Source organism: Mycobacterium persicum (assembly GCF_002086675.1).
Lineage (GTDB): Bacteria > Actinomycetota > Actinomycetes > Mycobacteriales > Mycobacteriaceae > Mycobacterium > Mycobacterium persicum.
In genome coordinates, this window is the sequence record NZ_MVIF01000024.1 from 1 (window position 1) to 57,671 (window position 57,671).

Annotated in this window: 53 protein-coding genes, 1 other RNA gene and 2 pseudogenes (1 of these 56 running past the window's edge); 31 read left to right on the plus strand and 25 right to left on the minus strand. The window is 68.1% G+C overall.

The genetic code is table 11. From position 1 onward, the window contains the following. Window positions 1-68: 68 nt before the first annotated feature. From BST40_RS10380 to BST40_RS10390, 3 genes are read left to right on the plus strand one after another with little or no spacing between them, the layout of a single operon-like run. Window positions 69-656: a M50 family metallopeptidase gene (locus BST40_RS10380; protein ID WP_083154184.1), complete on the plus strand. Its 588-nt coding sequence runs from the start codon at window positions 69-71 to the stop codon at window positions 654-656. 57 nt (window positions 657-713) lie between these two features. Further along, the gene (locus BST40_RS10385; RefSeq protein ID WP_083154186.1) at window positions 714-971 is read left to right on the plus strand and encodes a hypothetical protein; all 258 of its coding nucleotides are present in this window, start codon (window positions 714-716) and stop codon (window positions 969-971) included. Window positions 972-976: 5 nt separating this feature from the next. Beyond that, window positions 977-2,470 carry a terminase large subunit domain-containing protein gene (locus BST40_RS10390; protein ID WP_083154215.1) on the plus strand — a complete coding sequence of 498 codons (1,494 nt, stop codon included), beginning with the start codon at window positions 977-979 and terminating at the stop codon, window positions 2,468-2,470. A gap of 376 nt (window positions 2,471-2,846) precedes the next feature. On the opposite strand, the gene BST40_RS10400 is transcribed toward BST40_RS10390, so the two are convergent. Beyond that, on the minus strand, window positions 2,847-3,035 hold the full coding sequence (locus BST40_RS10400) for a hypothetical protein (protein ID WP_075545272.1): 189 nt from the start codon (window positions 3,033-3,035) through the stop codon (window positions 2,847-2,849). A gap of 99 nt (window positions 3,036-3,134) precedes the next feature. Between BST40_RS10400 and BST40_RS10405 the strand changes: the two genes are divergently transcribed. The 7 genes from BST40_RS10405 (at window position 3,135) to BST40_RS10425 (ending at window position 9,791) form a co-directional block, all read left to right on the plus strand. Then, window positions 3,135-4,826 (plus strand): HsdM family class I SAM-dependent methyltransferase, encoded by a 1,692-nt coding sequence (locus tag BST40_RS10405; RefSeq protein WP_255245913.1) that lies wholly within the window; start codon window positions 3,135-3,137, stop codon window positions 4,824-4,826. Continuing rightward, window positions 4,813-5,556 carry a hypothetical protein gene (locus BST40_RS10410; RefSeq protein ID WP_198929503.1) on the plus strand — a complete coding sequence of 248 codons (744 nt, stop codon included), beginning with the start codon at window positions 4,813-4,815 and terminating at the stop codon, window positions 5,554-5,556. Before BST40_RS10405 ends, BST40_RS10410 begins: the two co-directional genes overlap by 14 nt. Window positions 5,557-5,990: 434 nt before the next feature. After that, on the plus strand, window positions 5,991-6,191 hold the full coding sequence (locus BST40_RS28940) for a hypothetical protein (RefSeq protein WP_023365061.1): 201 nt from the start codon (window positions 5,991-5,993) through the stop codon (window positions 6,189-6,191). Window positions 6,192-6,200: 9 nt separating this feature from the next. Next, window positions 6,201-7,328: an epoxide hydrolase family protein gene (locus BST40_RS10415; protein ID WP_083154189.1), complete on the plus strand. Its 1,128-nt coding sequence runs from the start codon at window positions 6,201-6,203 to the stop codon at window positions 7,326-7,328. A 51-nt stretch (window positions 7,329-7,379) separates the two neighbouring features. Beyond that, on the plus strand, window positions 7,380-8,309 hold the full coding sequence (locus BST40_RS10420) for a cation diffusion facilitator family transporter (protein ID WP_075545270.1): 930 nt from the start codon (window positions 7,380-7,382) through the stop codon (window positions 8,307-8,309). Between the two features lie 70 nt (window positions 8,310-8,379). After that, on the plus strand, window positions 8,380-8,541 hold the full coding sequence (locus BST40_RS30060) for a hypothetical protein (protein ID WP_158006290.1): 162 nt from the start codon (window positions 8,380-8,382) through the stop codon (window positions 8,539-8,541). 308 nt (window positions 8,542-8,849) lie between these two features. Beyond that, window positions 8,850-9,791, plus strand: a complete 942-nt coding sequence (locus tag BST40_RS10425; protein ID WP_083154191.1) for a cobalamin biosynthesis protein — start codon at window positions 8,850-8,852, stop codon at window positions 9,789-9,791. On the opposite strand, the gene BST40_RS10430 is transcribed toward BST40_RS10425, so the two are convergent. From BST40_RS10430 to BST40_RS10440, 3 genes are read right to left on the minus strand one after another with little or no spacing between them, the layout of a single operon-like run. After that, window positions 9,773-10,588, minus strand: coding sequence for an SURF1 family cytochrome oxidase biogenesis protein (locus tag BST40_RS10430; protein WP_089025089.1), 816 nt, complete (start codon window positions 10,586-10,588; stop codon window positions 9,773-9,775). The two genes, BST40_RS10425 and BST40_RS10430, sit on opposite strands and share 19 nt — an antisense overlap. 11 nt (window positions 10,589-10,599) lie before the next feature. After that, a complete protein-coding gene (locus BST40_RS10435; protein ID WP_075545268.1) occupies window positions 10,600-11,097 on the minus strand; it encodes a low molecular weight protein-tyrosine-phosphatase in 498 nt (165 codons plus the stop codon). Further along, complete coding sequence (locus tag BST40_RS10440) at window positions 11,090-11,734, minus strand: HAD hydrolase-like protein (protein WP_075545303.1); 645 nt, start codon at window positions 11,732-11,734, stop codon at window positions 11,090-11,092. The genes BST40_RS10435 and BST40_RS10440 overlap by 8 nt, the downstream gene beginning before the upstream one ends. 216 nt (window positions 11,735-11,950) lie before the next feature. Between BST40_RS10440 and cobC the strand changes: the two genes are divergently transcribed. The 4 genes from cobC to BST40_RS10460 are packed head-to-tail and all read left to right on the plus strand — an operon-like array spanning window position 11,951 to window position 15,991. After that, on the plus strand, window positions 11,951-13,003 hold the full coding sequence (gene cobC / locus BST40_RS10445; protein WP_083154193.1) for an Rv2231c family histidinol phosphate aminotransferase CobC: 1,053 nt from the start codon (window positions 11,951-11,953) through the stop codon (window positions 13,001-13,003). Next, window positions 13,000-14,136, plus strand: coding sequence for a Nif3-like dinuclear metal center hexameric protein (locus BST40_RS10450; protein WP_083154195.1), 1,137 nt, complete (start codon window positions 13,000-13,002; stop codon window positions 14,134-14,136). The genes cobC and BST40_RS10450 overlap by 4 nt, the downstream gene beginning before the upstream one ends. Further along, window positions 14,133-14,870 carry a zinc ribbon domain-containing protein gene (locus BST40_RS10455; RefSeq protein WP_075545266.1) on the plus strand — a complete coding sequence of 246 codons (738 nt, stop codon included), beginning with the start codon at window positions 14,133-14,135 and terminating at the stop codon, window positions 14,868-14,870. Before BST40_RS10450 ends, BST40_RS10455 begins: the two co-directional genes overlap by 4 nt. Further along, entirely contained in the window at window positions 14,867-15,991 is a 1,125-nt protein-coding gene (locus BST40_RS10460) for a bifunctional RNase H/acid phosphatase (protein ID WP_075545265.1), read from the plus strand. Before BST40_RS10455 ends, BST40_RS10460 begins: the two co-directional genes overlap by 4 nt. Window positions 15,992-16,128: 137 nt before the next feature. Here BST40_RS10460 and BST40_RS10465 read toward each other — a convergent pair whose 3' ends face one another. The 5 genes from BST40_RS10465 to BST40_RS10485 form a co-directional block, all read right to left on the minus strand. Next, entirely contained in the window at window positions 16,129-17,352 is a 1,224-nt protein-coding gene (locus BST40_RS10465) for a cytochrome P450 (protein WP_075545264.1), read from the minus strand. Continuing rightward, window positions 17,345-19,069, minus strand: a complete 1,725-nt coding sequence (locus BST40_RS10470) for an N-acyl-D-amino-acid deacylase family protein (protein ID WP_075545263.1) — start codon at window positions 19,067-19,069, stop codon at window positions 17,345-17,347. The genes BST40_RS10465 and BST40_RS10470 overlap by 8 nt, the downstream gene beginning before the upstream one ends. Before the next feature lie 9 nt (window positions 19,070-19,078). Continuing rightward, entirely contained in the window at window positions 19,079-20,272 is a 1,194-nt protein-coding gene (locus tag BST40_RS10475; protein WP_075545262.1) for an amidohydrolase family protein, read from the minus strand. 79 nt (window positions 20,273-20,351) lie between these two features. After that, on the minus strand, window positions 20,352-20,747 hold the full coding sequence (locus BST40_RS10480) for a type II toxin-antitoxin system VapC family toxin (protein ID WP_075545261.1): 396 nt from the start codon (window positions 20,745-20,747) through the stop codon (window positions 20,352-20,354). After that, entirely contained in the window at window positions 20,744-21,007 is a 264-nt protein-coding gene (locus BST40_RS10485; RefSeq protein WP_075545260.1) for an antitoxin, read from the minus strand. Before BST40_RS10485 ends, BST40_RS10480 begins: the two co-directional genes overlap by 4 nt. A 348-nt stretch (window positions 21,008-21,355) precedes the next feature. On the opposite strand from BST40_RS10485, the gene BST40_RS10490 reads away from it, so the two are divergent. The 4 genes from BST40_RS10490 (at window position 21,356) to BST40_RS10500 (ending at window position 24,640) form a co-directional block, all read left to right on the plus strand. After that, window positions 21,356-22,792: an FAD-dependent oxidoreductase gene (locus tag BST40_RS10490; protein ID WP_083154197.1), complete on the plus strand. Its 1,437-nt coding sequence runs from the start codon at window positions 21,356-21,358 to the stop codon at window positions 22,790-22,792. A gap of 198 nt (window positions 22,793-22,990) precedes the next feature. Next, on the plus strand, window positions 22,991-24,148 hold the full coding sequence (locus BST40_RS10495) for an HNH endonuclease signature motif containing protein (RefSeq protein ID WP_142276721.1): 1,158 nt from the start codon (window positions 22,991-22,993) through the stop codon (window positions 24,146-24,148). Further along, window positions 24,145-24,360: a hypothetical protein gene (locus BST40_RS30065; RefSeq protein WP_158084004.1), complete on the plus strand. Its 216-nt coding sequence runs from the start codon at window positions 24,145-24,147 to the stop codon at window positions 24,358-24,360. The genes BST40_RS10495 and BST40_RS30065 overlap by 4 nt, the downstream gene beginning before the upstream one ends. 73 nt (window positions 24,361-24,433) lie before the next feature. After that, on the plus strand, window positions 24,434-24,640 hold the full coding sequence (locus tag BST40_RS10500) for a hypothetical protein (RefSeq protein WP_075545257.1): 207 nt from the start codon (window positions 24,434-24,436) through the stop codon (window positions 24,638-24,640). On the opposite strand, the gene BST40_RS10505 is transcribed toward BST40_RS10500, so the two are convergent. From BST40_RS10505 to BST40_RS10520, 4 genes are all read right to left on the minus strand, one after another. Beyond that, on the minus strand, window positions 24,627-26,150 hold the full coding sequence (locus BST40_RS10505; protein WP_083154198.1) for a molybdopterin-dependent oxidoreductase: 1,524 nt from the start codon (window positions 26,148-26,150) through the stop codon (window positions 24,627-24,629). The two genes, BST40_RS10500 and BST40_RS10505, sit on opposite strands and share 14 nt — an antisense overlap. A gap of 145 nt (window positions 26,151-26,295) precedes the next feature. After that, window positions 26,296-26,709 (minus strand): type II toxin-antitoxin system VapC family toxin, encoded by a 414-nt coding sequence (locus tag BST40_RS10510; RefSeq protein ID WP_075545256.1) that lies wholly within the window; start codon window positions 26,707-26,709, stop codon window positions 26,296-26,298. Beyond that, complete coding sequence (locus BST40_RS10515) at window positions 26,702-26,956, minus strand: type II toxin-antitoxin system Phd/YefM family antitoxin (protein ID WP_240316438.1); 255 nt, start codon at window positions 26,954-26,956, stop codon at window positions 26,702-26,704. Before BST40_RS10515 ends, BST40_RS10510 begins: the two co-directional genes overlap by 8 nt. A gap of 98 nt (window positions 26,957-27,054) precedes the next feature. Continuing rightward, window positions 27,055-28,560 carry an aldehyde dehydrogenase family protein gene (locus tag BST40_RS10520; protein ID WP_083154200.1) on the minus strand — a complete coding sequence of 502 codons (1,506 nt, stop codon included), beginning with the start codon at window positions 28,558-28,560 and terminating at the stop codon, window positions 27,055-27,057. A gap of 101 nt (window positions 28,561-28,661) precedes the next feature. Between BST40_RS10520 and BST40_RS10525 the strand changes: the two genes are divergently transcribed. Beyond that, window positions 28,662-29,753, plus strand: coding sequence for a Zn-dependent alcohol dehydrogenase (locus BST40_RS10525; protein WP_083154201.1), 1,092 nt, complete (start codon window positions 28,662-28,664; stop codon window positions 29,751-29,753). Window positions 29,754-29,893: 140 nt separating this feature from the next. Continuing rightward, window positions 29,894-30,547, plus strand: coding sequence for a TetR/AcrR family transcriptional regulator (locus BST40_RS10530; protein ID WP_075545254.1), 654 nt, complete (start codon window positions 29,894-29,896; stop codon window positions 30,545-30,547). A gap of 34 nt (window positions 30,548-30,581) precedes the next feature. Here BST40_RS10530 and BST40_RS31595 read toward each other — a convergent pair whose 3' ends face one another. From BST40_RS31595 to BST40_RS10565, 8 genes and pseudogenes are all read right to left on the minus strand, one after another. Further along, window positions 30,582-31,631: an alpha/beta fold hydrolase gene (locus BST40_RS31595; protein ID WP_158084005.1), complete on the minus strand. Its 1,050-nt coding sequence runs from the start codon at window positions 31,629-31,631 to the stop codon at window positions 30,582-30,584. Between the two features lie 91 nt (window positions 31,632-31,722). After that, window positions 31,723-31,803, minus strand: a pseudogene (locus BST40_RS33200) (PGRS repeat-containing protein); the annotation flags it as partial. A 42-nt stretch (window positions 31,804-31,845) separates the two neighbouring features. After that, window positions 31,846-32,112: pseudogene (locus BST40_RS31600) on the minus strand (PE family protein); the annotation flags it as partial. Window positions 32,113-32,135: 23 nt separating this feature from the next. After that, entirely contained in the window at window positions 32,136-33,752 is a 1,617-nt protein-coding gene (locus BST40_RS10545; RefSeq protein WP_158084006.1) for an MFS transporter, read from the minus strand. 2 nt (window positions 33,753-33,754) lie between these two features. Next, entirely contained in the window at window positions 33,755-35,308 is a 1,554-nt protein-coding gene (gene mhpA / locus BST40_RS10550; protein ID WP_241780129.1) for a bifunctional 3-(3-hydroxy-phenyl)propionate/3-hydroxycinnamic acid hydroxylase MhpA, read from the minus strand. Further along, window positions 35,308-36,246, minus strand: coding sequence for a fumarylacetoacetate hydrolase family protein (locus BST40_RS10555; RefSeq protein WP_075545251.1), 939 nt, complete (start codon window positions 36,244-36,246; stop codon window positions 35,308-35,310). The genes mhpA and BST40_RS10555 overlap by 1 nt, the downstream gene beginning before the upstream one ends. Further along, window positions 36,243-37,373 carry a VOC family protein gene (locus BST40_RS10560; RefSeq protein ID WP_075545250.1) on the minus strand — a complete coding sequence of 377 codons (1,131 nt, stop codon included), beginning with the start codon at window positions 37,371-37,373 and terminating at the stop codon, window positions 36,243-36,245. The genes BST40_RS10555 and BST40_RS10560 overlap by 4 nt, the downstream gene beginning before the upstream one ends. 142 nt (window positions 37,374-37,515) lie before the next feature. After that, complete coding sequence (locus BST40_RS10565) at window positions 37,516-38,232, minus strand: 2OG-Fe(II) oxygenase (protein WP_083154209.1); 717 nt, start codon at window positions 38,230-38,232, stop codon at window positions 37,516-37,518. Window positions 38,233-38,354: 122 nt separating this feature from the next. On the opposite strand from BST40_RS10565, the gene rnpB reads away from it, so the two are divergent. Then, an RNA gene (gene rnpB / locus BST40_RS10570) (RNase P RNA component class A) lies at window positions 38,355-38,771 on the plus strand. 34 nt (window positions 38,772-38,805) lie between these two features. Here rnpB and BST40_RS10575 read toward each other — a convergent pair. After that, window positions 38,806-40,395, minus strand: a complete 1,590-nt coding sequence (locus BST40_RS10575; RefSeq protein WP_083154211.1) for a CYTH and CHAD domain-containing protein — start codon at window positions 40,393-40,395, stop codon at window positions 38,806-38,808. Window positions 40,396-40,625: 230 nt separating this feature from the next. On the opposite strand from BST40_RS10575, the gene BST40_RS10580 reads away from it, so the two are divergent. Beyond that, a complete protein-coding gene (locus BST40_RS10580; RefSeq protein ID WP_075545299.1) occupies window positions 40,626-40,991 on the plus strand; it encodes a heme-binding protein in 366 nt (121 codons plus the stop codon). Between the two features lie 22 nt (window positions 40,992-41,013). Here BST40_RS10580 and panB read toward each other — a convergent pair whose 3' ends face one another. Beyond that, entirely contained in the window at window positions 41,014-41,868 is an 855-nt protein-coding gene (panB, locus tag BST40_RS10585) for a 3-methyl-2-oxobutanoate hydroxymethyltransferase (RefSeq protein WP_075545298.1), read from the minus strand. Between the two features lie 136 nt (window positions 41,869-42,004). Here panB and BST40_RS10590 point away from each other — a divergent pair, with 136 nt between their 5' ends. The 8 genes from BST40_RS10590 to BST40_RS10625 all read left to right on the plus strand — a co-directional run bounded on the left by BST40_RS10590 (window position 42,005) and on the right by BST40_RS10625 (window position 54,654). After that, window positions 42,005-43,396, plus strand: a complete 1,392-nt coding sequence (locus tag BST40_RS10590; protein ID WP_075545247.1) for a WS/DGAT/MGAT family O-acyltransferase — start codon at window positions 42,005-42,007, stop codon at window positions 43,394-43,396. Between the two features lie 59 nt (window positions 43,397-43,455). Beyond that, window positions 43,456-45,012, plus strand: a complete 1,557-nt coding sequence (locus BST40_RS10595; RefSeq protein WP_075545246.1) for an alpha/beta hydrolase — start codon at window positions 43,456-43,458, stop codon at window positions 45,010-45,012. Window positions 45,013-45,329: 317 nt separating this feature from the next. After that, on the plus strand, window positions 45,330-47,057 hold the full coding sequence (ctaD, locus tag BST40_RS10600; RefSeq protein WP_075545245.1) for an aa3-type cytochrome oxidase subunit I: 1,728 nt from the start codon (window positions 45,330-45,332) through the stop codon (window positions 47,055-47,057). Between the two features lie 88 nt (window positions 47,058-47,145). Continuing rightward, entirely contained in the window at window positions 47,146-48,705 is a 1,560-nt protein-coding gene (locus BST40_RS10605; protein WP_089025090.1) for an alpha/beta hydrolase, read from the plus strand. Between the two features lie 71 nt (window positions 48,706-48,776). Further along, window positions 48,777-50,117: a glutamine synthetase family protein gene (locus tag BST40_RS10610; protein ID WP_063470228.1), complete on the plus strand. Its 1,341-nt coding sequence runs from the start codon at window positions 48,777-48,779 to the stop codon at window positions 50,115-50,117. A gap of 54 nt (window positions 50,118-50,171) precedes the next feature. Then, complete coding sequence (locus BST40_RS10615) at window positions 50,172-53,153, plus strand: bifunctional [glutamine synthetase] adenylyltransferase/[glutamine synthetase]-adenylyl-L-tyrosine phosphorylase (protein WP_075545244.1); 2,982 nt, start codon at window positions 50,172-50,174, stop codon at window positions 53,151-53,153. A 17-nt stretch (window positions 53,154-53,170) separates the two neighbouring features. Further along, a complete protein-coding gene (locus BST40_RS10620) occupies window positions 53,171-53,797 on the plus strand; it encodes a PaaI family thioesterase (RefSeq protein WP_075545296.1) in 627 nt (208 codons plus the stop codon). Continuing rightward, window positions 53,794-54,654: a TIGR03619 family F420-dependent LLM class oxidoreductase gene (locus tag BST40_RS10625; RefSeq protein WP_075545243.1), complete on the plus strand. Its 861-nt coding sequence runs from the start codon at window positions 53,794-53,796 to the stop codon at window positions 54,652-54,654. Before BST40_RS10620 ends, BST40_RS10625 begins: the two co-directional genes overlap by 4 nt. Before the next feature lie 163 nt (window positions 54,655-54,817). On the opposite strand, the gene glnA is transcribed toward BST40_RS10625, so the two are convergent. Beyond that, window positions 54,818-56,254 (minus strand): type I glutamate--ammonia ligase, encoded by a 1,437-nt coding sequence (gene glnA, locus BST40_RS10630; protein WP_023364968.1) that lies wholly within the window; start codon window positions 56,252-56,254, stop codon window positions 54,818-54,820. A gap of 240 nt (window positions 56,255-56,494) precedes the next feature. Here glnA and BST40_RS10635 point away from each other — a divergent pair, with 240 nt between their 5' ends. Further along, entirely contained in the window at window positions 56,495-56,914 is a 420-nt protein-coding gene (locus BST40_RS10635) for an RDD family protein (RefSeq protein WP_075545242.1), read from the plus strand. 20 nt (window positions 56,915-56,934) lie between these two features. Here the strand turns inward: BST40_RS10635 and BST40_RS10640 are convergent, their stop codons facing one another. After that, on the minus strand, window positions 56,935-57,671 hold the 3' portion of the coding sequence (locus BST40_RS10640) for a DUF4191 domain-containing protein (RefSeq protein ID WP_075545241.1). It continues 16 nt past the right edge of the window; only the last 737 of its 753 coding nucleotides appear in the window; its start codon lies off the right edge, out of view — the gene reads right to left on this strand; its stop codon occupies window positions 56,935-56,937.

Genomic DNA, 57,671 nt, shown 5'->3' on the forward strand with positions numbered 1-57,671 from the left:
GGTCTGGACCCCTCGGCCTACTCGACCAAGGCGGCGCTGCTCGACGCGATCAACGGAAGGACCACACCATGACCGGAACCGTGACCCGAGGCCGACGCCGCCGTCCGCTGGCCTGGGCCGACCTCACCGCCAGGGAGCAGATGAGCCTCCGAACTGCCATCCATGAGGCGGGCCACGCGGTGGCCGGAACCGTGGTCGGCGGGCGCATCCGCTCGGCTGTGCTGTCGGACAGTCGGGTGACGGGTCTGCATGGCCTCACCAGCTACGAGACGGTGCCCGAAGGCACCTGGGCCTCGGTGCTGTTCGCTGGCCCGTGGTCCGAGGCCCGATGGCTGGCCGGTCGGCGTCCCTCGCCCGCCTTGCTCAGCGCCATCCTGGGCGGCTCCGGCTACCGGGACCACAACGCGCTGTGCACGGCGGCGGCGTCCGACGTGTGGACCGACACCACCAGCGAGGCCCGGCTGACCGTGCCGCCGCTGATGGAGATGACCTGGGACGCGGTGATCTCCGTGGCCAAGGTGATCCATCGGGAGGGCGAGGCCCGACATGAGCATGTGCTCGCCGCCCTTGGAATTGACGACGGCGGCGGGCCGGGCAGCGTCCAGCTGGCCAACCTCCGCGCCGGTCTGCGCCGCGTTCCGGCGTTGACCACCTGACCGAACCCACAACCACGTCGGGCCTCCAACCCCACCCCAACGCCCAGAGGAGACCCAATGACGACCCCGACGAGAACCACCGCGTTCCTGTCCGACTACTGCCCCCGATGCAACCCGGCTGGCCACTACGCCGACAGCGGGACGCGGATGGCCAGCCTGGCTGATCCGGTCTCCGTCAGCTGGCCCGGTGGCCGGTTCGCCATCTGCCGCTACCGCTGCCGCCGCCGCCGCTGTGGTCACCGCTGGGTGCGCCGTGACCTCTGGACGGCTCGGGAGGCCGGGTTCGACACCAAGCGAGGGAAGATGGCCGCGTGACCACCATGACCACCTCGACCGCCGCCCGCGCCGCTCAGACGGCGCGCGACCGGGTACGCCCGGCCAGCCCTGCCGACCTGGCGCGGCGGCTCGACCCGAGGTTCGTCGTCACGCCGACCATCCGGCTTCTGTCGGACATCGCCGTCCGCTCGGTGGACCAGCCCGACGAGCGTGACATCGTGACCACGCCGCCCAGGACCGGCAAGAGCCGCCTCCTGGCGGTGTGGACGGTGGTCTGGGCGCTGGCGCGCGACCCCGACCTCCAGGTGGTGCTGGTCAGCTACAGCGACGAGCTGGCCCAGGCTCACTCCCGCGAGGCGCGGCGGCTGATCAACGAGCATTCGGACTACCTGGGCATCCGACTCAGCGCCGACAAGACCGCCGTAGGCCGGTGGCGGGTGGACGGCCACGAGGGCGGGCTGCTGGCCACCGGCATCAACTCCGGCGTGACGGGCTTCGGCGCGGACCTGCTCGTCGTGGACGATCCCGTCAAGGACGCCCAGGAGGCCGACTCCGCCGCCCACCGTAAGCGCGTGATCACCGAGTACCGGAGCACCCTGGCCACCCGTGTCCATCCCGGCGGGTCGGTGCTGCTCGTTATGACGCGGTGGCATGAACGCGACCTGGCGGGCGAGCTGCTGGACAGCGAGACCGACGTCTGGCGGCATACCAACGTCCCCGCCGTCGCGGAGGCGGGCGTGCCCGACGCCCTGGGCCGGTCGCCCGGCGCGGCGATGACCAGCGCGCTCGGGTTCACCGCCGATCACTTCGCCGCCGCCCGCCGCACCTCCGGCGAACGCGCCTGGTACGCCCTGTACGCGGGCGTTCCGTCGGCACCGGAGGGCGGGCTGATCAAACGGGAATGGCTCGACACGTGGCGGATGCCCAGCGCCCCGCTGCGCCCCGTTCAGACCGTCGTCGGGGTAGACCCCTCCGACAGCGGCTCAGGCGACGCCTGCGGCGTTGTGGCGGCGAGCATCACAGGTGAGGGCGTGGTGGCGGTGATCGCCGACCAGTCCGCGCCGATGACGAGCGACCAATGGGCCAGGGCCGCAGTCGATCTGGCGGTGGACGTCGGCGCGTCGGAGATCGCGGTGGAGGGCTACGCCGCCCGCGAGACGTACCGCCGGGTGGTGAACGACGCCCTCAAGCGCGCCAAGCTGGACCGCCCCATCCGCGTGACCACCTGGCCACCCAAGGGCAGCGGGCGCGGTCACGGAGACGCCGTGGCCCGGTCGGCGGCGCTGCTCCAAGGGCTGGAGGTCGGCACCTGCCGGATCGCAGGTCACCTCCCCGAGCTGGAGCAGGCGGCGGTCACCTGGCAAGCCGGACAACACCAGCCCGACAGCCTGGCGGCGGTGGTGGTCGCCCACGACGTCCTGGTCCACTCCGCCGGTCACCAGGTCCACTTCGTCAGCCCGTTGGACGCCGAGCGCCGGGCGCGGCGCGGCGATCTACCGCCGCCACCGGCCTGGATGCGCCGGAGGATCGGTCGGTGACCCTCGGTCGAACGTCTGATCGAGCCGACCCCCCGAGTGGCCAAGAAGTGGCCAAGACAAGACATTACGCGCCGACATGAGACGAGACGCAATAGACGAAAGTCCCTGTGCGCCTGGCGATTCGGTAGACAAGGCGACACGACAAGATACCCGGTAGACGTACCGACATAGATTTACACACCAGCGGTCGGCGGTTCGATACCGTCCGCGCCCACCAACGAAAACGCCAGGTAGACAAGGGGCCAGCCCCTCTTATTGCAGCCATGATTTACCCTGCTTGCTGCCACCGTGATGGCAATGTGGCGGCAGGACGACAGCGCGTTCTTGAACCTTTCGTCGTCTTTGAGTCCCGACGACAAGATTCTCGTCGCGGTGGTCAACGACAACGACGGCCCGCCGCTGTCGCCCGCCGGGCGGCGTCGCGGGGGGCCCGCAAGGCCCGCGACATGTTCATCGGCAGGCCGAAGAAGCTCGGCGCCGATAAGTCCGCGGCTGCCCGCCGGATGCGCGACAGCGGCGAGTAGGTGCCGATCATCGCCGCCACGCTCGGCATCAGCCGGGCCACGCTGTACCGCTATTTGGCCGACGACAAAGCGGCTTACCGTCCCGCCGCACCGATCACGCGCCCGACACTTCCCCTCCTTTCTCGGGTTCCTCCGCCGGATTGTCGGCCCGGCAAGGCAAGATTTTCGGCATGGTGCTGGGGGCCGACACGGCGACGCTTCGCAAGGCTCGGGGCGCGTTCTTCACCCCAGAGGCCGTCGCGCGCTACATCACTGAATGGGCCGTGCGCAGCACGTCGGACCGCATCATCGAACCCTCATGCGGCGAGGCGTCGTTCCTTCTGGCTGCGGTGGAGCGGCTGGCAGCGCTGCACACCCCCGGCGGAGCCGATCAGTACGCCGCCCTCGATGGTGTCGAACTGCATGACGCCTCCGCCCGCGCGGCGCGGAAGCTGCTGCGGAACGCCGGAGTCGAGGCGCACGTGATGGTCAACGACTTCTTTTGCGTCGCCCCGACCGGCTCGTATGACGTTGTGATTGGCAACCCGCCCTACATCCGGTATCAGGAGTTCTCCGGTACGGCGAGGGCGCGGTCACGCGCGGCGGCGCTGCGCGCGGGCGTCGGCCTGACTAACCTGGCATCCAGCTGGGCCGCGTTCGCGGTGCACTCGGCTCTGTTCCTGCGGCCCGGCGGACGCATGGGCCTGGTCCTGCCGGCGGAATTGCTGAGCGTCAACTACGCCGCCGAGGTGCGCCGGTTCCTGCTGGCCTCGTTCGCCCGCGTCGATCTGGTGCTATTCACGGAGCGGGTGTTCCCCGACGCCCAAGAGGAGGTGCTGCTGCTCCTGGCAGACGGTTACCAGGAGGGGCCGACCGACCACGCATCCATCTATCAGGCGCGCAACGCCGCCGAACTGCCGACGATTGCCGCCGGGCGTACCTGGACGCCAACCCGGCCCGAGGAGAAGTGGACGCCTTCGCTGCTGTCCGCCGACGCGCTCAACACCTACATGGGCCTGCTGTCCAGTGGGTGCTTCACCGTGCTCGAAAGCTGGGGGGACACGACGCTGGGCATGGTCACCGGCAACAACAAATACTTCGCGCTATCGCCTGCGCGAGTGGCGGACCTCGGCCTTGAACCAACCGACATCTTGCGGCTGTCGCCGCCTGGCAGCCGCCATCTGCGCGGGCTGGCGTTCGGGGCAGCCGCACTCAACGAGCTAGGCCGAAACGGCTCCGCCACCTGGCTGTTCCGCCCGCCGGGTGAGCCGTCTCCGGCGGCGCGGGCTTACATCGCCGCCGGCGAGGCCGCTGGTGTCCACACGGCCTACAAGTGCCGCGTGCGCAAGCCGTGGTGGCGGGTGCCGAGCCTGGCTCCGGCTGACCTGCTGCTGACGTACATGAACGCCGACACCGCTCGGGTGACAACCAATGCCGCCAAAGCCGCGCACCTGAATTCAGTGCACGGTGTCTATCTCACGCCGAAGCTCCAAAAGCTCGGTAAGGCGCTGCTTCCGCTGGCGTCGTTGACGTCGATGACCCTCGTGGGTGCTGAGACCGTGGGCCGCGCATATGGCGGCGGGATGCTCAAGCTGGAGCCCCGCGAAGCCGACAGGCTGCCAGTGCCTCCGGCGGCGCTGGTCGAAGCCGCCGCCGACCGCCTGACGAACATCCGCCCGCAGGTGGCCGCGCTGCTGCGCGGCGGCAAGCTCCTCGCGGCCTCGAAGCTGGTCGATGACGTTCTGCTGGTCGGGGAGCTGGGCATAGCGCGCACGCAGGTCAGAGTGCTGCGCGAAGCCCACGCGGAACTTACCGCCCGCCGGGCCGCGAGGGGTCGCCGTGGCGCGAATTGATGACCTTCTTATCGGCGCGATCAAGGCCGCTGGACCAAAGCCGCCCGACGACGCTCCGCAGGGGCAGAAGAATCCGTGGGGCAACAAGATCAGCGCCGCCCTCGCGCTAGCCGTCGCCCAAGAGTTACGGGCGCGCGGCATGGATGGAGCCCGGCCCGCCGGTCCGGGGGAGATCGGTCTGTCAGGCGCGGAGCGGCGGCTCGCTGGTGGCCTCGGAGCCAAGAAGGTCGATGTCACCTGGGCCACCGAGGAATCTGGCCTGATGCTGGCCTGCTCGGTCAAGACGATCATGTTCCGCGATAGCGTCGGTGGGCATTTCCAGAAGAACCTCACCAACCGGCGCGGCGACCTGCTGTTCGAGTCCACCACGTTGCATCGCCGGTTCCCGTTCGCGGTGGTGGCCGGGTTCTTCTTCTTCGACATCGGCGCGGCTAGCGATCACACACCGCGTCGCAACAGCACCTTCGAGAACGTTTTCCCTAGGTTTCGGTTGTTCACCGGACGCGCCGACCCAGCTGACCGCGACGAGCAATTCGAACGGCTGTACGTGCTGCTGGTGGACTCCAACCCATTCGCGCCGTCGGTCATCTGCCACGAAGTTAATAGCCCGCAAGCACCGGTCGCCCTCGGAGTTGTGTTCGACGACCTCATCGAACTGACCGCCGAGCGCAATTTCGACATGTACGAGACGGCCGGCGACGGCAACATCAGGAAGGCTCGCAGCAAGTAGCTTGACGGGTGTTCAAGCCCAGCAATACCGACCTACTTCGAGAAGAATCCGCTCACCCTCACGGTGAAGGTTGGGCAGTTCGCGTCGTAAAGACTGGCCGTGAAGGTTGCTCTGAATTCGTACGGCGCATCGATCAGGAAGTACGGTACAGAATCACTCTTGTGAGCTGCGGAAACGCATAGATTTCGTACTGTAGGTTTTATTTCCCGTTGGCGTACACATTTGCCTGACCGGGGTCGGACTGGTGCGGGCGCTGGTGAGATTCGCCCGCGACGCTGCGATGGTGGTGCTGCTGCCGGTGGTGCTGGCGCTGCCCGCCAGGGTCGGCTTTACCCACCAGCGGTCGGCGGCTTGATCCCGTCCGCGCCCACCTGCTGCGCGAGCGCGGCGTCATACCCGCCGCGTTGTCGGTGACGAGCGGGTATGGCAAGGTCGTGGACGTGGGTGAGCTATCTGGTTCTCAGAGCGACGGTGCGGGACGGCAGAAGTCGAGACCGCCGGTGCGGCCGCTGTCATCGGACCAGCAGCCGGCGACCAAGGCGGACCTGTATGCCGCGGTGGACGCGATGCGCGCCGACATGCGCGAGCTGCTCGAGCAGATCAGCACACTGATCAAAGAAGCCAACAAGAAATAGTCTTGCGGCGTGAGGCCGTTTCGCATCGACGTCTCCGACGACGTCCTGGATGATCTGCAGTCCCGTCTGGCGCGCACCCGCTGGCCCGACGCCGAGTGTGTGGACCACTGGAGCCAGGGCATTCCGCTGGCTTACACCCGCGACCTGGCCGCCTACTGGGCCAACGACTACGACTGGCGGACACGCGAAGCGGCGCTGAACCGCTTCGACCAATTCATCACCGAAATCGACGGGCTGGATATCCATTTCATCCATCACCGGTCGCCGCATGACGACGCCTTCCCGTTGCTGATCACGCATGGCTGGCCGGGTTCGATCGTGGAGTTCCACAAGGTGATCGAGCCGCTGACCAATCCCACCGCCCACGGCGGACGCGCCGAAGACGCCTTCCATGTCGTCTGCCCGTCGCTTCCCGGCTACGGCTTCTCCGGCAAGCCGAGCCGCACCGGCTGGGGGGTCGAGAAAATCGCGCAGGCCTGGGAGACGCTCCTGCAACGTCTCGGCTACCGGCGCTACGGCGCCCAGGGCGGCGACTGGGGAGCGGCCGTCACCACCCAGATCGGCCGCAACGCCGGCCTTTCCGAAGGCCACTGCGTGGCCATCCACCTGAACATGCCGATCGCCTGGCCCACCGCCGACGAGCCCACCGACGACGAACGGCAGGCGCTGCAGGACCTGGACCACCACCGCAAGTGGGGCACCGGCTATTCCAAGCAGCAAGCAACCCGGCCCCAGACCCTGGGCTATGGCCTGGTCGATTCCCCGGTGGGACAACTTGCCTGGATCGTCGAGAAGTTCTGGGCATGGATGGACTGCGACGGCAACCCCGAAAACGTGCTGAGCCGCGACGAGCTGCTGGACAACGTGATGATGTACTGGGTGACCGGCACCGCGGCATCCTCGGCCCGGTTGTACTGGGAAAGCATGAAGAGCTTCCGTCCGAGCGGCCGCGTCGAAATACCCACCGGTGTCGCGTCTTTCCCCAAGGAGATCCTGCGGGCGTCGCGGCGCTGGTGTGAGCCGAACTACCACATCACCCACTGGACGACCATGCCGCGCGGCGGGCACTTCGCCGCATTCGAACAACCCGATCTGTTCGTCGAGGACGTCCGTAGGTTTTTCGCGACGGTGCGCTGACGTTCCGCCTCACCCTCGGCGCGCCGAGCACCAAGTGGCACGCTATTGGGCATGCATGTGATCAATGGTCTGCGCGATCCGGCAGCCGGGTTCCCTCTGGCGAACCGGTTCGACGACCGGGCGGAGCGGCGCCGGGCCAATCGTGCTGTCGCGCTGAGCGCTGCCGGTTTGGCGCTGACGGGTCTGATCGAACTGGCGATCGCCATGGTGTCGGGGTCGGTGGCGTTGCTCGGCGACGCCCTGCACAATCTGTCCGATGTCTCGACGAGTCTGGTGGTGTTCGTCGGATTTCGGAGCTCGCGGAAGGCGGCGAGCCAGCGCTATCCCTATGGGCTGGAGCGGGCCGAGGATCTCGCCGGCATCGGGGTGGCGTTGGTGATCTGGGCCAGCGCCGCGGTTGCCGGAGTCGAAAGTGTGGACAAGCTGCTGCGGCACGGGACCACCCAGCATGTGGGCTGGGGCATCGCCGCGGCGGCGGTCGGCATCGCCGGCAATCAGCTGGTGGCGCGCTACAAGCTGGTCGTCGGCCGCCGAATTCAGTCGTCGACCATGATCGCCGACGCCAAGCATTCCTGGCTGGACGCGCTGTCGTCGGCGGGCGCGCTGCTGGGTTTGTGCGGGGTCGCCGCGGGCTGGGGATGGGCCGACGGCGTTGCCGGCATCGTGGTGACGGGATTCATCTGCCATGTCGGTTGGGAGGTGACCTCAGACATCGGCCACCGGTTGCTCGACGGGGTGGATCCAGCTGTCATCGCCACCGCGGAGGCGGTCGCCGCCGCCACACCGGGGGTCAGCCACGCTCACGCTCGCGCCCGTTGGACCGGGCGCACGCTGCGTGTGGAGGTGGAGGGCTGGCTTGATCCGGCGACCTCGGTGGCCGAGGCCGACACGACCGGCCGTCTGGTGGCCGAACGGCTGTCCGCGGAGCTACCCGAGATGCGTAGTTTCGTCTGGGCGGCGCGTAGCGCGCAGCCGGTCTGATACGGCGGTATGCGACGAGACTCTCACCGGCCCGGAGGTTGGCCCGGCTAAAAATGGGCACATTCCCGGCATGACGATCGAACCGTCACCCCGCGATATCGATGCTGCGGCGGCTGGCCTGCCTAAACTGCCGGTCGAGCCGGGTTGGTACGGCCATGCCCGGGAGGTGTGGTGGATGCTGGCGGCACAGCTGGTCATTGTCCTTGCGCTGATCGCCGTCTTGGTGATGTAGCCCTCGGGTGACGATTGTTACCCGGCGCACAGGTTGGTCCGGTCATAAGTGGGCACCCGTGCACAGGTGAGCAGTCAACCTTCACCTCCGCCTCCTGACCCGCCCAACCTGTCACCGAAAGGCAAGTGGGGTGTCGCCCCGTCGACGAGTCCCCAAGTGACGCGCCCCGGGCGCAGCTCAAAGCATGCTCCGCTGCTTTGGTGGGTTTTGGCGGCGCTGGTTGTGGTGGTGATCGTGCTGCTGGCCATCGTGCTGATCGTCTAAGCCGCCCCGGCCGCCACGAAGCGGACGTATGAGACGCTGCCGGGGTGGTTGCGTCGACGCGGCAGGCCCGGATCGCCGGCGTCCTGGTGGGTTACCTGGCCGACCTCGCGCTGGGCGACCCGAAGCGGGGTCATCCGGTCGCGGTGTTCGGGCAGCTGGCCGCAAAGCTGGAGCAGACCAGCTATCGCGACAGCAAGCTCGCCGGGATGACGTACGTCGGGGCATTGGTCGGTGCCGTGTGCCTGCTGGGCGCGGTGCTGCAGCGGGGTCCGGGCAGGCTGCGGTCCGTTGCGGCCACGGCGACGGCCACCTGGGTGTCACTGGGTGGGATGTCGTTGGCTCGCACCGGCCGGGCGATGGCCGAGCTGCTGGAGTGCGGCGACGTCGAGGCGGCGCGACGGCTGCTGCCGTCGTTGTGTGGGCGCGATCCTGCCGATCTGGACCTGCCCGGCTTGACCCGCGCGTCGCTGGAGTCGGTGGCCGAGAACACCTCCGATGCCCAGGTGGCGCCGCTGCTGTGGGCGGCGATCGGCGGCACGCCTGCGGTGCTGGGATACCGCGCGGTCAACACGCTGGATTCGATGATCGGCTACCGCTCGCCAAGGTATCTCCGATTCGGTTGGGCCGCAGCACGATTGGATGATGTAGCCAACTACGCCGGGGCGCGCGTGACCGCGATGCTGGTGGTGCTGTGCGCACCGCTGGCCGGCGGATCACCGTTGGGCGCCCTCCGGGCCTGGCGTCGCGACGCCGCGCGCCATCCCAGCCCCAACGCCGGCGTCGTAGAGGCGGCGTTCGCCGGGGCGCTGGGCGTGCGGCTCGGCGGGCCCACCCGGTACCGCCACGGGCTGCAGATCCGGCCCACCCTCGGCGACGGCCGTCAGCCCACGGTCGCCGATCTGCGCCGGGCCGTGCTGCTGTCGCGGGCGGTGCAGGCCGGGGCGGCGGTGGGCGTTGGGTTGATGCTCTACCGGCGGCGGCCGTAGCGGTCGGCGAGTTTCTCCTCGACCGTCATCGGCTCCTCCGCCGGCGGGGGCTCGTGTCGCTCGCGGCGGCGGGCCCGCAGCTCGGCGTAGGCGAAATAACCCAGTCCGATCGGCGCCAGGATGCCGAAGGTAATCCACTGGATGCCGTAGGACAGAAACGGTCCGGCATCCAGATGCGGTATCCCGATCAGGCCCAGTCCGCCGGGCTGGTCCTCGACCAACTGCAGATAGGACCCGGCCAGCGGAACCCCGGTCAACGTCGACACCTGTGCCGTACTGATCGAATACACCTGCGGGAAACCGTCTCTGGTGAACGGCTCCTTGCCCATAGCCGTCGGTTCGGAATCGCGCAGTCGCGCCGTGATGGTCACGGTCTGCTCCGGCGGGCGCGGGATCGGCGGTACGTGTGAGCCGGGCTCGGGCCGCACGTAACCGCGGTCGACCAGCACGGTCGGCCCGTCGTCGACCGCGAATGGCGCCAGCACCTCGAACGCCTGCTCGCCGTCGACCACCCGCAGCCGGGCCACCACCTGCGCGTCCGGCAGGTAGTGCCCGGTCGCCGTCACCCTGCGCCACTGCGCACCGGGGGCCGATGAATCCTGTTGCGGCAGAATAGTTTTCAATGTTACCGGAGGTGTGTGCAGGGAGTAGTCGATTTGGCGGTTCTCCCGGGAGGTCTTGGTGTTCTTTCCCAGCTGCCACGGGGCCAGCACCGTGAAGCACAGGTAGGTGAACGCGATCACCACCAGGGCCAGCGCTATCCATCCCGGCCGCAGCAGGAAGGCCGGGCTGGGGATCCGTCTGGGAATCACGGGGATCCGTTCTGCGCCAGCTGCTCGTCCACCCAGTCATGCAGGCCGGGCAGCGCGGCCTCGATGACGGCGAAAACTTGCTCGAATTCGTCATGCCCGCCGTAATAGGGATCGTCGACGTCGAGGGCGTGGGCGCTCGAACGGGGGTCGAACGAGCGCAGCATGCGCAGCTTCGCATCCTCGACACCGAGCTGGCGCAGTAGCCGAGCGTGGTTGCGGCCCAAGGCAATCACCAGGTCTGCCGCCAGATGCCCGGCATCGATCTGCGCGGCGCGGTGCTCGGTGGGGTAGCCGTGGGCGCGCAGCACCCGGCGGGCCCGCTCGTCGACCCCGTTGCCGATATGCCAGTCGCCGGTGCCGGCGCTGGTCACCCGCACGGCATCTCCCAAGCCGCGCTCCCTGAGTTGGTGGGCGAACATCTTCTCGGCCATCGGCGAACGGCAGATGTTGCCGGTGCACACGAAGGTGACGTGCAAGGTTGGCGGATCAGACACCCAGCGCCTCCCGCAGCTCGTCGATGGTGCGGGCGTGCCTGACGAGGGTGGCGTCGGTGGCGTCGGCCGCGTCACTGCCGAAATCGTCCTGCCCGTACCCCCAGCCGACCACCACAGTGTCGATGCCGTGCGCTGCCGCACCCTCGACGTCATGGTTGCGGTCGCCGACCATGAGGACCCGCTCGGGCAGCGGCCGCAGCTGGGCGAGCGCGTGGCCCAGCACCTCGGTCTTGCTGCTCCGGGAGCCGTCACCACTGGCTCCGGCGATGACCTCGAAATGTTGCTCCAGCCCGAAGTGCGCAAGGATGCGCCGCGCCGTTGGCTCGAGCTTGCACGTGGCCACCGCCAGCCGGACTCCGGCGGCGCGCAGATCGCCCAGCAGCGGCGCTATCCCGTCGAACACGGTGTTCATCGCCCAGCCGCGGGCGCCGTACTCGGCCCGGAAAGCCGCGATCGCGTCGTCGACACGATCGCCGAGCTCCATCGCCCGGAAGGTGTCGTCCATTGGCGGGCCGACGATCCAGGCGGCCAGGTCGCCCTCGGGAACGGCGGCGCCGATGTGGTCGAGCGCATGGCGAAAGCTCGCCACGATCCCGTGTGCCGAATCGGTCAGGGTCCCGTCGAGATCGAAGATCACCAGCTGCGGCGACCCGTCGGAGACGGTGGGAGGGCGGCGGGCGGCGCCGCAGTCGGGCGAATCGGTCGCGATCGAACCTGTCACGCCTTCCATTGTCGGTGATGCGGCGGGGTGTCCGGCACCGACCGGCGTTAGCGCCAGTCGGCGGACGAGGCCGCCGCAAACCCGGCCACGCCGGATGCCTGGGTAGTCCACCGGCGCACTAGTGTTTCACTGGTGGCGGATCTGGATCACAGCGCGTCGATTTGCCTCGCCGCGGCGCGTTATCACGGTGATCAGGCCGTGGCGCCCGACATGCTGGATTTCGCGGTCAATGTCCGTGACACCCGACCGCCGCAGTGGCTTGTCGACGTTCTGGCGGCCCGGCTGGCTGATCTGGCCCGCTATCCCAGCGCGGACGAGGTGCGCCGGGCGCGACAGGCGGTAGCCGCACGGCACGGCCGAACCCGCGACGAAGTGCTGCCCCTGGCCGGGGCGGCGGAGGGCTTCGCGTTGTTGCCCAACCTGGCTCCGGCGCGCGCGGCGATCATCGCGCCCTCGTTCACCGAGCCGGCGGTGGCGCTGAGCGCCGCCGGAATCCCGGTGGACCACGTTGTCCTCGAGCCGCCGTTCGGCCTGGCCGGTGTGGCGGTGCCCGAGGCGGCCGACCTCGTGGTGGTGGGCAACCCGACCAATCCGACCTCGGTGTTGCACACCCGCGAGCAGTTGCTGGCGTTGCGGCGGCCGGGGCGAATCCTGGTCGTCGACGAAGCGTTCGCGGATTCGGTTCCCGGGGAGCCGGAGTCGCTGGCCGGCGACTGCCTGGCTGATGTGCTGGTGCTGCGCAGCCTGACCAAGACGTGGTCGCTGGCCGGGTTGCGGGTGGGTTATGCCCTCGGCGCGCCGGAGGTGCTGGCCCGCCTGACCGCGCGGCGCGCGCACTGGCCGGTGGGCACGCTGCAACTGGCGGCCATCGCGGCGTGCTGTGCGCCCGAAGCGGTGGCCGAGGCCGCCGCCGGCGCCCAGCGGCTGGCGGCCCTGCGCGCGGCGATGGTGGCCGGCCTGACATCGGTGGGTGCCACGGTGGTCAACGGTTGCGCACCGTTTGTGTTGTTCGGCATGCCGGATGCCGAGAGAGTCCGAAATGACTTGCACCACAAGCGAATTGCGGTGCGTCGCTGCGATACGTTCGTCGGCCTGGGCGACCGGTATCTGCGCGCGGCCGTGCGCGCGGAGTGGCCGCGGCTGGTTGCGGCCATCGGTTGCGGGCACGGCGGGAGGGACCGATGAGTGTGCGGTTGGCTGACGTCATCGAGGTGCTGGACCAGGCGTATCCGCCGCGGCTCGCCGAGTCGTGGGATTCGGTCGGCCTGGTCTGTGGCGACCCGGCCGACGTGGTGAATTCGGTGACCGTCGCGGTGGACGCGACGGCGGCGGTCGTCGACGAAGTTCCCGACGGGGGCCTGCTGCTGGCCCATCATCCGTTGCTGTTGCGCGGGGTCGATACCGTGGCTGCCGATACGCCCAAGGGTGCGCTCGTGCACCGCTTGATCCGGTCGGGCAAGTCGCTGTTCACCGCGCACACCAATGCCGACTCGGTGTCGCCGGGGGTCTCCGACGCGCTGGCGCAGGCGCTGGGCCTGACCGTCGAAGGGGTGCTCGACCCGTTGCCCGGTGCGGCCGATCAGGACAAGTGGGTCATCTACGTGCCGCGGGAGTCCGCGGATGTGGTGCGGGCGGCGGTATTTGACGCCGGTGCCGGACACATCGGTGACTACTCGCACTGCAGCTGGAGCGTTACCGGTACCGGACAGTTCCTCGCGCTGGAGGGGGCATCGCCCGCAATCGGCGTCGTCGGCACCGTCGAACAGGTGGCCGAGGATCGGGTGGAGGTGGTCGCACCCGCGCGGGCGCGGGCCGCGGTGCTGGCGGCGATGCGGGCCGCGCACCCCTACGAGGAACCAGCATTCGACATCTTCGCCCTGGTGCCGCCGCCGGCCGGTGTCGGGTTGGGGCGGATCGGCATACTGCCCCGGCCGGAACCGCTGCGCGACTTCGTCTCCCGGGTCTGCGCGGCGCTGCCCGCGACGTCCTGGGGAGTGCGTGCCGCCGGTGATCCCGCCCTGCCGGTTTCGCGGGTGGCGGTCTGCGGCGGCGCCGGGGACTCGTTGCTGGGCGCCGCGGCCGCGGCGCAGGTGCAGGCCTATGTCACCGCCGATCTGCGGCACCACCCCGCCGACGAGCACTGCCGGTCCTCACCCGTGGCCCTGATCGACCTCGCACACTGGGCCAGCGAATTCCCGTGGTGCGACCAAGCCGCCGGCGTGCTGCGGTCCCATTTCGGTGCGTCGCTGCCGGTGCGGGTGTCCACCATCCGCACCGATCCGTGGAATATGGCAACAAGACCTGGAGACGGGACATGAAAGCCGAAGCGGCGCAGCAACGTTCGCTATTGGAACTGGCGAAGCTGGATGCCGAGCTGTCGCGGATCGCGCATCGGTCCACGCATCTGCCCCAGCGAGAGGCCTACGAGCGGATGCAGATCGAGCACAACGCCGCCGGTGACCGGCTGGCCGCCGTGCGAATCGCCATGGAGGACTTGGACACCCAGGTGTCGCGATTCGAGGCAGAAATCGATGCGGTGCGCAAGCGCGAGGAGCGGGACCGGTCGCTGCTCACGTCCGGCGCCACGGACGCCAAACAACTGTCGGACTTGCAGCACGAACTGGAGACGCTGGAACGTCGTCAGGCCAGCCTGGAAGATTCGCTGCTGGAGGTGATGGAGCGCCGCGAGGAACTGCAGGCCCGGCAGGTCGCCGAGTCGGCGGCCTTGGAGAAGTTGCACACCGAGCTGGACGGCGCCCGGCAAGCCCTGGACGCCGCGCTGGCCGAACTCGAGCAGTCCCGCCGGGAACGTTCCTCGCGACGCGAGGAACTCAGCGCCTCGTTGAATCCCGACCTCGTTGCCCTCTATGAGCGGCAGCGGGCCGGGGGAGGGCCGGGCGCCGGACCGTTGCAGGGTCATCGGTGTGGGGCCTGCCGGATCGAGATCGGCCGCGGCGAGCTGGCCCGGATCTCGGCGGCCGCCGACGACGATGTGTTGCGGTGCCCGGAATGTGGTGCAATCCTATTGCGGGTCAAGGGTTTTGAGCAGTGAAAGTCATCATCGAAGCCGACGGCGGGTCGCGGGGCAACCCCGGGCCGGCCGGTTACGGCGCGGTGGTGTGGACCACGGACCGCTCGACCGTGCTGGCGGAGTCCAAGCAGGCGATCGGCCGGGCCACCAACAACGTCGCCGAATACCGCGGGTTGATCGCCGGCCTGGACGACGCGGTGAAGCTGGGCGCCACCGAGGCAACGGTCCTGATGGACTCCAAGCTGGTGGTGGAGCAGATGTGCGGGCGCTGGAAGGTCAAGCACCCGGACCTGGTGGAACTGCATGCGCAGGCTCAGGCGCTGGCACGGCACTTCCGCCGGATCAGCTACGGGTGGGTGCCGCGGTCGCGGAATGCGTATGCCGATCGGTTGGCCAACGAAGCGATGGATGCCGCGGTTCGCACCGATCGCCGTGGGGACAACAGGACCGTGCCGGTGGTGGCTGTTGCCGACCCGCCGCACAAGCTGGCGACCGAGTCCCCGACAGCTCCCGGATGGACGGGCCGACGCGGTGCGGCCACCCGGCTGCTGTTGTTGCGGCATGGGCAGACCGAGCTGTCGGTGCAGCGCCGCTATTCGGGACGGGGCAACCCGGCGCTGAACGAAGTGGGATGGCGGCAGGCCGGGCTGGCCGCCCGCTATCTCGCGCAGCGCGGCGGGATCGCGGCGGTGGTGTCCTCGCCGTTGCAGCGGGCCTATGACACGGCGACGACGGCGGCCCGGGCCCTGGGTCTGGAGGTGAGCGTCGACGACGACCTCGTCGAGACCGACTTCGGCGCCTGGGAGGGAATGACTTTCGCGGAGGCTGCCGAACGCGACCCCGAGCTGCACCGGCGCTGGCTGCGTGACACCAGCGCCACGCCCCCAGGTGGGGAGAGTTTCGACGACGTGCTGCTGCGGGTTCGTCGCGGGCGTGACCGGATCATCGCCGGGTACGAGGGCGCCACAGTCCTAGTGGTCTCGCACGTCACACCGATCAAGATGTTGTTGCGGCTGGCGCTGGATGCCGGGGCGGGCGTCCTGTACCGGTTGCATCTTGACCTGGCGTCGCTGAGCATCGCCGAGTTCTATGCCGATGGGGCGTCGTCGGTGCGGCTGGTGAACCAGACGGGCTATCTGTAGCCCCGTCTGGTTCACCAGCCGCCCCGAGCGTGTATTCACTGCGAAATCCGGCGCAATTTTTCGCACTACGTACACGTTCGACGAAGGGTTAGCTGTGAGTTGGCCGCGCCGACGACGCGCCATGCGGGAGGCCGGTGTCAGGCCGGCGCCGGCGTAAAGACGACCGGCAGCGCGGCCGGTGAGCGGAAGGCGACTCCGACCACATGCGGGGTCGGCTCGTTCGGGTCCAGCTGCAGCCCCGGCAGCCGATCCAGCAGCGCGTTGATCGCCACCGCGGCCTCCATGCGCGCCAGGTGCATGCCGAGGCATAGATGCGGGCCGCCACCGAATGTCAGGTGCGCGATGTTGGTGCGGGCGGGATCGAAGCGGTCCGGATCCGGATAGCGCGCCGGGTCCCGATTCGCGGCCGCGACGCTGACGCTGACGTTGGTTCCCGCCGGAAGCGCGATCCCGCCGAGCTCGCAGTCGCCGACCGCCACCCGCACCACGGTGGTGATCGGCGGCTCCCAGCGCAACGCCTCCTCGAAGGCGGCGCGGACCAGCCCGCGATCGGCCCGCAGCGCGTCCAGCAGGGCGGGATCGGTGAGCAGCGCGACCAGCAGGTTGCCCGAGGCCCGGTAGGTCGTCTCGACTCCGGCGGGCAGGATCAGCAGCAGGAACGCGAAGATCTCGTCGTCGGTCAGCCGTGCGCCGTCGATCTCGGACTCCGCAAGCGTGCTGATCAGGTCGTCCTGCGGGTTGCGTCGGCGCGCGGCGAGGATTTCGGTGAAGTAGGCCTTCAGCGATCTCGACGCGGCCAGCCCGCACTCCCAGTCGTAGACCACATTGAGCAGCTCGATCGACAGCCGCTGGAATTGCGGGTAGTCCTGTCGCGGCAGGCCCATGATCCGCGCGATCACCTGCACCGGAAACGCGAAGGCGAACTCGCGGGCGAGCTCGGCGCGCCCGCGTGGCGCGAACCGGTCGATCAGCTCATGGACCACCACCTCCACCAGCTCGGTGCGCCATCGTTCCAGCAGCGCGGACCGGAACGACGGCGACACCAGCGCCCGGCTGGCCCGATGCTCGGCTCCCTCGAGTTCCAGCAGGGTGCGGCCCATGACCGGGCCCATGATGTGCTCGTAGATCGACGAGGAGTAGGCATCCGGATGGGTGAGCACCGTCTGGCACTCGTCGTAGCCGAGCACCGTCACCCCGAAATCGCCGATCTGCCCGGCCCTGACCTCGGTGAAGGGGTTTCCGAGCATCACCCGGTGTCGCGCGCGTGCCTCGCGCAGCCGCTCGTGCACGTTTTCGACCTGCATGAGCAGCCCGCCCTGCAGCTCGGCCGGATCGAATTCGTCGAGGGCCGGGTCAGCCATGAGCCGACACCGTCTCGGTATCCCGCCCGGACCGCAGCACGGTGCCGGGCAGCGCCCCGGTGGCGACGCCGTCGCGGCACACCTCGACCCCACCGACCAGCACCGAGCTGATCCCGCGGGCGTCGGCGACCAACCGGGGCGCGCCCGCCGGCAGGTCGTAGCGGGTGCGTTCGGGGCCGTGGCCGACGGTCGCCGGGTCGAAGAGCACGAGGTCGGCGTGCCAGCCGGGCGCGATCCGGCCACGCTGCGTCAGCCCGTAGAACCGGGCCGGCACGTCGGTGATCAACCGCACGGCTTCCTCCAGCGTCACCACCCGGTGCTCCCGCACGCCCTTGCCCAGCAGCGACGTCGTGTAGATCGCGCCGCACATCATGTCCAGGTGGGCGCCGGCGTCCGAGCCGCCGATCACCGCACCCGGGTGCCGCCACACCTCGGCGCGCATTTTCCAGTCGGCGGCGTCATCGCCGGTCAGCGGCGGGGACAGCCCGGTGCGCAGCTCGTCGGCGATCACGATGTCCAATAGCGTGTCGAACGGCTCGCCGCCGCGGGCGGCCGCGACCTCGCCGACGCTGCGCCCCGTGGCGTCGGCGTTCTCCGGCGCGAACGTCTCGACGATGACCAGCCGGTCCCATTGCGCCAGGCCGCGCAGCATGCCCGCCTCCTTGGAGGCGGCGCCCTCGGCGAGCCGGCGACGCACCGCGGGGTCGGCGAGCGCGGCCAGGCGCTGCGGCACCGGCAGGTGCATGATGTCGCGCCACCCGGGCAGCCCGTCGAGCACGAAACCGGACAGGAACGAAAGCCGGATCTTCATGCCGTGCGGCAACGTGAGTGCCACCACCCGGCCGCCGCGTTCGGCGGCGACATCGTAGGCGCGCAACTGCTTTTCGTGCCCCGCCGGGTTGGCCGCCGAGACACCCAGCAGGTTCCAGTTCAGCGGCCGGTCGGCGGCCACGGACATGTCGGTGAGCAGCGCGATGTCGTCATCGGTGAAGCCGGACAGGCACCCGGGAATGATGGCCTCCAGCGTCGTGCCCGGGTGGTCGCGCACGCCGGAGGCCAGCGCCACCAGTTCGTCTCCGGAGGCGCTGCGCGACGGCACTGGCTGGCCGGAACCATCGTTGTGGGTGGGTGACTGCGAGGTGGACAGCCCGAGCGCGCCGGCGTTCAGCGCGTCGTGCAGCACCGCGACCATAGTGTCGATCTGTGCCAGGGTGGCCTGGCCGCCGACCGCGTCGTTACCCATCGCCGCCAGCCGCAGCGCCGAATGACCAACCAGGAAGCCGGCATTGACGGCGATGCGGCCCTGGAGGCGGTCGAGCCAGTCGCCGAACGATGCCCAGCCCCAGTCCAGGCCGGCGCGCAGCGCGTCCAGCGGCATCCCCTCGACCCGCGCCAGCATGCGGGTGAGGTAGTCGTGCTGGTCGGCTGCGGCGGGCGCCAGCGTGAAGCCGCAGTTACCGCCGAAGACCGTGGTCACCCCGTGCTGCACCGATGGGCTCGCGGTCGGGTCCCAGAACAGCTGGGCGTCGTAGTGGGTGTGCAGGTCGACGAATCCCGGCGCCAGCGTCTGGCCTTGGGCGTCAATCGTTTTCGCCGCTGAATCATCGCTTTCTCCTACGGTGACGATCCGCCCGTCACGGACGCCGACGTCGCCGTGGCGGGCGGGCGCGCCGGTGCCGTCGACGATCTCGGCGTCACGGATCAACAAGTCGAGCATCGGCCCCTCCTAACCGGTGGCCATCAGCCACCCGTCGTCGGGCAGCGGGTGGCGGAACAGCTGTGCGGCGTTGCGGTGGGTGATCTTGGCCGCGTCCTCCGCCGACAGGCCGGCGACGTTGCGCGCCACGACCTGTTGGGTGTCGGGCCAGGTCGAATCGGCGTGCGGATAGTCGCTTTCGACGAGGATGCGGTCGGCCCCGATCGCGTCCAGCGCGCCGAACGCGTGCGGATCATCGATCGAGCAGAACCAGAAGGTGCGGCGCAGCACCTCGCTGGGCAGCAGGTCGCTTTTCCACGAGCCGCCCTCGTGGCCCGAAGCAGAGTGCGCCAGAACGTAATCGGCGCGGTCGCCGAGCATGGCCGCCCAGCCCAGGCCGCCCTCGGCCAGCGTGATGTTCAGCCGCGGGAAGCGCACCGGAATGCCCGACCACAGCATGTCCGCACAGGCGACCAGGCCGTTGACCGGGAACAGTGTGGTGATGGTCTCGAACGGGGTGTCGAAGGCGGGGATCGGCGCCCACTGCGCCGACCCGGTGTGCAGGCACAACACCGTGTCGGTCTCCTCGCACGCGGCGAAGAATGGATCCCAGACCCCGGTATGCAAGCTGGGCAGGCCGCATTGCGCGGGCAACTCGGGAAAGCTGACCGCCTTGAACCCGCGGGCGGCATTGCGGCGGATCTCCTCCGGGGCCAGCTGCGGGTCGGCGAGCCAGGGCAGCTGCAGCGGGATGATCCGCTGCGGGTAGGCGCCGGCCCACGCCTCGAGGTGCCAGTCGTTCCAGGCGCGCAGCACGGCCAGCCCCAGCTCCAGGTCGTCGCTCTTCCAGAACACGGTGCCCGCGAACCCGGCGATCAGCGACGGAAAGTTCAGCGACGCCCAGATGCCGGCGAGGTCCATGTCGGCGATGCGGGCGTCGATATCCCAACAGCCGCGGCGCATTTCGTCGAACCGGGCGGCTTCCATGCTCCATTCGTCGCGCGGCCGGCCGATCACCGCGTTGAGCCCGATGTTCGGGTATTCCCGGCCCTCGTAGCGCCACACCTGGCGCCCGTCGTCGGTCTCGACGACCGTCGGGGCGCGGTCGGCCAGCGCGGCGGGCAGCCGCCCCGCGAACATATCGGGCGGCTCGATGACATGGTCGTCGACCGAGATCACGACGTGCTGTCGCTGCCGGGGATCGGGGTCTGGCAGCAGCGCCATACTTGATGACTATCGTCGGTTTTCCGGCGGTGTCAATGCCTTTTAGCGCTATCTATGCAATGAATATAAGGTTGGCTGGTTAGGTCAGTCGCGTGATCCCCGGGTAGGCGTCGAAGCCGCGGCCGAAGCTCATGAGCGTTGCGATGTGGTGCCGGACCATGACGGCCACGTGCAATGCATCCCTGGCCGACAGGGCTGGATAGCGCAACAGGGTGTCCTTCGCGTGCTCGACGTCGGCGCGGCCGATCGGCAACACCTCGTCGACCACGGCGAGGATCGCGTCGAAGGCCGGCTGGATCGCCTCGCGCCGGTTGATCGCGACGTAGCGGTGGCAGATCTCCTGCAATACCTCGGCGTCGGTGACCAGCCGTTCGCCGGCCGAGAGCGCGGCTTCCAGCAGGCGCTGCGCATCGAGCTTGTGCGGGTGTGCGGCACCCACCAGGTACATCGGGATGTTGGCGTCGACGAAGATCACTGTGTTGCGTCGGGCGGCTTCCGGTAACCGCGTTCGGTCTCTTCGAGCATCTGCTCGATGTCGGGTGCCGGAAACTCGTGAAGCACGGCGGTGCGGACCGCGCGCAACTTAGCCTCGAGATCGCCGCCCGGTTCCCGCTCCCGCGCTTCCCGCAGGGTGCGACGAACCCACTCGGAGACGGTCGTCCGATCCCGGCGCGCGACCTTTTGCAGTTCTTCCCATTCGTCGGCGTCGAGGAGGACCTGCAGGCGTTTACTCATAGCATGAGTATAAGTAGCTCATAACGGAGTATTGCGGGCCGTCGTCGGACCGGGTTCGGGACGAACTGTGTCGCGACATCGGTGCGCAGGCCATGCGCCCAGTCGGTGGCCCGGCTCGATTGCCTGCGGCATGACGTCACCGGCTACCCATCGGGGGTGGCCAGAATCTTGAAAAGCATGTTGTTCATATCCGTGAGTGCTCGGTCGTCGATGTGGTCGTGGAATTGGGCGAGTCCGTGCGGGGGTAACGGTTCGGGCACGTTCCGGTCATGGCCCGACACGTCATGCGCTACCGGGGTTCCCGATGCTCGACAATGCCGGACATGACGCAATCGGCGGAGCCCGACGTTGGCTCGTGAATTCTCGCGTCAGATGTTTCTGCGGGGTGCCGCCGGGGCATTGGCCGCCGGCGCGGTTCTAGGCCCGGTCCGGGCTACCGCGGAGCCCGCTGCCTCCGGTTTGGACGGTCTGGCGGCGGCCGTCGGTGGCCGGGTGGTACGCCCGGACGACCCCCAATTCGCGGCGGCCAAACAGGTTTTCAACACGAACTACAACGGCTCGACACCGGCGGTGATCGTCACCCCGGCATCGGCGGCCGACGTGCAGAAGGCGATGGCCTTCGCCGCCGCACACAATCTCAAGGTTGCTGCGCGCGGTGGCGGACACTCCTATACCGGGGCGTCCACGGCCGACGGTGTGATGGTGCTCGACCTACGCCAGCTGCCCGGGGGAGTCAACTACGACGCCGCCACCGGGCAGGTCACGGTGGCGCCCGCGACGGGTTTGTACGCCATACACGAGGCGCTGGCCGAAGTCGGCCGCGGCATCCCGACGGGTACCTGCCCGACAGTCGGGGCCGCGGGACACGCCCTGGGCGGCGGTCTGGGCGCCAATTCCCGGCACGCGGGTCTGCTGTGTGACCAATTGACATCGGCGTCGGTGGTGCTACCCAGCGGCCAGACGGTCACCGCGTCAGCGACCAGCAATCCCGACCTGTTCTGGGCGCTGCGCGGCGGCGGTGGCGGCAACTTCGGGGTGACGACTTCGCTGACCTTTGCCACTTTCGCCACCAAAGACGTCGACGTGGTGAACCTCAATTTCCCACCGCAGTCGTTCGCGCAGGTCCTGGTCGGTTGGCAGAACTGGCTGCGTACCGCCGACCGGAACAGCTGGGCGCTGGCCGACAGCACCACCGATGCGCTTGGTACGCATTGCCGTATCCTCGCGACCTGTCCGGCCGGGTCCGGTGGCGCCGTGGCGAACGCCATCACGGCAGCCGCCGGCGCGCAACCGACCGGTACCGAGAACCACACCTTCAATTACCTGGACCTGGTGCGATATCTGGCCGTCAACAACCTGAACCCGTCACCGCTTGGGTATGTCGGCGGATCCGATGTCTTTCCCACCGTCAACCCGGCCGTCGCTGCCGGGATCGCCGCGGCGGTCGACGCCTTTCCCCGCGACGCGGGCCGCATGTTGGCGATCATGCATGCCCTCGACGGCTCCCTTGCCAGTGTGGCGCCGGGGGCCACCGCCTTTCCGTGGCGGCGGCACGGCGCGCTGGTGCAGTGGTACGTCGAAAACGCCGGTTCCCCGGCGGCGGCGACCAGTTGGCTCAACACCGCACACCAAGCGGTGCAACGGTATTCGGTCGGCGGCTATGTGAACTATCTTGAGGCAGGCCAGCCGCCGTCACGGTACTTCGGCCCGAATTTGGCCCGGCTGAGTGCGGTACGGCAGAAATATGATCCTGGCCGGGTTATGTTCTCCGGGATGAATTTGTAGCCGGCCAGTCTGCGTCGGCCGTCGCGGGCGGACCATGGTCGCCGAAACCATATGCCGGTTGCGTTGTTTCGGTCGCGGTGCCACTAGGTGGATCCGACGGATCTGGGCCCTCGGATCTCTGTAATCCCTTGTGTCACTGTGGTTTCAGTGGTCACATGGCGGCGATTCTTGTCGGTGGGTGTTCGTAAGATTTCAGGCATGGGTTCGAGCAGTCGTGACGACGTCGTCGAGGTCTTCGACGCGCTCGATGCGGAGCTGGACCGGTTGTGTGAGTTGTCTTTTGAGGTGCTCACCACCCCCGAGCGATTGCGTGCGCTGGAGCGTTTGGAGTGCGCGGCGCGGCGGCTGCGAACCCCGCAGCTTGCGCTGATCAATCAGCTCGGCGCGCAGGCCGGCGAGGAAGAGCTGGGCGGCACGCTGCGTTCGGCGCTGGCCGACAGGTTGCGCATCACCAAGGTCGAGGCCGGGCGGCGCATCGACGAAGCGGCTGACCTCGGGCCGCGGCGGGCGCTGGCCGGTGAGCGGTTGGCGCCGCAGTTGTCCGCCACCGCGGCCGGCCGCCCAACGAGACGGCCTGATCGGCGCAGAGCACATCCGGGTGATCCGCAGCTTCTTCGCCCACCTGCCCGCCGAGGTGGACCCCTGGCCGCCCGGGAGGCCGCCGACGCCGATCTGGCCCCCAGAGCCAGCAGCTATCGCCCCGACGAGTTGGTCAAATACGCCCAGCGAATCATGGACTGGCTCAACCCCGACGGGGAATTGCGCGAGCAGCAGCGGGCCCGCAAGCGCGCGATCATGCTGGGGAAACAGGAATTCGACGGGATGTCGCGGATCAGCGGCATGCTGACCGCGGAGTTGCGGGCCGCCGTTGAGGCCGTGTTGGCCAAGCTGGCCGCCCCCGGGGCGTGCAACCCCGACGAGCAAACCGCCGTCGTGGACGAGACACCCGATGAGGATGCGGTGCGCCGCGACACCCGCAGTCAGGCTCAGCGGAACCATGACGGCTTCCTTGCCGGATTGCGGGGGCTGTTGGCGTCGGGGGAGTTGGGTCAGCACAACGGTTTACCCGTGTCGATCGTGGTGACCACCACCCTCAACGACCTCGAGGCCGCCTCCGGGAAGGGCCTGACGGGCGGGGGCAGCTTGGTGCCCATGTCGGATGTGATCCGCTGGGCAGGCCACGCCCACCACTATTTGGCCATTTTTGATCGCGGCAAGGCGCTTGCGCTGTATCACACCAAGCGCCTAGCTTCCCCCGCACAGAGAATCGTCCTCTACGCCAGGGATCGAGGCTGCACGAAACCGGGATGTGATGCCCCCGCTTACCACAGCCAAGTCCACCACGTGCAAGGTTGAAGGCCACCCGCCGCACCGACATCGACGAGCTGACCTTGGCCTGCGGAGTCGACAACCGACTCGCCGAAGAAGGCTGGCGCACCCGCAAGAACACCCGAGGCGACACCGAATGGATACCGCCGGCGCACCTCGATCGCGGACAGCCCCGCACCAACCCGTACCACCACCCCGAACGATTCCTCAGCGACCGCGACGACGATCACCCCGATTGACGCGCAGAGGCTGTCGTCCCTCCACGTCGAAATCGCTGATGCCCGAACTCACTGCGGGTCGTAGCATCCCAGGATGAGAAGGACTTTCGTCGTCACGTTCGCGATCGGGTTGCTGGTCGCGCTGTTCGGTCTGATCTGGGCGCTGCAGGGATTCGGTGTGCTTGGGGGTAGCCCAATGAGCAACACCACGACCTGGTCCATCATCGGCCCGATCACCGCGCTGATCGGCGTCGTCATCGCGGTGTTCAGTTGGCGGAAACTGTCGGCTAGACCACGGTGAAGGCCACCGTGTGCCAGCCGGTGGCGCCGTCCGGGACGGGATCAATCTGATCCGCGGTTTGGACAGCTCCGGTGTTGTCGATGGCGCGCACGGTGATGGTGTGTTTCCCAGGGCTTTTCGCCTGCCAGGGAAAGCTCCACAACCGCCACGTCGCGTTGGAATAGCTCGCGCCTTGTTGCGCGGGCTGCCATGCGCCGTCGTCGATGCGGACTTCCACGGCCCGCACGCCACGAATCTGGGCCCACGCGACACCGCCGAACACCACCGGTCCCGCCGGCACCCGCTGACCATTTTTCGGCACATCGATCCGAGACTCGGTCTTGATCGGCGCCTGTGCCGCCCAGCCGTGCCGCGTCCAGTACGCCTTGGCTCTGTCGAAGCGGGTCAGCTCCAAGTCGACGACCCACTTGGTGGCCGACACGTATCCGTAGAGGCCGGGCACCACCAGCCGCGCCGGGTAGCCATGCTCGATCGGCAGCGGCTGACCGTTGACGCCGACCGCCAGCAGGGCGTCGCGACCATCGGTGAGCGCCGCCACCGGCGTGCCGGCGGTGAACCCGTCGATCGAGGTCGAGAGAACCATGTCGGCGTCGGGGTGCACACCGGCCGCGGCCAGCAGATCGGCCAACCGGTATCCGGTCCAGACGCCAGTCGAAATTAGTTTGCCGCCAACAGGATTCGAAACACAGGTCAGTGTCGTCACCGTTTCGACGACGTCGAAGCGGGCGAGGTCGGCGAAGCTGTAGGTGGTTTCGCGGTCCACCATGCCGTGGATGCGCAGCCGCCAGTCGCCGTGGCTGAGTTGGGGAACGCTGAGCGCTGTGTCCACCCGGTAGAAGTCGGCGCTGGCGGTGACAAAGCTTGGTAGCGCAACGCCGTTCGGTTGCACATCGGCAGGTATCGGCGGCGCCGGTGTTCGCGGTCGGGGGAGCGCAAAGCTGTTGCGGTCGCCGGCCACCGAGTGCACCAACCGCGTGATGACCGCACCCAGCACGCCACTGGCCACTCCGAATCCGAGCAATCCGAACACCACCAACCTGCGCCGGCCGTTATCGGGCCGGTCCGGTTCCTTCGGGCCGGGCCCGAACCGGCGGGTAACCAAGCGCAGGGTCGCCACGCCGCAGGCGGTGCCGGCGACGGTGGGGATCGTGTCCAGTGCCGTCGCCCCTTGCCGGGACAGCACCGCGACGCAGCCGAGGACCCCCGCCGTGGCGATCACCGCGCTACCGAGCGGTCGGCGCTGCGTCTCGAGGGTCCCGGCGATTGCGGCGATCGTGGCGATCACCACGAGCACGGCGACGGCCAGGAAGAGTTTGTCCTGAGCGCCCAGGGTCGCAATCGCCCACTCTTTGACCGGCACCGGTGTCAGGTCGACGACGGCCGAGCCGATCGCGGTACGCGCATCGGCTCGTGCACCGAACGGGATGCCTACCAGCTGGGCCACCCCGAGCGAGACGGCCGCGGCGGCGACCCCGGCGATCATCCGCTCATTGGACGGGGCGACAGCCATCGAATTACTGTACGCGCGTAGCCCTGAGTGACCGCAAACAGCTTGGTGTGCAGGCGAACCGGTGACAGCCGGATCCTGCCGTCGAGCCGCGGCCCGGTACTGGCGGTCGGCGGCCCGACGCGATGCTCCCGGGCCTCGGCGGATGTCAAACGCTGACGACGGTCAGGAGGTGATCGATGCCTCGGAAGTCGTCGACATTGCGGGTATAGAGGGGCAGGTCGGCCGCGAGGGCGGTGGCTGCGATCAGCAGATCGACGGCCCGCGGGCCCCGAGCCCTGCGGCCGGTCGCGACGATGGCCGCATAGATGCGTCCGTAAGCCCTCGCGGCCTCGCGGTCGAACGGCAGCGGGTCGAAGGTGGCCTCGGCGCGTTGGAGGCGGTCTTGACGTCGCGCCCGCTCTGCCGCATCGTCCGTCGCGTGCGGGCCGGCTGCGAGCTCTGCCATGGTGAGGGCGCTCACGGCGAGTTCGCGTGGCAGCTGCCCGACGTCGATGTGATCCAGGTCGATCACCACCGACGTGTCGATGAGGCCTTGGGCGGCACGAGCAGGCTTAGCCACGAGGCGTAATCTCCTGGGAAACAATCCCGTCCAGGTCCGCTCGGAGGCGTTCGAACTCCATGCGCGGAGCGCCCTTGAACGCTGCTACCGCCGCCCCGGCGCTGACGAATCGATGGCGACGCAGTGGCGAAAGCTCGCCGACGGGAACCCCATTGCGGGTCACGACGAAGGATTCGCCCTGGTCCAGCTTGCGCATGATCTCTCCGCTGTTGTTGCGAAGCTCGCGCTGGGTGATCTCGGTGGCCACCCCACCGAATGTAGCACACGTGCTACGTCCCGCCGCGAACTGGCTGACAGGCCGGTGGTCGGTAGGCCCCAAATCCCCAAGGTCCCAAGCGCTTCGGGTTAGCGTGGCGCCGGGTGCCGGACGAATGCCCGGGCCTGAGTGAACGCCCGGATCCCCTCGATGCCGAGTTCGCGGCCAATGCCCGACTGGCCGCAGCCGCCGAACGGCAGCCGCGGATCCTGGGCGGCCAAGCCGTGACAGTTGACGCTGACCGTGCCCGCCACCAGCTGCGACGCCACCCGATCCGCGAGCGCATCGTCACCCGTCCACACCGACGCGGTCAGACCGAATTCGGTTGCGTTGGCCGCGGTTACGGCGTCGTCGAGGTCGTCGTAACCGAAGATCGGCAACACCGGGCCGAACTGCTCCTCGGTGGCCAGCGCCGAATCGGGCGCCAGATCGGTGACGACGGTCGGCAGTACGAAGTATCCCGCCGCGTCGGCGTCGGCCTCGCGGATCCGCCCCGCGGTTCGCACCGACGCGCCGCGCGCCTCGGCGTCGCCGACCAGCGCGGTCACCCGGTTGCGCCCCGCCGCGGTGTGCAGCGGGCCCAGCGTCGTCTCCTCGGCGAGGCCATCGCCCACCACCTCCCGCTCACAGCGGGCCAGCACCGCCTCGGCCAGCTCGCCCGCCCGTTGCACCGGAGCGTAGAGCCGCTTGATCGCCATACAGACCTGGCCGCCGGTGGTGTAGGTCGCCGTCACCAGCCGCTCCACCAGCTCGTCGCTGACCGCGAGGTCGGGGGCGATGATCGCCGCGTCGTTGCCGCCCAGCTCCAGCAACACCGGAGTCAGCCGCGCCGCCGCCGCGGCCATGACCGCGCGGCCGGTGCCCACGCCGCCGGTCAGTGAGATCACGTCGATGCCGGGGTGAGTGACCAACGCCTGGGCAAGGTCACTGCCCGGGCCGGCGAGCACGTTGACCACGCCCGGTGGTAGTGCGGCGGCCAGCGCCCCGGCGAGCTGCAGGGCGGCCAGTGGACATGTCGGCGGGACCTTGACGACGGCGGTGTTACCCGCCGTCAGGGCCGACGTCAGCTTCGTCATCGTCAGCGCCAGCGGCCAGTTAAACGGCAGCACCAGCGCGGCCACGCCGAACGGCTCCCGCTGCAGGCGCGGGTAGGCCGACCGCGGGTCGAGCTGCTCCGACGCCAGCGCCGCCTCGGCCATCGAGCCGATCAGCGCCGCCAGGCCCGGGCCGGTGCTGATCTCAAAGTTGGCCTCACTGAGGACTTTTCCGTGTTCACGGGTATAGAGCCGCGCGCCGTCCGACGCGACCAGCTGTTCGGCGGCAGTGGCCGCCGCGGAGGTGAGCGCGGCGGCCCGCTCGGCGACGCTGAGCGCTCGCCACGCCGGCGCTGCCCGCCGTGCCGCCGACACCGCGGCGTCGAGCTGGGCCCGGTCTGCCGCCGGCGCATGGCCGACGATCTCGGCCGGCCGGGCCGGATTGTGTACCGGGTAAGTCCCCGCGGCACCCGGCTGCGGTTCCCCGCCGATCGTCAAGACCGGTCCCTCGCCGGCAATGTGGCTGTCGTGCGTGATCACCGTTGATCCCGTCTTGCTCATCTTGGGGCCCTTCTCCTCACCCGACGCCCGAGGCAACCTTGACCCGGTGCGGTTATCTCGCCATCGTAAGTCGCTATGACACGGATCACAGGTGCCGACCCATGAGGGCGGTGGTGCTGCGCGAGGCCGGGCGACCGACGGCGGTGGAGGAGCTCGCGCTGCGGCGCCTCGGCGACCACGAAGTGCGGGTGCGACTTCAGGCCAGCGGTGTGTGCCACACCGACCTGTCGGTGTGCGACGGCTCCATGCCGGCGCTGCTGCCCTGCACGCTGGGTCATGAGGGCGCCGGGATCGTCACCGAGGTGGGCGGCGCCGTCACCACCGTCAGCCCAGGCGACCATGTCGTGCTGACGTGGAACGTGCCCTGCCGGCGCTGCCCGCACTGTCTGCGCGGCGAAACCCAACTCTGCCCACACGGCCTCAAGCACGCCTTCGGCGGCCCGTATGCCGACAGTCCGACCGGCCCGGTGTGGCCGGAGATGGGCGCCGGGACGCTGGCCGAAGAGACCCTGCTGCCGGCCGCCGCTGTCGTGCCGGTCGACCGGTCACTGCCCCTGGACCACGCCGCGCTGCTCGGTTGCGGGGTCACCACTGGAGTGGGCGCGGTGCTGCGCACCGCGGCGGTCCGCCCCGGGGAAAGTGTGCTGGTCATCGGGTGCGGCGGGGTGGGGCTGGCCGCGATCCAGGGAGCCCGGCTGGCCGGGGCGGCGCGGATCATCGCTGCCGACCGCAACGCTGCCCAACTTCCGGCCGCAACCGCCAACGGCGCGATCGACACGGTCGACGTCGGTGCGGCCGACCTCGTCGGCGCAGTCCGCGACCTTACCGGCGGCGCCGGCGTCGACCACGGGATCGAGGTGGTCGGCAAGCCGGCGACCATCCGTGCCGCCTTCGACGCCACCCGCCGCGGCGGATCGGTCACGCTGGTGGGCGCCGCCGGGTTCACCGAGTCGGTGACGTTGCCCGCACTGATGCTGATGGCCGACGGCAAGAAGATCCAGGGAAGCGTCTACGGCGCCAGCGACCCGGCCCGTGATATCCCGGTGCTCGCCGAGCTAGCCTTGCGCGGCCGGCTCGACATCGAGGCGCTGGTGACCCGACGCATCGGCATCGACGACGTCGAGGCGGCGTTTACCGACATGGCCGCCGGGCGAGGGGCGCGCAACGTGGTCTGCTTCGGCTCGCCGAGCTGATTCGGGGCTATTACCGGCCCCGCATGAGCAGCGCGGGGCGCGGCCGCAACGCATCCGCCCCCACAAGGATTTCTGAGTGTATCGTCAATAGTGAGGTATTGAGGCAAAAGCCAGATCGGCCTGGGACGAGGAGAAGCTGCGTGGATGATTCCGACAGGCGGGCCAACCGTCAGGAACGTCGAAAGCAGCGCACCCGAGCCGCCCTGATCAAAGCCGCACAACGATTCATCGCCGCCGGCAAGGTCAACGTCCCGGTGCAGGACATCAGCCACGCAGCCGACGTCGGCGTCGGGTCGTTCTACAACCACTTCGACAGCAAGGAAGAACTGTTTCAGGCGGCGGTCAACGAGGTGCTCGACGCTCACGGGGCACTGTTGGACGCCATCGCGGACGCGTCCGAGGATCCCGCGGAGACCTTCGCGCGCAGCTTCCGGCTGACCGGCCGAATGTTTCGCCGGCGCCCGGAGGAGAGCGGTGTCGTGCTCTCCCACGGGCTGGAATTGATTACCTCGGACCGTGGCCTGGCGCCGCGTAGCAAGAGGGATATCGCCGCGGCCGCAGCTGCCGGCCGGTTCGACGTGGAAGACCCGGAACTGGCGATGGCGGTTGCCGCCGGCGCGCTGTTGGGACTCGGTCAACTGTTGTGCGATCAGCCCGAACGCGACGCCGCCCAAGCCACCGACGAAGTCGCCGAGAACCTACTGCGGCTGTTCGGCATGCCCGCCGAGGAGGCGCATCGACTTTGCCTGCGGCCGTTGCCCTTTCTGGACGATGGCGTGAGCGCGGTGGTCTGAGCGGCAGGCGGTCGCATCCGGAAGCGGCCCGGCACTATGCCGGCGTGCCGCTGCTTACCGGCGACGATTTCCGGGCCACGCGGTCGCAGAAATCGGTGAGCACGTCAACCGTCGCCTGGGGCGCCTCGAATGGCCAGAAGTGACCGGTGTCGAACAGGTGCACGCCGCTGCCCGGCGGCAGCATCGCCAAAAGCTCTGGCTCCCGGTAGAACTCGCGTGGCTGCAGCGGATCATGAGCGCCCTGCAGCAGCAGCACCGGAGCCGTCCAGGCCCGGATGAGCCGGCTCCGCCGATCCACCCACTCCTGCCGAAACGACGACGAGTGGAAGTAGCGGGGGACCGCGGTGGCGATCCCCGGGTGGCTGAACTCCTCGATGGTGCGAATCAGGTCTTCTCGGGCCACGGGCCGCTCGGCGAGCCAGGTATAGACGGTCGTCACGAACCGCCGGGCCTCGCGCAGCATCGCCGGCGCCTCCGCCGACTGCATCAGCTTTTCCTGGGGATGCAGTCGCGGGTGCAGATGCCAAAGATGTTGCTGGCCACGACCGTATCCCCGCACCCGCGCACCCATTGCCGCGACCAGATGATCACCGACCGGACTGCCGCGGTCATGGGTGATCAGGATGAATTCGCCGACACCGAGTTCGTCGAGGAGGGCGCCGAGCTGCGCCGCGACGCCGGCCTGCCGGTAATCACCGCTGCGTTTGTCGGATTGGCCGTAACCCTTGAGGTCGACGGCCAGGCAGTGATAGCGGCGGCCGAGCCCTTCCAGCGCATAGTGCCACTGCCACCAGGAGTCGGGCAGCCCATGCAGGAACACCACCGTCGGGTCCGACGCGGCGCCGGATTCCACGAAGTGCCACCTGACGGTTTCGCTGTCGCCCGGTGCGTCGACGAACCGGTGCACGGCCGTTACGGCACCGAGGTGCTCGAGGTCACCGTCGTGGTGCGTCCGGGCGGACGTGTCGGGTAACCCGGCCACGATCTCCTCGGCGGACCGCACGGCATGCGCCGGCCCGTCGTCTAGTTTGCTGATCACCCGCTGCGGCGGTTCGGTGTACGCGAAATCGGCTTGAGTTGTCATTCTGGTTCCTCTCGTAGAGGGTTTGCTGCGTTGCTCTTTCGGCAAAACGCCCGTGCCGGCTACGGCGGCGAAACGGGATTGCCTCAAGCACCGCTTTTTGCCCTGGGCCGCCATTGGTGCCGTTGCCGATGAGCGGACGCCCCAGGAGCGCCTGAGAGGGTGCGTTCAGCACGCTGAGCGCGTCGTGCATCAATGCCGTGCTGGTCGTTTCAGCGGTGGAATATGAAATTGATGCCGCGGCCAACGCCTGCGTGAACTGCTCATGAAACTCCGCCGCGCGCAGGCTGACCGCCTGATATAACCGGCCGTGCGACCCGAATAACGTTGCGAGTGCCGCCGACACCTCATCAGCCCCTGCCGCCGCCAACCGAGTGGTGTAGACCGCAACCGTTGCGTTGGCCGCACCGATCGTCGTGCTGATACTGGCGAGGTCCGCCGCCGCTGCCGAGATTGTTTCCGGTGCCGCGTTCACAAAGGACATTTCGGACCTCCGATCAGATCAGCTCAGAGCTCGCTGATTCGTTGCGGCGTTGGCGATTTGGTGGGCAGGGGAATTCTCTGCAGCTGGCCGCGCACCAGCGGCAGCCACCACGACGGGCTCGGCGGCGCAGGCAGACGCCGCGCCTTGCGGTGCCGTCCGCGTCGCGGCAGCGGGAACACCAGCAGGAGAACCAGCGTCAGACCGGTGATGACGGCGCCTGCGGTGAAGGCGTGCGACAGGCCGGTGACGAAGGCATCGCGGACGGCGTCGTTGACGTTGGGGCCCAGCGCGCCCAGTTGCGGGTCGGCGGCGACGTGCATGCCGGCCGCGGGTGATTCGCGGATGGTGCCGGCCGCTTGCTGCGGCACCGCCGCCGGCAGCCTGAGGTGATTACGGTAACCGGCGCTGAACAGGGAGCCGAGCAGCGCGATGCCCAGGGCGGCGCCCAGTTCGCGAGTGACGTCGTTCATCGCCGAGGCGACGCCTTGTTTGTCCGGCGGCAGCGAGTCCACGATGGTGTTGGTCGCCGGGGTGGCCGACAAGGCCAGGCCGCCGCTGAAGACCAGCATGCCGATCAGCAGATCGGTGTAGGTGGAGGCGGTGCCGAGGCGGGCCAGCACGGCGAAGCCGGCAACCATGCAGGCCAGCCCCGCGGCGATTACCAGCCGATTGCCAACGCGCTCACCGAGTTTCGGGGCTATCGCGGAAACCGGAAGGACGACTGCGGCCATCGGCAGCATCGCCAGCGAGGACTTGAGCGGCCCATAGCCGAGCATCAGCTGGATGTACTGCAGCCCGACATAGAAGAAGCCGAAGGTGCCCAGGAATTGGATGATCAGCGCCGCCGTTCCGGAACTGACGCCGCCGTCGGCGAACAGCCGCGGATCCCGCATCGGGCGCGCAACGCGCAACTCGTGGACGACGAACAGGGTCATCGCCGACACCGCCGCGACGAAAGCCACAACCACTGTGGAATGGGTCCAGCCATGGTCGGCGCCTTCGATGATGCCGTACACCAGCGCGCCGATCCCGATGGCACTCAGACCGGCCCCGGGGAAGTCGGGCGCGGGTTCCTCCGCGCTCTTGGTGTTGGGCACCAGTGCCACCGTGACGAGCAGCGATGCCGCGGCCATCGCGGCGGTGCCGATGAAGGTGGAGCGCCATGAGTAGTGTTCGAGCAGCAGGCCACTGATCAGCAGCCCCATAATCGATCCCGCACTGGCGAATCCGGCCCAGATGCCGACCGCGCGGCCCTTATGGTCGGTATGCACGACGGCAGTGATCGTCGACAGCGTGCTCGGCATGATCAGTGCCGCGCCGATACCCATGATCACCCGGGCGATGATGATCGTGTGCGGTGAGCCGGCGGCGGCCGCCAGCACGTTGGCCAGCCCGAACAGCAGGGTGCCGCCGATCAGGGTGCGGCGGCGGCCGAAGTCGTCACCGATGGCTCCCGCCGGCAGCACCAGCGCCGCGAGCGCCACTGTGTAGGCGTCGGCGATCCAGGTCAGATCGGTCGCGCTGGCCCCTTGGTCCAATGCGATGTCGGGCAGCGCCACGTTGACGCCGGCGACCGCCGACATGACCACCACCAGCGCGCCGCAGCACGCCAGCACGACACCACGGGGATCGTTGCGCATCGTCATCTCCTCTCAGAATCAGCGCTATTGCTGTTGCCGGACAACGCAAATCGGGGTACCGCGTCAACCAAAGCGGACAGCCGCCGACCGGCGCGCAGCACGGTGCGGTCGGGCCGGATGACCGCCGCCGTCACCCCACCGCGGTGTAACCAGCGGGCAAGTTCGCTGCCTGGCGGTGCGTCGATGACCACGGCCCCCAGCGCGCAAAGCCGCTCACGCAGTTGGGAATCGGGTGTCTTGGTGGTGACGAGGGCAAACTTTGTCCCGAGCACGGTGTCCACCCGCTCGCCCGACGGCAGGATTGCGTTGGGGCACAACGTTCCCGCGTGACGCCATCCGTCAAACGTCTTGTGTACCAAGGCGTTGCTGTGTAGTGCCGGCGTTCGGCTGTTGGTGAACAGCGACCGCAGCCCCGGGACCAGATGCAGCCGGGGCACCAGGGCACGGCGTACGGCGTCGCCCGCCCGCCCGCCGGCTGTCATGGACCATCCCATGGCCAATGCCAGTCCGATCATGTGCTGCGCGTGCGGCTTTCGCTCTTGTTCGTAGGTGTCGAGAACCGTGGCGGTCAGGTTCTCGGTCAGCACGCCGGCCAGCTTCCAGGCCAGATTGGCCGCGTCGCGTATTCCGGCGCCCATGCCCTGACCGATGAACGGCGGAGTCAGATGAGCGGCGTCGCCGAGCAGAAAGACGTTGCCCTGGCGCCAGGTGTTGGCAACGGCGGCGCGGAACGTGTACTCGGCGACCCGCACCACCGACAGCCGGTCGGCCGGTACCGCGTTGACCCACGGGGAAAGCAGTGGATACAGGCTCGCCATGGTGGCGAAGTCAGCGGCGGTCTCGTCGGCCCGCAGCTGAAATTCCCAGCGGTACCGGTTTTCACCGATGCGCATGTAGGTGGCGGCCCGGTGCGGACTGCAGACCTGATGTACCCCGTCCCACTGGTCGATCGCGGCGTCGGTCGCCACGTCGACGACCAGCCATCGTTGCGCAAAACGACGGTGACGCAGCACGGCACCGATCGAGGAGCGCACGACGCTGTTGGCGCCGTCGCAACCCAGGACGTAGCCGGTGTCGACGACGTGCTGCTCGCCGCTGCACCGATCGGTGTAGTTGAGCCGCACCAGGCCGGGCTCGCGCTGGCTGACCTCGGTGACTTCGGCGTTGCCGCGAAGCGCAACACAGCTGTGCTTCTTGAGGTTTGCCCGCAGCAGTTCTTCCAGTTCCGGCTGGTCGAACATGTTGGCTTGCGGAAAGCCGTGCACGCTGTGCGCCGGATCGCGGTGGAACTGAGCCAGCGTCCGCAGATCCGGGTCGACCAGCCGCAGCCCCAGGGCCGGGCGCGAGATCGCGGCGAACTCGTCACCGATTCCCAGCCAGGTGATGATCCGCCTGATCTCGTCGTCCAGGTGTACCGCCCGCGGTTGCGGGTAGACGCTTTCCCACCGGTCCAGCAGCAAGACGGGGATGCCGTACTGGGCCAGCAGGGTGGCCGCGGTGACCCCGGTAGGCCCGGCGCCGACGACGGCGACCGGCACGGATTCGGGTGCAGTGATCACTGGTAGCGCACCGCCGTACGTTGGGTGCCGAGGTCGATCGCGCCGTCGTCGGTGGCGACGGTGGCCTCGACGACGTCGCCGTCGTGCAGGTACTTGGGATTGCCCAGTTGGCGTTTGAAGAAGGCTTTCCACTTGACCGCGGGCGGCAGTAGCGAACTGACGAGCTGGACGGGTTTCGCGGGAGCGGACAGCGCGGTGCCCACCGGGGTGCCGGTCAGTACGAGATCTCCGGGCTGCAGGTGCTGAAACCGCGCCAGCCCCTGCAGGGCCTGCAGCGGCGAATAGATCATGTCGCCGGCCACCCGCATGTCTTGGCGCAGTTCACCGTTGACCCGCAGCCGCAGCCGCAACTCGCCGAAGCGCCCGAGCTCACCGGCATCCAGCAGCACCAGCGCGGGGCCCACCGGGGTGAACGTCGGATACGACTTGGCTTCGTAGAACTGTGTTTTGGGGAGCTGAATGTCGCGTGCCGACACGTCGTTGGCCACCACCAGGCCGGCGACGTAGTCGGTCCAATTGGCGGCTGTGACGGTGGTGCCGACGGGCAACTCCCGGCCGATGACCAACCCGATCTCGACCTCGTAGTCCAAGAACTGGACGTGTGCCGGCTTGACGATGTCATCGAACGGCCCGCTGATCGAACCCGACGCCTTGCGAAAGAAGGTCAGCGGAGTCGAATTCGGGTCCATGCCGGAGTCTTTGACGTGTGAGGCGAAGTTGGTCATCTGCGCCACCACCCGGCAGGGCGTCGTCACCGGCGACATCAGCCGCAGGCCGTCCACCCCGACGCGCTCACCGCCGGTCGCGGCGGCGTCGATGTCAGCTCGGTCGGCCAGCAACTCGCCGGTGCTTACCGCGGCGGTATCGACTTTGGTTGCGCCGTCGGAGGTTTGCACCCACCAGGCGTCTGTGGTGCGCAGGATCGAGACGCTCATGAGTTGGCGGCTTTGATCAGGCCGATCAGCCGGCGGGAATCGAATTCGTTGTCGGCGCGCAAGCCGCGGAGCATCGACAGCGCTTCTCGCGGTAGGGATTTGAGGTCGGCACCGAGGAAGTCTTTGGTCGCGCGCGGGCCCCATTGGGCAAGGCCGGAAGCTGTGAACGGCGCCCAGCCGGGTTCCAGCGTGCAGTCGAACATGTCGCCGTCGGTGAAGTGCTCGACGAGCAGCCCTTCCGGGTCGCGCCAGTAGTCGAAGAGCTGGCTGCCCTGGATGTGGCGGCCGATACCCCATGACCGGCGATACCCGCAGTCGGCCAGGTATTGCCCGCCGGCTGCCAGCGAATCCAGGTCGCAGACTTGATAGGCGGAATGCACGTAGCGGTTGGCCGGACCCAATGTGAGCGCCAGCGTGTGGTGGTCGGTGGGCGTCATGCCGCGATCGCAGCGGATGAAGCTCATGACCGGTCCGCGGTTGCGTTGATCCGGGTAGTACAGGAAGTCGCTGACGATCATCCCGAGCGTGTCGAGGTACCAGTTGAGTGTCTGCAGGTAGGTGGTGGTCTGCAGGACCAGGTGTCCGAGCCGTTGCACGGTGGCCGGGCGCCGGGGCGGCCGTTGGGTGGCGTTGACGCGCTGCACTTCGTGCCCGGTGTTGAAGGTGTGCGGCGGCGGTGACGGCAGCGGTTCCAACGGGTGGGTGCCTGCCACCACGCGGACCGTGAGCCCGCCCGGATCGGTCAGGTCGACGGAGACGCCGCCGAGCGTTTGGGGCAGCCGCTGGGGGGTCCGTCCGGTTGCGTCGGACAGTCGCAGCAGGTCGTCCTTGTCCTGGGCGGTGAATGCCGCGCCGACCAGTCGGGACCGCTGGCCGCGCCGGATGAGGATGCACGGCGATCCGGCGTCGGTCCCACGCAGCTGCAGCTCGTCGGGGGTGCGTGCGGAGACGGCGAAGCCGAACGCCGCAGCGAACGCCCCGGCGCGGTTCAGGTCGGGCTTCTCGAACTCCAGCCAGGCGATGTCGTGAACCTTGATCACCGGGTTGCGCGAACGTCCGGGGTGCTCGCCTGCGCGAGCGCCCTGCTCGCTGTGCAAATTGTTGTGGGCAGCCAGATCGTATGTCACCAGACATCCTCCAGAACTAGAAACTGACGATATCTTCACTCACGAAGCTATCATCAGTCAAGTGGTTCTGAAGAAAAATTCAAAACTGTGTTGACGCGGCTGATCACGCCGCGCCGCGCCCGCGGTCGGCTGAACCGGCGGTTCAGGCGGCGTCGTGGAAAATCAGACCCAACGCGTAGCGTTCCCCCGAATGCACCACCGAGATACCGTGTCGTACCGGTGCGGCCGACCACCCGCGAGCCGAGGGAACCGGGCGGTCCCGAGTGGTGAATGCGTACCCATACCCTTGCGGCAATTGCGTTGCGGTGCCGCGTGATTGGGCTCGGTACCGCTGCTCGACCAGGAGGAACTCGCCGCCGGTGTAATCAGTGGCGGGGTCGCTGAGGTTGATCACCACCTGAAGCGGAAACACCAAGTCGCCGTAGAGATCGCGGTGCAGGGCGTTCCAATCCCCGGTGCGATATCGCAACAGCAGCGCGGTGGGCTTGGTCTGGCCGGCGGCATGGCACATCTGCAGCCATTCGTCCAAGGTGTCCGGCCAGGGGCTGTCCCTGCCCAGTTTGGCCCACCAGTCCCGGGCGATGGTCAGCAGCCGCGGATACAAGGCGTGCTTGAGCTGCTCGAGAGGCTCCGGGTAGGGCCGTCGAAAGTAGCGGTATTCGCCGGCGCCATAGCGGTGGCGCTCCATGTCGACGGTCTTGCGGAACAGGTCGTCCTGGGTATACAGCCTGCGGAGGCGCGCCGCCTCGGTGGCCGTGACCAGCCTGGGTAGCAAAGCGCCGCCGTGGGCGCTGAGCTGTACGGCGATGGCGTCCCAGTCGCCGGAGTCGGCGCGGGTTTGCCACCTGGTCGACGACATCGATCCGCACCTCCCGTCGTCTCATGCTGCCGGGGCAGACGATATCGAAACGATATTGCTCGCGGCGGCCAAACGCACGCTGGCCTTGGAATATGCGCAGGAGGTACGGTGTTGGTCGCGGACGAGTTGGCCGGGCGGCCGCGGCTCGAGTTGGTTCGCAAGGATCGGCGCCGAGTCGAGGAAAGTCCGGACTTCACAGAGCAGGGTGATTGCTAACGGCAATCCGAGGTAACTCGCGGGAAAGTGCCACAGAAAACAAACCGCCATCCTCGCGGTGGTAAGGGTGAAACGGTGCGGTAAGAGCGCACCAGCATCCCGGGTGACCGGGGTGGCTAGGCAAACCCCACCCGAAGCAAGGCCAAGAAGGCCGCACCAAGGTGCGGCCGCGCAGACGCTCGAGGGTTGCTCGCCCGAGTCTGCGGGTAGGCCGCTTGAGGCACCCGGTGACGGTGTGTCCAGATGGATGGTCGCCGCCGTGCCGCCGTTGGTTCAGCCGCGGCGGCAGGGAACAGAATCCGGCTTACAGGCCAACTCGCCCGCGCTCGCGCCCCACCGGGATTTGCCTCGCGCGGCTCAAGGTCGTGCTTTGCGCACCGCTTTGTCGAGTTTGCGCAGCGCCGCACCGAGCTGTGCCCGGCAGCTTTCGGCAAGATCGCTTTCCTGCTGATAGAGCAGCCCGTAGGTGAAGGTGTCCTCACCCGCGGCATGCGCGGCTGCGGTCTGTTCGAGCAGATGTTCCCGGCTGACGACACTGTCTTGATGATCTCCGAGCAACGTCTGGACGGCCTTTGCCTGCTGGGCCACCCCGTTGGCTCCGGTAGCCGCCGCGGTATAGCGTAATCGCTTGGCGCGCTTGCGGATTCGGTGCAGGGCCTCGTTGGGGTGGATTACTGCGGCCGCGCCGTCCTCGGCCTGCTCGGGCGCTTCGCCTGCCGCGTGGGCGGCCCGCGCCGCCTTGGCGGCGTTGGCGGCTTTCTTGACGCGGCGGTAGGCCGCGTCGATGGTGGGCGGGGCCGGCTCGGGCCCCGGTCCGAGTGTGGTCACGGGGTATTCGGCCACCATCGCGTCGAGAGCGTCCAATAGCCGGAAGTATCGCTTCGAGCGCATCGCGATCAGCGACCGTCGCCATCCCGTCTGATATCGCCGACGGGCACCCTCGACGAGGCGGTCGCGCACCGGCCCGCGCACCAGCTCCGGGTCCAGCCCGTCCAGTTCGCGTTGATAGCGCTCGGCGAGCACCTCGGCGTCACGCGCCACCCCCAAAACACCGGCGAGCTCACGCAGTTCGTCGAGAACCCACGCGCCGTCGGCCAATCCGAACGAATCCGGGGCCTCCCGCAGCAGGCTGCGGATCTTGCGGGTGGTCACCCGCATCTGGTGCACCGAGTCGTCGACGTCGGCGCGCACCGCGCGATCCCACGTCAGCAGCTCTTCCACGTGCTGGGCCACCGCCCGGTGGACCGGATCCACCGCCCGGTGGACCGGATCCACCGGCGCCGGGCCGCGCGCCGACGGTGACGTCCGGCCCAGCACCCGGGCCAGCTTGGAGCCGTGCCCGGCGGGGGCGGCCCCGGCGTCCAGCAACCGGTTACTGAGCCGGTTGAGCAGCTCGTCACCGGCGGCTCCGATCGCGTCGATGAGCTCGAGTTCCCATTCCCGCCACTGCTGTTCGGCGGGCCCGGCATCGGAGTCGTCGGCTTGTCCGGCCGACCACGCGGTGACGTGGTCGTTGCAGAATTCGGCCAACGCGGTGCCGTCGGCGGCGTAGAGAAACTGGCTTTCCCGCCTGGTGGTGATCCGCGCGACCGGCTCGACGGGACGGTCACGGACGATCGCCAGCACCACATCCAGCAATTCCGCCGGCACGGCGTCCTCACCGGTGATCGGGGCATGGATCTCGGTTCGGGTGTCCGGCCCGGCCGGCAACTTCAGGTGCCAACCGGCGTCGGGGCCGCCGGTCCGGCGTCGCAGGGTGATCCGGTTGCGGGCCAGATCCTGTGCGGGGGTGTCGAAGTACACCGCGTCGAGCTCCTGGGGCGGCTTCTTCTCGACCCGGGCCACGGCCGCAATGCCGTCAAACGACGGCGACACCGTCGACTCGACGACGTCGAACTTGCGCTCGACCTCCAGCTGACGCGCCATCTTCGGCGCAGGTACGGGCATTTCGCCTCCGGTGACAGCGCGTCGCCGCGGTCGTACATCGTGGATAGGCCTCATAGAGAGTGCCACACCCGGGGTTGGCCGCCCGGCCCAGCCTCGGGTCCGGCTGATACGGCATGTTGGTCGATGCGTGTCGCCGGAACCACTTATCGTTTGCGGTGCGGGCCACCGCGGCGGCTCGGCTGTGGGAGGCCGATCGGATCCCCTTCGGATCCCTGACGAAGGAGTTGTCGATGTTGTTGTTGGGTTGTGCCCAGTCCGGCGTGGTCGCCGGCGGGCTGGGCGCCGGTGCGATCAGCGCCGCGATGCTGTTGGGCGGCATCGGGTCGGCCTGGGCGGATCCGGGCGACCCCGCGCCGCCACCGCCGAATTGCACGGCAGCCGACCTGGCCGGGGTTTCGGCGGGGGTGGCGGCGGCGACCTCCGCCTATCTGTTCACCCATCCAGACGTCAACGACTACTTCACCAGCCTCAAGGGTCAGCCCCGCGAGGATATCCGTGACCAGCTGCAGCAGTACATGGATGCCAACCCGGCGGTTCATGCCGACCTGCAGGGCATTCGCCAGCCGCTGACCGACTTCCGGAACCGGTGCCAGTGACGACCCAGAACATCGAGAAGACCTAGAAGCAGTGCTCCTCGGCGGGGAAGGCCCCGCCGGCCACCTCGTCGGCGTATTGCCTTGCAGCGCGGCGTAATTCGCCCGCAATGTCGGCGTAGCGCTTGACGAAGCGGGCGGCCTTGCCGCCGCTGAGACCGGCCATGTCCTGCCAGACCAGGACCTGGCCGTCGCAGTTGGGCCCGGCTCCGATTCCGACCGTCGGAATGGTCAGCTTGCCGGTGATCTGGGTGGCCAGCTCGGCCGGCACCATCTCCATCACCACCGCGAACGCTCCGGCTTCGGCGACGGCGATCGCATCCGCCACGGTCTGCTCGGCGGCGTCGCCGCGGCCCTGCACCCGGAACCCGCCCAGAGTATTGACGCTTTGCGGGGTGAAGCCGATGTGGGCCATCACCGGGATGCCCGCCGCGCTCAGGCAGGCGATCTGCCCGGCCACCCGCTCGCCGCCTTCCAGCTTGACCGCGTGCGCGCCGCCTTCCTTCATGAACCGGGTGGCCGCGGCCAGCGCGGCGGTGGGTCCGGCCTCGTAGCTGCCGAACGGCAGGTCGGCGACCACCAGTGCGTGCGGGGCGCCCCGCGCGACGCCGCGGACCAGCGGGATCAGCTCGTCGACCGAGATCGGCACCGTGGTGTCGTAGCCGTAGACGACGTTAGCGGCCGAATCGCCGATCAGCAGCACCGGAATGCCGGCGTCGTCGAAGACCCTCGCGGTCGAGTAGTCGTAGGCCGTGAGCATGGCCCACTTGTGGCCTTCGGCCTTCCATTTCTGCAGGTGGTGGGTGCGGATCTTGGTTCGTGGCGCGGCCGGGTCGGCGGGCGTCGACGGGCCGGCGCCGTAGATATTCTGCTCAGACATCATTGTCCCTAGGTGTTGGTCGGGTCGATCCTCGTGGCCCAGCTCGGGTCCCCGGGTTCGTCTTGACACTCACAGTCTGCCATCTCTTCGGCGTAGATACACTGTGGGACCCCGTGAATCGGCTTACCATCGGCGGATGCAGCGGCTCAGTGGCCTCGACGCCAGCTTCTTGTACCTGGAAACCTCGTCCCAGCCGATGCACGTGTGCTCGATCATGGACTTGGACACCTCGACGATGCCGGGCGGCTACACCTTCGACCGGCTGCGCGAGGCATTGTCGCTTCGCGTCAAAGCGCTGCCGGAGTTCCGGGAGAAGCTCGCCAGCAGCCCGTTGAACCTCGACCATCCGGTCTGGGTCGACGACGACGACTTCCACATCGATCGCCATGTGCACCGCATCGGTTTGCCGTCACCGGGCGGCCGGGCGGAACTCTCGGAGATCTGCGGACATATCGCGTCGCTGCCCTTGGATCGCCGCCGGCCGCTGTGGGAGATGTGGGTCGTCGAAGGCGTGGCAGGTACCGATTGCCATCACCGGGGCCGCATCGGGATCATGACCAAGGTGCACCACGCCGCCGTGGACGGCGTGACCGGCGCCAACCTGATGTCGCAGCTGTGTACCACCGAAGCCGACGCGCCCGCGCCGGATCCGGTGGACGGAGTCGGCGGCGGCAGCGGCTGGCAGATCGCCGCCGGCGGCCTGGTCAGGTTCGCGGCGCGACCGTTACAGCTGGCCAACGTGATGCCGCAGACGGTGTCCTCGGTGGTCTCCACGGTGTTGCGGGCCCGCGACGGCCTGACCATGGCACGCCCGTTCGCCGCGCCGCGCACCGTGTTCAACGCCAGCATCAGCGGCCGCCGCACCATCGCCTACGCCGAACTGGACCTCGAGGACATCAAGACGGTGAAAAACCACTTCGGCGTCAAGGTGAACGATCTGGTGATGGCGCTGGTTTCCGGGGTGCTGCGGCAATATCTCGCCGAACGCAACGCCCTGCCCGACTCGTCGCTGGTGGCGTCGGTGCCCGTGTCGGTGCACGGCAAGTCCGATCGTCCCGGTCGTAACCAGGTTTCGGCGATGTTCTCCAGCCTGCACACCGAAATCGCCGACCCGGTGGAGCGTCTGCGGGCCATCGCCCAAGCGAATTCGGCTGCCAAGGGCCATAGTTCGGCCATCGGCGCGACGCTGTTGCAGGATTGGTCACAGTTCGCCGCGCCGGCCGTTTTCGGAGTGGCGATGCGCGTCTACGCCAAGACCCGGCTGACCGAGAGCCTGCCGGTGCACAACCTGGTGGTCTCCAATGTGCCGGGGCCCCAGGTTCCGTTGTACCTGCTGGGTTGCCAGGTCAAGTCGATGTACCCATTGGGGCCGATCTTTCACGGCTCCGGTCTCAATATCACGGTCATGTCGCTCAACGGCAAGTTGGACATCGGTCTCGTCTCGTGTCCGGAACTGCTGCCAGACTTGTGGGAAATGGCCGACGAGTTTGCTATCGCCATGGAAGAACTGCTGGCGGCCGTCGGGTGATTTGTCCCACGACGGTCGTTAGCCAGCATCTTCGGCCGGCTCTGGCACCATAGGTTGCCATGTGCCTGTCTCGCCGCGAAAAGTTCGCGCGCATGTTGCTGATCTGGACCGCGCTCGCCACCGTGGCGTTGGTTCTCGCGGGCTGCATCCGCGTGGTCGGCGGGCGCGCTCGGATGGCCGAGCCGAAGCTGGGACAGCCCGTGCAGTGGACGCCGTGCCGCAGCTCCAATCCGGCGGTGAAGATTCCCGGCGGCGCGCTGTGCGGCAAGCTCGCCGTGCCGGTCGACTACGGCCATCCCGACGGTGACATCGCGGCCCTGGCCCTCATTCGATTCCCGGCTACGGGGGACAAGATCGGTTCGCTGGTCATCAACCCCGGTGGTCCGGGCGAATCAGGTATCGAGGCAGCGCTGGGCGTTTTCCAGTCGTTGCCGAAGCGGGTCCATGAACGGTTCGACCTCGTCGGCTTCGACCCGCGTGGCGTGGCGTCCTCGCGTCCGGCACTGTGGTGCAACTCCGACGCCGACAACGACCGGCTACGGGCGGAACCGCAGGTCGACTACAGCCCCGCGGGGGTGGCCCGCATTGAAGAGGAAACCAGGCAATTCGTCAGCCGCTGCGTCGCCAAGATGGGCAAGGAGTTCCTGGCGAACGTCGGGACGGTCAATGTCGCCAAGGACCTCGATGCCATCCGCGCGGCACTGGGCGACGACAAACTGACCTACCTCGGCTACTCGTACGGCACCCGGATCGGCTCCGCCTACGCCGAGGCCTACCCCCAGCGGGTGCGCTCGATGATCCTTGACGGCGCGGTCGACCCCAACGCCGATCCCATCGAGGCGGATCTGCGTCAGGCCAAGGGATTTCAGGACGCCTTCAACGACTACGCCGCCGACTGCGCCAAGGACGGTAGCTGCCCGTTGGGCAACGACCCGGCCAAGGCCGTCGACGTCTATCACAGCCTGGTCGACCCGCTGGTCGACCCCAACAACCTGCAGGTGAGCAGGCCGGCGCGCACCAACGACCCGCGGGGACTCAGCTACAGCGACGCGATCGTGGGCACCATCATGGCGCTCTACTCGCCGAATCTGTGGAGTCACCTGACCGACGGCCTTTCGGAGCTGGCCGACCACCGCGGCGACACCCTGCTCGCGCTGGCCGACATGTACATGCGCCGCGACTCGCACGGCCATTACACCAACGCCACGGACGCGCGGGTGGCCATCAATTGCGTTGACCAGCCGCCGATTACCGACCGCGCCAAGATCATCGACGAGGACCGCCGCTCCCGCGAGCTCGCGCCGTTCATGAGCTACGGCAAGTTCACCGGCGACGCGCCACTGGGCACCTGCGCATTCTGGCCGGTGCCGCCGACCAGCAAGCCGCACGCGGTCTCGGCGCCGGGCCTGGTGCCAACGGTCGTGGTGTCGACCACCCATGACCCGGCCACGCCCTATAAAGCCGGAGTTGAACTGGCAAACCAGCTGCACGGCTCGCTGCTGACGTTCAACGGAACCCAGCACACCGTGGTCTTCCAGGGTGACAGCTGCGTCGACGACTACGTCACGGCTTACCTGATCGGCGGGACAACCCCGCCGAGCGGCGCGAAATGCTGACGCCGGCGGGCGAACTCGGCGACTAAGAGTAGGTGGGCACCCCCGTAGCTTCGTCGAGCCTGGGGGATTGCGCCGGCGTCGATCTCGACGCGTGTGTCGGGCGGACGCCGGCCTCTTAACAGGACAACCGACCCCTTAACAGGACAACCGACCCCCGGCGAATTGGCGAGTCTCACCACAAAGTTCCCGCGGAAACTAGGGACGTTTGGCCCTAGGGCGCGGCGGTGGCGCGCCGGAATACTTGGGCGGCTTGTCCGAATGCCGTTACGACGCTGCTCCGATGCCGCTCGGATCATGAGACCCCCTGGAGTCAACCCATGACCACTGAAGCGCCGCCCGCCCAAGACCTTCAGCCCCGCCGGCCGTTTCCGGCCCGGGTCGGGCCGAAGGGCAACTTGCTCTACAAGATCATCACCACCACCGACCACAAGATGATCGGCATCATGTACATGGTCGCCTGCTACATCTTCTTTTTCATCGGCGGGCTGATGGCGTTGCTGATCCGCGGCGAACTCGCCGCACCCGGGCTGCAATTCCTGTCCAACGAGCAGTACAACCAGTTGTTCACCATGCACGGCACCGCGATGTTGCTGTTCTACGCCACCCCCGTCGTCTTCGGCTTCGCCAACCTGGTGCTGCCCCTGCAGATCGGCGCCCCCGACGTGGCCTTCCCGCGACTCAACGCGCTGTCGTTCTGGCTGTTCATCTTCGGCGCGCTGATCGCGCTGAGCGGCTTCATCGTCCCGGGCGGCCCGGCCGACTTCGGCTGGACGGCCTACACCCCGCTGTCCAACGCGATCCACAGTCCCGGCCCCGGTGGCGACCTGTGGATCCTGGGCCTGGGTGTGGGTGGTCTGGGCACCATCCTGGGCGGGGTTAACATGCTCACCACCGTGGTGTGCATGCGCGCACCGGGCATGACGATGTTCCGGATGCCGATCTTCACCTGGAACATCATGGTCACCAGCGTGCTGGTGCTGATGATCTTCCCGCTGTTGACCGCCGCGCTGTTCGGCTTGGCCGCCGACCGCCACCTCGGTGCCCACATCTACGACGCGGCCAACGGCGGGGTGATCCTGTTCCAGCACCTGTTTTGGTTCTTCGGGCATCCCGAGGTGTACGTGATCGCGCTGCCGTTCTTCGGCATCATCTCCGAGGTGATCCCGGTGTTTGCCCGCAAGCCGATTTTCGGCTACACCACGCTGGTCTATGCGACCCTGTCCATCGCGGCGCTGTCGGTGGCGGTGTGGGCCCATCACATGTTCGTCACCGGCGCGGTGCTGCTGCCGTTCTTCTCCTTCATGACGTTCCTGATCGCGGTCCCCACCGGCCTCAAATTCTTCAACTGGATCGGCACCATGTGGCGGGGCCAGTTGACCTTCGAGACGCCGATGCTCTTCTCGTTCGGGTTCCTGGTCACCTTCCTGGCCGGCGGCTTGACCGGCGTGATGCTGGCCAGCCCGCCGCTGGACTTCCACGTCAGCGACAGCTACTTCGTGGTGGCGCACTTCCATTACACCCTGTTCGGCACCATCGTCTTCGCCACCTACGCCGGCGTCTACTTCTGGTTCCCGAAGATGACCGGACGGCTGCTCGACGAGCGGCTGGGCAAGCTGCATTTCTGGCTGACGTTCATCGGCTTTCACACCACGTTCCTGGTCCAGCACTGGCTGGGCAATGCCGGGATGCCCCGCCGCTACGCGGACTACCTGCCCACCGACGGCTACCAAACGCTGAACGTGGTCTCCACGGTGGGGGCATTCATCCTCGGCATCTCGGTGCTGCCGTTCGCGTGGAACGTATTCAGGAGTTGGCGCTTCGGCGAACCGGTGTTGGTCGACGACCCCTGGGGCCACGGCAACTCGCTGGAATGGGCCACCAGCTGCCCGCCGCCGCGGCACAACTTTACCGAACTGCCCCGAATCCGTTCGGAGCGGCCGGCTTTCGAGCTGCACTACCCGCACATGGTGAAACGCATGCGCGCCGAAGCCCACGTCGGCCGACACGAAGAAGTGGCGGAAGCGGCGACCGTCGGCGCCGGCTGAGGGCCGCCGCACACCCACCGCGCACCACGCCGATACGAGATCAAGGCGTGACCAGTTCGCGCTGCGACAGGTATCCGTGGGTGAGACGATGCTGGCCATGTCGCGTCTGAGACCGTTCAGCTCGGCGCTGCTGTCATTCGGACTCGTGCTCGGCGGTCAACTACCGTCGGCCGGCGCGACCCCCGAGGCCGACACCGGTCAGACCCAAGGCCCGGTAACGCCCGCGGCCGCGGCGCAGCAGCAGAACTGGGGCTCGTGTTCCGCCTTCCTCCCCGACTCCGGCGACATTCCGACGGCCCGCTGTACGACGGTGTCGGTCCCGGTCGACTACGACCATCCCGGCGCCGCGCAGGCCACGCTGGCGGTGATCCGGGTTCCCGCGACCGGGCAGCGGATCGGGTCGTTGCTGCTCAACCCCGGCGGGCCCGGGGCGTCCGCGGTCGACATGGTCGCCGGGATGGCGCCCGAACTGAAGGACACCGACATCGCCCGTCACTTCGACCTGGTGGGCTTCGACCCCCGAGGGGTCGGCCACTCGACACCGGCCCTGCGGTGCCGTACCGACGCCGAGTTCGACACCTACCGGCGCGACCCGATGGTCGATTACAGCCAGGCCGGTGTGGCCCACATCGAGCAGGTGTACCGAGAGCTGGCGCAGCACTGTGCCGACCGGATGGGCCCCGGGTTCCTGGCCAACGTCGGGACCGCGTCGGCGGCGCGCGACATGGACCTGATCCGCCAGGCCCTGGGTGACGACCAGATCAACTACCTCGGGTACAGCTACGGCACCGAGCTGGGCACCGCCTACCTCGAGCGGTTCGGCGCCCACGTCCGGGCGATGGTGCTCGACGGCGCGATCGACCCGACCATCGGCCCGATCGAGGAAAACGTCAAGCAGCTGGCCGGATTTCAAACCGCTTTCAACGACTACGCCGCGGACTGTGCGCGCTCGACGGCCTGCCCGCTGGGCACCGACCCGACCCAGTGGGTCAATCGCTACCACGCGCTGGTCGACCCGCTGGCCGCCAGCCCGGGCAAGACAACGGATCCGCGGGGCCTGAGCTATGCCGACGCCACCACCGGCACCATCAACGCGCTCTACACCCCGCAGCACTGGAAGTACCTGACCAGTGGCCTGCTGGGGCTGCTGCGCGGCACCGATGCCGGCGACCTGCTGGTGCTTGCCGACGACTACTACGGCCGCGACCGCGACGGCCACTACGACAACGACCAGGACGCGTTCAACGCGATTCGCTGTGTCGACGCGCCGGCGCCGACGGACGCCGCGTCGTGGGTGTCGGCCGATCAGCAGTTCCGCCAGGCCGCGCCGTTCCTCAGCTACGGGCAGTTCACCGGCTTCGCGCCGCGCGATCTGTGTGCGCTGTGGCCGGTACCGGCGACCTCAACACCACACGCCGCCGCACCCGCTGCGCCGGGCAAGGTCGTGGTGGTCTCCACCACCCACGACCCGGCCACCCCCTATCAGGCCGGGGTAGACCTGGCCCGGCAGCTGGGCGCCGCGCTGATCACCTACGACGGCACCCAGCACACGGCGGTGTTCGACGGCAACGACTGTGTGGACACCGCGGTGGTGCGCTACTTCGTCGAACTGACATTGCCGCCGGCCAATCTTCGCTGCGGGTCCTGAGCCGGCTTGGCAACGTGTCTGGCCGGGCATTGGTAACACGGTATTAACAGAGCTTGCATAGGGTTCCAGTTATGGATCGGCAAAAGGAATTCGTCCTGCGCACGCTCGAAGAACGCGACATCCGCTTTGTTCGGCTCTGGTTCACCGACGTGCTCGGCTTCCTCAAGTCGGTCGCCATCGCCCCTGCCGAACTCGAAGGCGCCTTCGAGGAGGGCATCGGCTTCGACGGGTCCTCGATCGAGGGCTTCGCCCGGGTGTCGGAATCCGACACCGTGGCCAACCCGGATCCGTCGACCTTCCAGGTGCTGCCGTGGACGACGGGCTCCGGCCACCACCACTCGGCGCGGATCTTCTGCGATATCACCATGCCGGACGGCTCACCGTCGTGGGCTGATCCCCGGCATGTGCTGCGCCGGCAGCTGACCAAGGCCAACGAACTCGGCTTTTCCTGCTACGTGCATCCCGAAATCGAGTTCTTCCTGCTCAAGCCCGGTCCCGAAGACGGGACGGAGCCCGTTCCGATCGACAACGCCGGTTACTTCGACCAGGCGGTGCACGAATCGGCCTCCAAGTTCCGCCGGCATGCGATCGAGGCGCTGGAGTTCATGGGCATCTCGGTGGAGTTCAGTCACCACGAGGGCGCGCCCGGCCAGCAGGAGATCGATCTGCGCTTCGCCGACGCGTTGTCGATGGCCGACAACGTAATGACCTTCCGCTACGTCATCAAAGAAGTCGCGCTGGAAGAAGGTGTGCGGGCCACGTTCATGCCCAAACCGTTCGGGCAGCATCCGGGTTCGGCGATGCATACCCACATGAGTCTGTTCGAGGGCGACGTCAACGCCTTCCATAGCCCCGACGATCCGCTGCAACTGTCGGACGTCGGCAAGTCGTTCATCGCCGGAATCCTCGAGCACGCCTCGGAGATCAGCGCGGTGACCAATCAATGGGTCAACTCCTACAAGCGGCTGGTGCAGGGCGGTGAGGCGCCCACCGCCGCGTCGTGGGGCGCGGCCAACCGCTCGGCACTGGTGCGGGTGCCGATGTACACCCCGCACAAAACCTCGTCGCGGCGCATCGAGGTGCGCAGCCCCGACTCGGCCTGTAACCCCTACCTGACGTTCGCGGTGCTGCTGGCCGCCGGACTGCGGGGCGTGGAGAAGGGCTACGTTCTGGGCCCGCAGGCCGAGGACAACGTCTGGGACCTCACCCCCGAGGAACGCCGCACCATGGGCTACCGGGAGTTGCCGTCCAGCCTGGACAGCGCGCTGCGTGCCATGGAGGCCTCCGAACTCGTCGCGGAGGCCTTGGGGGAGCACGTGTTTGACTTCTTCCTGCGCAACAAACGCCGCGAATGGGCGACCTACCGCAGCCACGTCACGCCCTACGAACTGCGCACCTACCTGTCGCTGTAGCCCAACGCGGCCGCTCGTGCCGCTACCGCGCCGGCTTGCGCTACCGTCGAGGTCGTGACGAAGCCCGCGACGCAGCGACCCAAGCTGCCCAGCGTCGGCCGTCTCGGATTGGTCGACCCCCATGCCTGCGCCCATCTGACACAGCTGGGTTGGACCGACGACGACGACCAGGCCCACGTCGACCTGCTGTGGTCGCTGTCGCGGGCACCGGATGCCGACGCCGCACTGCGAACGCTGGTGCGGCTGGCCGAAAAACCCGACACCGGCTGGGAAGAGCTGAACGCGGCTCTCCTCACCGAACGCAGCCTGCGCGGACGGCTCTTCGCGGTGCTGGGTTCCTCGCTGACGCTGGGGGACCATCTGGTCGCGCACCCACAGTCCTGGAAGCTGCTCAGTGGCAAGATCGCGCTGCCGGCTCGCGACCGGATGCGGCAATCGTTCCTCGCGTGTGTCGAGGAATCGTCGGATGCGCCGGCCTCGGTGGTGCACCGGCTGCGCGCCCTGTACCGGGATCACCTGCTGATCCTGGCCGCGCTGGACCTGGCCGCCACCGTCGAAGACGAGCCGGTGTTGCCGTTCACCGTGGTGGCTGCCCACTTGGCCGATATCGCCGACGCGGCGCTGGCCGCAGCGCTACGGGTGGCCGAGAAAACGGTGTGCGGTGCGGGCACTCCGCCGCGGCTGGCGGTCATCGCGATGGGCAAATGCGGTGCGCGCGAACTGAACTACGTCAGCGACGTCGACGTCATCTTCGTCGGTGAGCGGGCCGACCCGGTCACCATCCGCGTCGCCGGCGAGATGATGCGGGTCGCGTCGTCGGCGTTCTTTCAGGTGGACGCCGGGCTGCGGCCGGAGGGCCGCAGCGGGGAGCTGGTCCGCACGGTCGAATCGCACATCGCCTACTACCAGCGCTGGGCCAAGACCTGGGAATTTCAGGCGCTGCTGAAAGCCCGAGCGGCGGTCGGCGACCCCGAACTCGGCAAGCGCTACCTGGAAGCGCTGATGCCGATGGTGTGGACAGCCTGCGAGCGTGCGGATTTCGTGGTCGAGGTGCAGGCCATGCGCCGTCGAGTGGAGCAGTTGGTGCCGGCCGATATCCGCGGCCGCGAGCTCAAGCTCGGCAGTGGCGGCCTGCGCGACGTGGAGTTCGCCGCGCAACTGCTGCAGCTCGTGCACGGCCGCAGCGACGAGTCACTGCACGTTGCCTCCACCGTCGACGCGCTGTCGGCGTTGGGCGAAGGTGGCTACATCGGGCGCGAGGACGCGGCAAACATGATCGCCTCCTACGAGTTCCTGCGGCTACTCGAGCATCGACTGCAGCTGCAGCGGCTCAAGCGCACTCACCTGCTGCCCCCGGCCGACGACGACGAGGCGGTGCGTTGGCTGGCGCGGGCGGCACACATCCGGCCCGACGGACGACACGACGCCGCAGGGGTGTTGCGCGAGGAGCTCAAGCACCAGAACGTGCGGGTGTCCCGGTTGCACACCAAGCTCTTCTATCAGCCGCTGCTGGAATCGATCGGCCCGGCCGGGCTGGAGATCGCCGGCCGCGGCATGACGTCCGAAGCCGCCGAGCGGCAGCTGGCGGCACTGGGCTACGAGGGCCCGCAGACCGCGCTGAAGCACATGGCGGCGCTGGTAAACCTGAGCGGTCGCCGCGGCCGGGTGCAGTCGGTGCTGTTGCCCCGGCTGCTGGACTGGTTGTCGTATGCCCCGGACCCTGACCGCGGTCTCTTGGCGTACCGGCGACTCAGCGAGGCGCTGGCCACGCAGAGTTGGTATCTGGCGACCCTGCGTGACAAGCCCACGGTGGGCAAGCGGCTGATGCATGTGCTGGGCACCTCTGCCTACGTGCCGGATCTGTTGATGCGCGCGCCCGAGGTGATTCAGAACTACACCGACAGCCCGACCGGACCCAAGCTGCTCGAGACCGAACCCGCGGCAGTGGCCCGGGCACTGATCGCCTCGGCCGGGCGCTATGCCGACCCGGCGCGCGCCATCGCCGCCGCACGCACCCTTCGCCGCCGGGAGCTGGCCCGCATCGGTTCGGCGGATCTGCTGGGCATGCTCGAAGTCACCGACGTGTGCCGGGCGCTTACCTCGGTGTGGGTGGCGGTGCTGCAGTCCGCGCTGGACGCGACCATCAGGGCCAACCTGCCCGAGGACGGCCACGCCCCGGCGGCCATCGCCGTCATCGGCATGGGCAGGCTGGGCGGTGCCGAGCTGGGCTACGGGTCGGATGCCGACGTGATGTTCGTGTGCGAGCCGGCCAGCGGTTTCAGTGACGCTCACGCCGTCAAGTGGTCGACATCGGTCGCCGAGCAGGTGCGAACGCAGTTGGGCACACCCAGCGTCGACCCGCCGCTGGAGGTCGATGCCAACCTGCGGCCCGAGGGCCGCAACGGCCCGCTGGTGCGCACTCTGGCCTCCTATGAGGCGTACTACGCGCAGTGGGCGCAGCCGTGGGAGATCCAGGCGCTGCTACGCGCACATTCGGTGGCCGGCGACGCGGAGTTGGGTCGGCGGTTCCTGCTGATGGCGGACCGGACGCGGTATCCGCTCGACGGTGTGTCCGCCGAGGCGGTGCGCGAGATCCGCCGAATCAAGGTGCGCATCGAGTCCGAGCGGTTGCCCCGCGGCGCCGACCCCAACACCCACACCAAGCTGGGCCGCGGCGGACTGACCGACATCGAGTGGACGGTGCAGCTGCTGCAGCTGCGCCATGCTCATGAGGTTCCGGCCCTGCACAACACCTCCACGCTGGAATCCCTGGACGCGATCGCCGAGGCCGGGCTGGTCCCCGAAGACGAGGTGCAGCTGCTGCGGCAGGCATGGCTGACCGCTACCCGGGCCCGCAACGCGTTGGTACTGGTCCGGGGCAAGCCCACCGATCAGCTACCCGGACCGGGACGTCAGCTCAATGCGGTCGCGGTGGCCGCCGGCTGGCGCAACGACGACGGTGGCGAATTCCTGGACAACTATCTGCGGGTGACACGGCGCGCAAAAGCGGTCGTGCGCAAGGTGTTCGGAAGTTAGGGGGAGGACGGTTGGAGTTGGACGCCGCGTTCAAGGTATTGAGCGACGCGGAGCACGATCGTGTCACCGCGACCTATGCGCCGTTGGCCGCTGCCGTTCGTGACCTCATCGACGCCACCATCCGCACCCAGGCCGACGACGACGTCATCGCGCGGGCGCGCACCGCGATCGAAGCGGTCACGCGGTCGTTGCGCAGTCAACGGATCCGCCCGTCAGGTATCAGTTACCGGCTCGACGGGCGGCCCGTCCCAGTGGGCAACGCCGCCGTGGGCCAGTGCAATCCGATCGCACCGCCGCTGGTTGTTCACCACGACGCCGAGGGACGGTGCTGCAGCGAGTTCGCGCTGGGCGCGGCCTACGAGGGGCCGCCTGGTTTGGCGCACGGCGGGGTGTGTGCCCTAGTGCTGGACCACATGCTGGGCGAGGCGGCCAGTCAAGGGCTGACCCAGCCGTTGTTCACCGGCACCATCACGGTGAAGTACCTGCGCGGCACGCCGCTGGGACGGCTGCGTTCCGAAGCCTGGATAGACCGTACCGAAGGAGTGAAAGCCTTTGCGCGCGGCTTCATTTCCGACGATGCCGGCGTCACCGTGGAAGCCGAGGGGATCTTCGTCAAACCGGCGTGGGCACGAGAGGCCGAATGAAGTTCTACATCAGCACCGCCTTCCTGAAATCCGCGGAGATCATCGAGATCGCCAAAGCCGCCGACGATCTGGGCTACGACGGCATCGGTATCCCGGACCATGTCGTCAACCTGGAAACCCTGACCACCCCGTATCCCTACACCAAGGACGGGCAACGACGCTGGCCGCCGTTCACCGACTGGCCCGATCCGTGGGTCCTCGTCGGCGCGCTCGCGCAGGTCACGCGACGGCTGAAGTTCGTCACCACGGTCTACATTCCGGCCATGCGAAACCCCTACTCGGCGGCCAAAGCCATTGGCACCGCGGCCTTTTTGGCTTCCGGCCGGGTGGAGCTGGGCGTCGGGGCCGGCTGGTGCGAAGAGGAGTTCACCCTGATGGGGGAGCAGTTCGCGGCCCGCGGACAACGCACCGACGAGATGCTCGCGCTGATGCGGGAACTGTGGAAGCCGGGCTGGACGGAATTCGACGGCCGGTTCTATCGAACTCCGCGGCTGGAGATGCAGCCGACGCCCCCGCCGATACCGGTCTATGTCGGTGGGCTCAGCGACATCGCGTTGCGCCGCGCCGCCCGTTACGACGGCTGGATCGGGGACTTGATCAAGACCGACCGCGCGATCGAGGCAGCTGGCCGGCTACACGAGTTGCGCGTCGAAAATGGCCTGCCAGTAAAAGATTTCACCATTCTCACACCACTCACCGACGCGTTCACCGCCGCCGACTATCGGCGGGCCGAGGAGGCGGGAATCACCGGGATCCTCACCATGCCGTGGATGTTCTACACCGGGCCGGCTGCCGGCCTGGCCGAAAAGGTGGACGCCATGCGGCGATTCCGCAAGGACCTGGCGCTGGACGGCTGAGACCGGCTAAGACTGCGCTGCCATCCCACCTCGCCGCGACATTTGACCAGTTGCCGAAATCGCCCGCAGTGACTCATGTTTCGGCGTGCCAAACACAGACAGCCCGCTTGGCGATCGATGAGGTTATCGCCAAGCGGGCTGCTGTACCCGGGGTTACACGTCTCTACACGTCGTAATAAAGGGCGAACTCGTACGGGTGCGGCCGGACGTTGACCGGCTCGATCTCGTTCTCGCGCTTGAAGCTGATCCACGTCTCGATCAGGTCGGGCGTGAAAACGCCGCCCTCGGTGAGGTATTCGTGGTCGGCCTCCAGCCGGTCGATCACCGCGGACAGCTGGGTGGGCGCCTGCGGGATGTTCGCGGCCTCCTCCGGCGGCAGTTCGTAGAGGTCCTTGTCCACCGGAGCCTGCGGCTCGATCTTGTTCTTGATGCCGTCGAGACCGGCCATCAGCATGGCCGAGAACGCCAGGTACGGGTTGCCTGACGAGTCGGGGCACCGGAACTCCAGCCGCTTGGCCTTCGGGTTGCTGCCGGTGATCGGGATCCGCACGCACGCCGACCGGTTGCGCTGGCTGTACACCAGGTTGATCGGCGCCTCATAACCGGGCACCAGCCGCTTGTAGGAGTTGACCGTCGGGTTGGTGAAGGCCAGCAGGGACGGCGCATGATGCAGCAGACCGCCGATGTAATGACGGGCCGTGTCCGACAGACCGGCGTACCCGGTCTCGTCGTACATCAGCGGGCTGCCGTCTTTCCACAGCGACTGGTGGGTGTGCATGCCGGAGCCGTTGTCACCGAACAGCGGCTTGGGCATAAACGTGACGGTCTTACCCGCCTGCCACGCGGTGTTCTTGACGATGTACTTGTACAGCTGCAGGTCGTCGGCCGCGTGCAGCAGCGTGTTGAACTTGTAGTTGATCTCGGCCTGCCCGCCGGTGCCCACCTCGTGGTGGCCCTTCTCCAGGCTGAAGCCGGCGTTGATCAGATTGCGCAGCATCGTGTCGCGCAGGTCGACGTAGTGATCGACGGGCGCCACCGGGAAGTAGCCGCCCTTGGGGCGGACCTTGTAGCCGCGGTTGGGGCTGCCGTCGGCCTCGTTGGGTGCGCCGGTGTTCCACCACCCGGCGATTGCGTCCACTTCGTAGAAGGAGCCGTTGGTGCGCGAATCGAAGCTCACCGAGTCGAAGATGTAGAACTCGGCCTCGGCGCCGAAATAGGCGGTGTCGGCGATGCCGGTGCTGATCAAGTAGTTCTCGGCCTTGCGGGCGACGTTGCGGGGGTCGCGCGAGTACGGCTCGAGGGTGAATGGGTCGTGCACGAAGAAGTTGAGGTTCAGCGTCTTGGCCGCCCGGAACGCGTCGATGCGCGCCGTTACCGGGTCGGGAAGCAGCAGCATGTCTGATTCATGAATCGACTGGAACCCGCGGATCGACGAGCCGTCAAAAGCCAAGCCGTCTTCGAACACGCTCTCGTCGAAGAACGAAACCGGAATCGTGAAGTGCTGCATGGTGCCGGGCAGGTCACAAAACCGGACGTCGACAAACTCGACGCCCTCGTCCTTGACAATTTTGAAGACGTCGTCGGGCGTCTTATCCGTCACAGAGTGCTCCTTTACTAGGTGATTCGCGGCCGACGGTATGGAGGAGTTATTGCCCGCCAGTCAACCCCGTGTTGCGCAGACGTTACGTGACCATACGCCGACCAACGCTCCCCGGTGCATGTCCGGGTCCTATTGTGGGGCCATGGCCCGCACGATGGTAACCGGTGAGCCGATCAAGCCATCCGGCCCATCCTGCGGTCGGCTTCGCGTAAAACGGAGTCGGCCGATCGGACCGGGCCGATGACGGCGGAATCCACCGGATATCCCGGTAAGACGCTCGGTTTTCCGCGGACCGGTCCGGGTTCGCTGGCGCCGATGGGGCGCCGGCTCGGCGCGCTGTGCATCGACTGGCTGGCGGCTTACGGACTGGCGCTGCTTGGCCTGGGCGTCGGCGCCTGGTCCCAGCCGATGCTGTCGTCGATGGTGCTGGTCATCTGGCTGCTGCTGGGTGTCATTGCGGTGCGCCTGTTCGGATTTACCCCTGGCCAGTTGCTACTGGGTCTGGTGGTCGTGACGGTAGATGGCCGGCTGCCGGTGGGGGTCGGCCGGTTGGTGGTGCGGGGCCTGCTGATCGCGTTGGTGATCCCGCCGCTGTTCACCGACTCGGATGGGCGAGGGTTACACGACCGGCTGACCGGCACGGCCGTGGTACGGCGCTGACGGCTCGGCGCTATGCGCGGCTATTTGCGGCGCACGGTGCGCTGGACGCCGCGCATCTTGCCGGCGTTGGGTAACGGGCCCTTCGGCAGGGCGCCGGCACCGGCGCGGGAACCCAGGGCGGCCAGACGCGATTCCAGGGTGTCCATCTGCTTGACGGTGATGTTGGCCGGAAGTTTGGTGAGGTGGCGTTCCAACTTGGCCAACGACACCTCGCCGTCGCCGTTGCCGATGACGATGTCGTAGATCGGCACATCCCCGACCAGGCGTGCGGTGCGCTTCTTCTCCTGGGCCAGCAGTGGTTTGACGCGGCCCGCCGATCCCTCGCCGACCAGGATGACACCCGGCCGGCCGATCACCCGATGCACCGCGTCGAAGTGCCCGGTGGTGGCCACGCCCGGGGTGACCCGCCACTTGCCCCGCAGGTTGTCCAGCACCCAGGCCGCGGCGCCGGTTTGACCTTCGGCTTGCCGGTAGATGCTGCGCTGAGCGCGGCGGCCGAAAATGATGAACGCCACCAGCGCGCCCAGCACCACGCCGAAGACGATCAGCGTGATCATGGTCAAGCCGCCGGCCCACACCCCGACGCCCACCGACACACCGACGATCAGCACCAACGCGCCGATCATGTACGGCAGCAGGCGCTTGTCCTCTTTGCGCTGCATGTTGAACGCCTGCCACAGCTGAGCGCGGCGCTGCCGGGCGGCGGCCTTGCGCGCAGCACTTGCCGCGGCTTTGGCGGCCTTGTTCTCAGCGGCGT

Bases quoted from the DNA above. Each gene is read 5' to 3' on its own strand.
- BST40_RS10380 (WP_083154184.1), top strand. From the start codon at position 69: ATGACCGGAACCGTGACCCGAGGCCGACGCCGCCGTCCGCTGGCCTGG.
- BST40_RS10385 (WP_083154186.1), top strand. From the start codon at position 714: ATGACGACCCCGACGAGAACCACCGCGTTCCTGTCCGACTACTGCCCC.
- BST40_RS10390 (WP_083154215.1), top strand. From the start codon at position 977: ATGACCACCTCGACCGCCGCCCGCGCCGCTCAGACGGCGCGCGACCGG.
- BST40_RS10420 (WP_075545270.1), top strand. From the start codon at position 7,380: ATGCATGTGATCAATGGTCTGCGCGATCCGGCAGCCGGGTTCCCTCTG.
- BST40_RS30060 (WP_158006290.1), top strand. From the start codon at position 8,380: ATGACGATCGAACCGTCACCCCGCGATATCGATGCTGCGGCGGCTGGC.
- BST40_RS10450 (WP_083154195.1), top strand. From the start codon at position 13,000: ATGAGTGTGCGGTTGGCTGACGTCATCGAGGTGCTGGACCAGGCGTAT.
- BST40_RS10455 (WP_075545266.1), top strand. From the start codon at position 14,133: ATGAAAGCCGAAGCGGCGCAGCAACGTTCGCTATTGGAACTGGCGAAG.
- BST40_RS10465 (WP_075545264.1), bottom strand. From the start codon at position 17,352: ATGGCTGACCCGGCCCTCGACGAATTCGATCCGGCCGAGCTGCAGGGC.
- BST40_RS10470 (WP_075545263.1), bottom strand. From the start codon at position 19,069: ATGCTCGACTTGTTGATCCGTGACGCCGAGATCGTCGACGGCACCGGC.
- BST40_RS10475 (WP_075545262.1), bottom strand. From the start codon at position 20,272: ATGGCGCTGCTGCCAGACCCCGATCCCCGGCAGCGACAGCACGTCGTG.
- BST40_RS10485 (WP_075545260.1), bottom strand. From the start codon at position 21,007: ATGAGTAAACGCCTGCAGGTCCTCCTCGACGCCGACGAATGGGAAGAA.
- BST40_RS10495 (WP_142276721.1), top strand. From the start codon at position 22,991: ATGGGTTCGAGCAGTCGTGACGACGTCGTCGAGGTCTTCGACGCGCTC.
- BST40_RS10500 (WP_075545257.1), top strand. From the start codon at position 24,434: ATGAGAAGGACTTTCGTCGTCACGTTCGCGATCGGGTTGCTGGTCGCG.
- BST40_RS10505 (WP_083154198.1), bottom strand. From the start codon at position 26,150: ATGGCTGTCGCCCCGTCCAATGAGCGGATGATCGCCGGGGTCGCCGCC.
- BST40_RS10520 (WP_083154200.1), bottom strand. From the start codon at position 28,560: ATGAGCAAGACGGGATCAACGGTGATCACGCACGACAGCCACATTGCC.
- BST40_RS10525 (WP_083154201.1), top strand. From the start codon at position 28,662: ATGAGGGCGGTGGTGCTGCGCGAGGCCGGGCGACCGACGGCGGTGGAG.
- BST40_RS31595 (WP_158084005.1), bottom strand. From the start codon at position 31,631: ATGACAACTCAAGCCGATTTCGCGTACACCGAACCGCCGCAGCGGGTG.
- BST40_RS10545 (WP_158084006.1), bottom strand. From the start codon at position 33,752: ATGCGCAACGATCCCCGTGGTGTCGTGCTGGCGTGCTGCGGCGCGCTG.
- BST40_RS10555 (WP_075545251.1), bottom strand. From the start codon at position 36,246: ATGAGCGTCTCGATCCTGCGCACCACAGACGCCTGGTGGGTGCAAACC.
- BST40_RS10565 (WP_083154209.1), bottom strand. From the start codon at position 38,232: ATGTCGTCGACCAGGTGGCAAACCCGCGCCGACTCCGGCGACTGGGAC.
- BST40_RS10575 (WP_083154211.1), bottom strand. From the start codon at position 40,395: ATGCCCGTACCTGCGCCGAAGATGGCGCGTCAGCTGGAGGTCGAGCGC.
- BST40_RS10580 (WP_075545299.1), top strand. From the start codon at position 40,626: ATGTTGTTGTTGGGTTGTGCCCAGTCCGGCGTGGTCGCCGGCGGGCTG.
- panB (WP_075545298.1), bottom strand. From the start codon at position 41,868: ATGTCTGAGCAGAATATCTACGGCGCCGGCCCGTCGACGCCCGCCGAC.
- BST40_RS10590 (WP_075545247.1), top strand. From the start codon at position 42,005: ATGCAGCGGCTCAGTGGCCTCGACGCCAGCTTCTTGTACCTGGAAACC.
- BST40_RS10595 (WP_075545246.1), top strand. From the start codon at position 43,456: ATGTGCCTGTCTCGCCGCGAAAAGTTCGCGCGCATGTTGCTGATCTGG.
- ctaD (WP_075545245.1), top strand. From the start codon at position 45,330: ATGACCACTGAAGCGCCGCCCGCCCAAGACCTTCAGCCCCGCCGGCCG.
- BST40_RS10605 (WP_089025090.1), top strand. From the start codon at position 47,146: ATGCTGGCCATGTCGCGTCTGAGACCGTTCAGCTCGGCGCTGCTGTCA.
- BST40_RS10610 (WP_063470228.1), top strand. From the start codon at position 48,777: ATGGATCGGCAAAAGGAATTCGTCCTGCGCACGCTCGAAGAACGCGAC.
- BST40_RS10625 (WP_075545243.1), top strand. From the start codon at position 53,794: ATGAAGTTCTACATCAGCACCGCCTTCCTGAAATCCGCGGAGATCATC.
- BST40_RS10635 (WP_075545242.1), top strand. From the start codon at position 56,495: ATGACGGCGGAATCCACCGGATATCCCGGTAAGACGCTCGGTTTTCCG.